We start from the raw sequence: 57671 nt of genomic DNA on the forward strand, positions 1-57671 counted from the left end.
GCTTTGCCGCCTGCAACGACGAGATGCACTGTGTTCGGGAACTCGCGAAGGCCATTACCAGCGCTCGCGGCCTCGACCTGTCCGCACTCCAGGGGGCGCTCAAGGGACTGCTGCCGGATCTGAAGTCACTGAAGCTGGGGCCGCTGGGGATCGAGCTGGCCACGGGTGAAAGCCCGGATTGGCGCGACCTCGGCGAGGCACTGACCCGCTCCCTCGGCAGCCTCGACGGACGCTGGCTGATCGCCGTCGACGAGGTGCCGGTCTTCCTGCTCCATCTGCTGAAGCAAGACGACGGACTCGCCCGTGTGCGCGGCTTTCTCTACTGGCTGCGCACGCTGCGCCAGGATCACCATGCGCAGGTTCGGTGGATCCTCGCGGGCTCCATCGGGCTCGACACGGTCGCCGCCCGTCACGGACTCGGCGACACGGTCAACGATCTCAAGCCGATACCGCTCGGCGCCTTCGAGCAGGAAACCGCCGAACGGTTTCTCCAGGCGCTCGCCGAGAGCTATGACCTGGACATGACCGCCGAGGTCTGCCGCCACATCATCGCGCAGCTCGGCTGGCCGGTGCCCTACTACCTCCAGATCCTGTTCGGCGAACTCTACGACCGGGTCGAGGACGGCGAACGGCTCGACACCGACCTGGTGGAGCAGATCTTCGACGACCTGCTGAAACCGGCCCACAAGGGCTACTTCGACTACTGGCGCCAACGCCTCACCGAAGAACTGGGCCAACCCGACGACGGCCATGCGATCCACCTGCTCAGCCATTGCGCCCGAGACCCGAGCGGCGCTAGCCGCACGATTCTGGAGCAGGCGCTCGCCGAACGGATCGCGGAGCCCGACAGCCGCGAGACCTGTCTGCGCTATCTGCTCGACATCCTGGAGAGCGACGGCTATCTGGTCCAGCTCGACGGCCGCTGGCGTTTCCGCCTGGAACTGTTGCGCCGCTACTGGCTGCAGCGGGTGGCGCCATGACTCGCGGCGAACTGGACGAGGCACTGCACGGTGTCGCCGTCTACAATCCGGACCTCTTGAGCCGCGACGAGCTCAAGCGCTACTTCGTCGGACGTCTGCCGCTCCTGGAGCGCATCCTCGCCGATCTGAAGCGGGAGCGGCCCGGCCGTATCGGCCAGCACCGGCTCTTACTCGGCCAGCGCGGCATGGGCAAGACCAGCCTGCTGCGGCGCATCGCCATCGCCGTCGAGGAGGCCCCCGAGCTGGACGCCATCTGGCTGCCGCTGACCTTTCCGGAGGAGCAATACAATGTCGCCGATCCGGCCGATCTCTGGCTCAACTGCCTGGACGCGATCGGCGACGTCCTGGAACGGCGCGGCCGGACCGCTGAGGCCGAGGCGCTGGATGCCCGTATCGAGTCGCTGAACGACGCCTCGCCGGAGACCGTCCTGAATGCACTGCTGGACCAGGCACGTCAACTGGATCGGCGTCTGCTGCTGTTGCTCGACAACGTCGATCTGATCCTGGATCGGCTGCGCGAGCATCACTGGGCACTGCGCGAGGCCCTGCAGTCCTGCCCGGAACTGCTGCTTTTCGGCGCCAGTGCCCGAGCGATCGAGGCCAGCTACCAATACGATGCCGCCTTCTACGACTTCTTCCGCATCGACGAGCTGAAGGGGCTCACCGAGGACGAGCTGCGCGCCACCCTGATCCGGCTGGCCGAGGTTGGTGGCACGCCGGCCGTCGCCGAGCTGGTCGAGCGCGATCCGGCGCGTATTCAGACCTTGCATCTGCTCACCGGCGGCAATCCGCGCACCACCGTGCTGCTCTACGGCGTGCTCGCGCAGGGACCGGGCGGCGATGTGCGCTCGGATCTGGAAGGGCTGCTGGACCGGGTTACGCCCTTGTACAAGGCCCGCTTCGAGGAGCTACCCGAACGCGGCCAGCAGCTCGTGGACGCGCTGGCCCTGCACTGGGACCCGGCCAGCGCCCGCCAGCTCGCCGACCGGCTCGGCTGGGGCGTCAACCTGGTCTCGGCCCAGCTCGACCGGCTCCAGGTCCAGGGTGTCGTCGAGAAGACCGCGCCCTACCAGGGCAAGCGCGCCCTGTTCCAGCTCGCCGAGCGCTTCTTCAATATCTGGTACCTGATGCGTGCCAGCCGCCGCGTCCGCCGCCGCCTGGCCTGGCTGGTGCGCTTCCTGCGCATGTGGTTCAGCACCCAGGAACTCGACACCCATGCCCGCAGCCAGCTCGCGCGCCGGCGCGCCAATGCCCGCGACGCCGAATACAGCCTGGCCCTGGCCCAATGCGTCGAGGACGCACCGCTACGTTCCGCGCTGGAGAACCAGGGACTGCGCGCCCTGCTCGACGACGGCGAGACCCGCCGACGTCTCGGCGAACTGCTCGACCTGCGCGGCGAAGATGCCGCGCTAGCCACCAAGGCCGAACGCATGCGGGCACTCGCCGAGATCCGGGAGCGGATGACTGCGGCGCTGGAGGCCACCGAGGTCGACATCGATCGAGAGGTCTTCTTATTCCAGCTACTCGGCAGTCCGTCGCTCTCGCTCAGCGAGAAACAGCAAATGGCCCGAAACGCTGGTGGCTGGACACCGAATCAATGGCGAAACTTCAGCCGAATTCTCGATGAAGAACGACAGAAAGGACAGGCTGTTTTCCGCATTGACATGACGGCGCTCTATCAGGCGATCGGAGAAGGGGATATGACCGCCTTTGATGACATAGAAGGCGCAGCCGCAGCGGCGGAACGTCTAGGCACGAGCGATCAACTGGCTGTTGCCTTGATGTTCCATGCCAATCAGCACCCGGAGGAGAGCGAGCAGGCCTACCGCCGCGCCATCGAGATCGATTCAAACTTCGCGTACCTCTGGAACGGACTCGGCAATTTGCTGATGCAACACTTGGCCCGCTACGACGAGGCCGAGCAGGCCTTCCGCCGCGCCATTGAGATCGATCCGGATTTCGCCGCCCCCTGGAACGGGCTCGGCAATCTGCTAAAGAACCACTTGGCCCACTACGACGAGGCCGAGCAGGCCTACCGTCACGCCATCGAGATCGATCCGGACTATGCGTACCCCTGGAACGGGCTCGGCAATCTGCTGACACAACACCTGGCCCGCTATGACGAGGCCGAGCAGGCCTACCGTCGCGCCATCGAGATTGCCCCGGACTTCGCGTACCCCTGGAACGGACTCGGCAATCTGCTGCAGGACCACTTGGCCCGCCACGACGAGGCCGAGCAGGCCTACCGCTGCGCCATCGAGATCAATCCGGACTTCGCGTACCCCTGGAACGGGCTCGGCAATTTGCTGCAGGACCACCTGGCCCGCTACGACGAGGCCAAGCAGGCCTACCGTCGCGCCATCGAGATCGATCCAGACGATGCGGCCCCCTGGTACGGGCTCGGCAAGCTGCTGACACAACACTTGGCCCGCTACAACGAGGCCGAGCAGGCCTTCCGTCGCGCCCTCGAGATCGATCCGGACGAGCCAGCCTTCAGCAATGCACTCGCTTGGTTTTTGTACCAACAGGATCGGGATCTTCCGGAGGCGCGCCGTATTGCCGTTCGAGCGGTGGAGCTTGCACAGGAACATCCGGCACATCTCCACTGCATCCATACACTCGCCACGATCCTCACTCGTCTCGGTGACTGGCCGGCTGCGGCACCGCTGATCCGGCGCCTCGTCGACGAGAGCAGCACAGCCTTCATCGAAGAGATCTGGGACGATGTCCTGACGCTGTTCCAAGAAACCGTGCAGGCCGACCAAGCCGCTGCCGCGCGCGACCTGCTCGACGCCACGGAGGCCGGCGAGCGGTGGCGGCCGCTGCGCGAGGCGCTGGCTGCGGCAGCCGAGGGTAGCGCGGACTATCTGCGCCTGGTGGCACCGGAGGTGCGCACGCCCGCGCGGGCGATCTTCGAGCGTCTGACTGCTGAACCGCGCCCAGTGCGAAATGCGTCATGAGGTTTCCTTCGAGCGAACCTTCCGGGCTGCGTCGCTACAGTCAGCCCCATTTGACTGATTCGGACCTCATTCACGACAACTCCCGCGCCCGATCGAGCACGGGCGCTTAAACGCCCGCCGGTCCCAAGCAATCAGCATCAACGCTGTGCACCCCACGGATTGGTGACGGCCACGCCCGCAGCCTCGGAGAAGGCCATCCCGGGCGTTGCCGCCATCATCCTACTGGCGACAATCCAGCCTCATCAGTGTCTACACTTGGCGAACAACCTGCTCGCCACCGGGCGTGCGCCGATATCGGATCCACCATCACGACGACGCCTACGGGAGGACAGCATGAACCGCAAGCCTACGCCCCACCAAAGCGTCCCTCGACGGCTTCTCGCCCTGGCCCCCACCCTGCTCGCACTGGCCATTCCAGGCGTCCGGGCCGACTGCCCTGCAGCCCAGCCGGAGCCGCTGCTGCCGAGCGATCCGGCGCTCTGTCGCGCGCTGGCCCCGGTGGTGCGCGACCCGAGCGCCCTGCCGCTCGACCAGTACGAGGCGCAGCTCGCCGACTTCCTGTCGCACTGGTGCCACCGCGACAGCGAGGCCGGCTGGGTGCGCGACAAGCGGGTGCGCGATACCGGCCCCTTCATCGCCACGCGCGGGACGGGTGAGAACGGACAATGGAGCGGGAGCGCCTACGGTACCCATGGTGCGGTGCTGATCTGGTACTCGCCCGAGATGGTCGAGTGGCTGGAGCGCCATCGACCTGCCGAGCCCGACGTGGCACGTCCGGCTGATGCCGAGCCAGTGCCCGACGGCGCCATCATGGTGAAGGAGATGTATCCCTCGCCCGCCGCACGCTGCGCCAAGGTGGCACCGGAAAGACTGGAACCTTCGAGCGGAGCGGCGGTGATGGTGCGTGACAGCCAAGCGGCCAAGGACGGCTGGTTCTGGGGCTGGTACGGCTGGACGGGCTGGGACCCGGACTGGCCCGCAGGTCCGAGCAACCGGCTTCCCTACATGGGTTTCGGCCAGTACTGCATGAACTGTCACGCCTCGGCCGCCGACAACCTGACCTTCGCCGATCTGAAGAACGTCGAGGGCTTCGGCGGACAACCCAACGTCTATCTGGTGCAGGACTGGTTCGAGCGCCAGAATCAGGCCCCCGCCCACCACGAACTACTGACCGAGGACTTCGACGACTCGCTGCCGGTCGATCAGCCGCGCGAAACCAGCGACTCGGCGATCCTCGCCACGCTTCCGGGCACCGCTGCGGGCGCGAACGGGATCGCGCTCGCCCGCATTGATCTCAGCGCCATCGCCCTCCCCTCCCAGACCTACGACAACGTCTGGATGCCCGCCGACGGACCCGCCGTCCACAGCCAGTATCTGACCAGCGACCAGTGTCTGGGCTGCCACGATGCCGGGGGCACCGGTCTGCAATTCGACATGACCGCGCCCGACCCGCACGGCGACGCCCTGCTCAACCTCTCGCCCTACGCCACCTGGCGCAGCTCGCCGATGGGGCTCGCGGGACGCGATCCCGTCTTCTTCGCCCAGCTCGCGAGCGAGACCCAGCGTTTCCATCCCGACCAGTCCGATCTGGTGCAGACCACCTGTCTCGGCTGTCACGGCATCCTCGGCCAGCGTCAGTGGCAGATCGACACGCGGCCGGAGGCGAGCGGACCAGACGCCCAGGACGGGTGCGCAACCTTCGAGCGCGCCCTGGTCGACGCCGTGCCCTATCCGCCAGACGCGCCGAACGCGACCCACGCCAGCTATGGCGCGCTGGCGCGCGACGGCATCTCCTGCATGGCCTGCCACCAGATGGTGCTGGGCGAGGCGGCCACCCGCGCTGTTGGCGACCAGCCGCAGAACCGCTGCGTCGAACGCCGCCAGCGGCAGCTCAACCCGGACGCCACCGGCTTCGCCCGCACCTTCACCGGCAGCTTTCTGGTCGGCCCGCCAGACCGGCTCTACGGCCCCTTCGAGAACCCCAAGCCGAAGCCCATGCAGCATGCGCTCGGCATCACCCCGGAGCACAACGCCACCATCCTGAGCTCCGAGGCCTGCGGCACCTGCCACACCGTGCACCTGCCGGTGCTGCGTCAGGGCGAGACGCTCGCCCATGTCTACGAGCAGACCACCTACCCCGAGTGGGCCTTCAGCGCCTATCGCACCGGCGACAGCCCCGACGGACCGCTACCTCGCGGCGCGGGCACGCGCGCCCAATCCTGCCAGGGCTGTCACATGCCCTCGCGCGCCCCGGACGGCACGCCCTACCGCAGCAAGATCGCCGCGATCCAGGAACTCGACGGCTTCCCCGCCACCGACAACACCCTGCCCGCCGAGGCGATCGACCTGCCCGAGCGCGACGGCTTCGCCCGCCACACGCTGGTCGGGCTCAACGTCTTCCTGGTCGAGATGTTCCAGCAATTTCCCGAACTGCTCGGGATGCGCACCCAGGATCCGATGATGGTCGCCAAGGGGCTGGAACCCCTGCTGCGCACCGAGCGGGCGATGCTCGATCAGGCCGCGCACGCGACTGCGGCGATCGGCATCGAGGGCGCACCGCAGCTCGACGGCGGCTACCTCTCGGCTCAGGTACGCATCGAAAACCTGGCCGGACACAAGCTCCCGTCCGGGGTCGGGTTCCGTCGCGCCTTCGTCGCTTTCGAGGTGCTCGACGCCGACGGACAGGTCCTCTGGGCCTCCGGGCGAACCAATGACGCGGGCCTCATCGTCGACGCCGAGGGCAAGCCGATCGCCGGCGAGCTCTGGTGGCGCGACGACTGCTCCGCGCGCATCGCCCCTGAGACCCGCGCCCACCAGCCGCACTATCAGCTGATCGAGGCGCAGGACCAGGCACAGATCTACCAGGAACTGGTCAGCACGCCACCGGAAGAAGGGCCGGCGAGCTGCGGTCACGACGCCGCGCCCGTGGGCGAGCTGACCACCAGCTTTCTCTCCATCTGCGCCGAGGTGAAGGACAACCGCATCCTGCCCCACGGCTATCTGGACCTGGCCGCGCGCACCGAGATCGCCCGTGCGCTGGGTGCCGGACCCGACCTCGCGGCCGACGCCGGCTCCACCGCCGTCGGCGACGACCCGGACTATGTCGAGGGCGGCGCCGACCGGCTCATCTATCGCATCGCACGCTCGGAGCTTCAGGGACGGCCCGCCTCGGTGCGCGCCACGCTCTACTATCAGGCGACTCCGCCCTTCTTCCTGCAGGACCGTTTCTGTACCGCCACCGGCAGCGACGCCGAACGCCTGCGCTACCTCGCCGCCCACCTCGACCTCGACGGCAGCGCCGCCGAGGACTGGAAGCTCGCGCTGGTCTCCACCGGGGCGGTGGCGATCGAAGTCCGTAGCGAGCGATAGCCTGGTGTATTGCGCCGAAGGGAAGGCCATGCGGCGCAATAGGCTAACGCTATTGCGCCCTACGTGGTTGGTCCCACCGGGGCGTCGGCATTCGAGATCTTTCCACGATCATCGCAACCGCGTTGGCGGCGATCGAGGCCAACGCGGGACGCACTGTGGATCCATTGCGCCCAACCTGCCCTCGACTGTTCTTACCTCCATCTGTCGTGCCCGGCGGACGATCCCGGTGCCAGCCGCTATCATCAGACCGAGCGAAACGATGGATCGAGATGAACCGAGGCAAAACGATGATTCAAGACCGGAAATTTCCCGAGGACTTTTTGTGGGGTGCCACCAACGCCGCCTACCAGATCGAGGGGAGCCCGCTGGCCGACAACGCCGAGCCCAGTATCTGGCACAGACTCACGCACACGCCCGGCTGGATCGCCACTGGAGATACGGGGGATGTAGCCAGCGACCACTACCGGCGATTCAGGGAAGACGTGGATCTAATGGCCCAGATGGGCTTGCAGAGCTACCGTCTGAGCATCTCCTGGAGCCGCGTCATCATGGGCGGACACGGCATTATCAACTCGCTGGGGCTGGACACCTATCAGCACCTGATCGACGCCCTGGTGGAAAAGGGCATCAAACCCGTGGTGACCATCTACCACTGGGACCTGCCGGCGGCGCTGCAGGATCGCGGCGGCTGGATGAATCCCGACAGCCCCTCCTGGTTCGCCGAATATGCCGAAGTCCTGTTCCGCGCGCTCGACGACCGAGTCGAACACTGGATCACCTTCAGCTCGCCCTGGGCGATCGCCGCTCTGGGCCACCTCGAAGGAACCCTGGCCCCAGGCCATCGCGACATCTTCGAGGCGCCCCGCGTCGGCCACAATCTGCTGCTCGCACACGCGGCTGCGGTCGCCGCCTACCGCTCGGTCGGCAAGCACGAGATCGGACTGGCCGTAGACATCGAGCCACAGCACCCGGCCAGCCGTAACGAGGAGGATCGGGCCGCCGCGAACCGGCGCGATGCCTACGTCAACCGCTGGTTCCTCGATCCGCTACTGCTCGGGCGCTACCCCGAGGAGCTGATCTCGGCCTTCGGCGAGGCCTGGCCCGAGATCGACCCGACCGACATGACCCGCATACAGGCGCGAACCGACTTCATCGGGGTCAACTATTACACCCGGGGCCTGGTCCGTGCCGACCCCAACGCCCAACCCTTCGGCGCCAACCGCATCCGCATGCAAGGATCCTTCGACAGCGAGATGGGCTGGGAAATCTATCCTCAGGGGCTCATCGAGGCGCTGCTCGGGTTCAAGGAACGCTACGGCAACCTACCGCTCTACATCACCGAGAACGGCGCCGCCTTCGCGGACGTGCCCGCGATCGAGGGCGAGGTCCCCGATCCCGAACGGATCGGTTTCCTGCGCGCGCACCTACGCGCCGCTCGCCGCGCTATCCTCGCTGGCGCAAACCTGCGCGGCTATTTTGTCCGATCGCTGCTCGACGGCTTCGAGTGGACTCAGGGTTACTCCAAACATTACGGTCTGATCCACGTCGACCCAGACGATCAGACGCGGATACTCAAATCCAGCGCGCGGTTCTACCGCGAGGTCATCAGCAGCAACGGAGAGAACCTGAACCAGGAGTCCGTTTGAATGAATATGCCCCCTTCGAGAAGGGGCAATTCGAAACATGCCGGAAAAACAAAAAATCGAGGAGACGAGGAATGGAGAGGCTCATACAGCGCCTGAACATCGCCAGACAGTTCTACGCGATGGCAGGACTCAGCAGCATCGCGATCATCGGCATCGTCGCTTTCGCCGAGAGCACGCATCGGATCGAAGACACGCACCTCACCCTTCTTGCAGGCGCCGCCATCTTGGCGCTCGCCCTTTTCAGCTGGTACCTCGGTCGCTTCAACGCGCATCGGGCCGAGACGATCGTGTACGCCATCGCGGCCATGGCGAAAGGCGATCTGACCAAGAAGATCGCCATTTCCGGCAAGGACGAGTTCGCCTGGCTGTGCTGGGAGTACAGCTGCGCACGCAAGGGCTTCGCCGAGATGATCAGCGGCATCATGGGGCACTCCATCCAGCTCGCCGACTCCGCCGCACAGTTGTCTGCAATCACCGAACGCGGTGCGCAGGGCGTGCTGCGCCAGCAAAACGAGATCCAGCAGGTGGCGACGGCCATGACCCAGATGTCGGCCACGGTGCAGGAAGTGGCCCGCAACGCCGCGAACGCCTCGCAAGCGGCACTGGAGGCGGACACCCAGGCACAGGCGGGACATCGGGTGGTGAACGAGACGGTGGACACCATCAACGCCCTGGCGGAGGAGGTCGGACGCACGGCCGATGTGATCCAGCGACTCAAGGGTGATAGCCTCTCGATCGGCAGCATCCTCAATGTCATCGGAGACATCGCCAAACAGACCAATCTGCTCGCGCTCAATGCCGCGATCGAAGCGGCCCGCGCCGGCGAGCAGGGGCGAGGATTCGCGGTCGTCGCCGACGAGGTGCGCACGCTGGCCAGCCGCACGCAGCAATCCACCCAGGAAATCAACCAGATGATCGAGCAGCTCCAGGCCGGCGCCAACCAGGCAGTCGCAGCCATGGAGCTGGGTCGCGTCAAGGCGGAAGCCACCGTCGCCCAGGCCAGCAACACCAGCGCGGCGCTTCAGGCGATCACCGACGTCATCGACACCATCAAATCCATGAATATCCAGATCGCCAGCGCAGCCGAGGAGCAGAGCGCCACGGCCGAGGAAATCAATCGCAACATCGTGAGCATCAGCGACGTGGCCAACGAGACGGCCGAGGGATCTCAGCAGACGGCATCCGCGAGCGACGATCTCGCGCGGGTGGCCGTCGATCTGCAGTCCCAGGTCGGCCGCTTTCAGGTGGCACGCTGATCGATCACGCTTTCTACAGGTAACCACCAAAGTCGATGTCAGACCTTCCCGCATCGGACGTGGCGCGCAGCGCCGCCTATTTTCCCTCCCGCCCCTATAACCTGGTCGTCTGCGATCTCGACGGGACCCTCTTGAACGACGACCATCGCCTCGGCGAGCTCAGCCGCAGGGTGCTGAAGACATTGCAGGATCGCGGCGTCCAGATCCTACTCGCCTCCGGGCGTCATCATCAGGATATCCAGCGCATCGCCGAGCAGCTCGGCGGCCAGGGCGCGCTCATCTCAAGCAATGGCGCCTCGGCACACGACAGTCGGGGGCGAATGACCCACTGCCATCCGATCGCCCCCGACTGTCTCGACTTTCTGCTGAGGGATCCGGCCTTCGGACGTGCCCACGTCAACCTCTATCGGGTCGATGGTTGGCTGGTCGAGACACCCAAGCCGCTCCTGCTGCGCTATCACCAGGATTCGGGATTCGCCTATCGAATGACCGATTTCGCGACGCTCGACGAGGAGCCGGTCCTCAAGGTGTTCTACTACGCGGAGGATCCCGACTACCTCCAGGATCTGGAGCGCCGGATCATGGAACGCCACGGCGACCGATTGGACACCACCTATGCGCTACCGGTCGTTCTGGAGGTGATGGCCAAGGGTGTCTCCAAGGGCGATACGCTGGCCGACATGGTGCAGCGACTTGGCCTCGACGCCTCCGACGTCATCGCCTTCGGCGACGGCCGCAACGACCTCGAAATGTTGCGCTACGCCGGCAAGGGCGTCCTCATGGCCAACGCCGACCCTCGACTCAAGGAAGCCCTGCCGAACCTGGAGGTCATCGGATCGAACGCCGAGGAGTCGGTCGCGACCTATCTGCGCACGCTCTTCGGACTCCAAGGCTGAGGAGCGTCTGGCGGCTCACTCCCGCATCACACCTTGAACTGACCGACGAGATCCTGCAGTTCGGCAGCGAGTCTGGCGAGCCCGTCGCTCGACGAGGCGATCTGACCAGATGCGTTAGAGACGCCGTCGACCGAGTGGACGATGTTGGCCAGATTGCGATCGATCTCGCCGGCGACCGCGCTCTGCTCCTCCGACGCACTAGCGATCTGGGTGTTCATATCGTTGATCCGGGTGATCGAATCACCGATGGCGGCCAGCGACCGCTCGGCCTGACCCGCCTTTTCGACCGTCTCTTTCGAACGCGCCTGCCCCCGCTCCATCGCCGTCACGGCGCTATTCGCTCCGCCCTGGAGACGCTCGATCATCGCTCGGATCTCCTTGGTCGAATCCTGGGTACGCGAGGCCAGACTGCGCACCTCGTCGGCGACAACGGCGAAGCCTCGGCCCTGCTCGCCGGCGCGGGCGGCCTCAATCGCGGCATTGAGCGCGAGCAGATTGGTCTGCTCGGCGATCCCTCGGATCACGTCGAGCACCTTGCCGATCTCGTCGCTATCCGCCTCCAAGCGATGGATCACACCGGCCGCCTGCTCCACCTCATGGGCCAATGCCTCGATCGCGTCGATGGACTCCCGCACGACGCCACTGCCCTGCCGGGCCTCCAGGTCCGCTTCGCGCGCAGCCTGGGCCGCACTGTTTGCGTGGGCGGCGACCTCCTGCACGGTCGCCGTCATCTCGTTCATGGCGGTCGCAACCTGATCCGTCTCGGCCTGCTGGCGTTGGATCTGATCCTTCGTCCCCTCGCTGGTCAAGTTGAGCTGCTCGGCCGCCGCCGCGAGCTGGCTGGTCGCACCAGTCACCTGGGCGATCAAGGTTTGAATCTTGCTTACGAAGGCGTTGAAATTGGCCGAAATCAAGGCGATCTCATCCTTGCCGTCGACCGGCAAACGCTGCGTGAGATCGCCCTCTCCGCTGGCGATATCGCCCAGCGCAGTACCGACGTGACGGAGAGGAACGGAAACGCTGCGACCGACCAACAGGATCACGCCGGTCAGCAGAATCAGACCAACGACACCGATCAGGGTCAGCTTGAAAATGAGCGCGTTGCTATCGGCCAGCACCGCATCGAGCGGCAGCGCCATGCCAATCGACCACTGTCCCTCGTTGCCGGCCAGGGTCAGGGGAGCCGTAATCACCAAGCCTTGGCCTTGAAAAAGATCGCTGTATCGGACGGTGGTAAAGGGCGTCCCCTGTGCCAGCGCCTCGGTGAGTCGAGGGAGATCCTCACCCAACGATTCCTTCTCGACCTCGGCCACATTTTTGCCCAACCGCCCATCGTCCACATGAGCGATCACCATGCCATCATGGGTGAACAGCGCCGCAGCGCCACCGAAGGGACGCATGGAGACAATGATTTTCTGGATCACCGAGATCGCCATATCGACGCCCAAGGCGCCAACGACCCGACCGCCCTCGATGATAGGCACGACGATCGAGGTCATCAGCACCGGCTTACCGCCCACCTCGTAGCTGAAGGGATCCATAATCACGGGTTTTCCGCTGTTGCGGGCCAGCAGATAATAGTCGCCGTCTCCGGGCGTTTCGTACCCCTTGAGCGCCTCCATCTCGGTCTTCTCGCCGTCGCGATACCAATAGGGAATGAACCGCCCGGTCGCATCGTGTCCGGGGGCTCCCGCATATTGGGCATCCAATCCATCGAAGGTGTTGGGCTCCCATAGCGTCCACGCGCCGAGCAGCTCGGTATGATCCTGGAGATAGGTCGAGAGAATGCGATTGAATCGATCCCGACGCTCCTCGACCGGGATCTCAGCGCGCGTCTCGACAACCGCCAACAATGCCTGTAGCGCACGCAATTCGCCGTTGAGTTGCCCCTGGATCACCCGCCCCTCGGAGTTTGCCATTTGACGAACCGATTCGATCGCGCCCTCGGTCACCGCATCCCTCAGCACCAACTGCATGAAAAGGATTATGCCGGCCAACATAACCAGCGTCATTGGCACTAAGGTGACCAACAGTTTTTGCATCATGGAAAAACGCGCGAGCATGTGGATATCCCCAGTGAGAAAAGAGAGCGGACAATCGACCTTAGGGCGTCGTCCCGATGCGCATTAAAAAATCGACGCAATTCTAATGTAACTTGCATGACGCCTGAACACACCTCGCGGTCACCTCATCAGATCCGCCGCGATGCTCGCGGTGAATTGAAGGCCATTTCATCGAGCCTCGCCGACCCTTATTTACGCGGCGATAAAGACAGTCACCCCGATTCAACCATCATCGAACGGAGCCGAACATGACCGAGCAAAACAGCAACGACCTCTTTCAACCCTACCAACTCGGCAGCCTGACACTCGCCAATCGAATGGTGATGGCGCCCCTGACGCGCAACCGCGCCGCCACCGGCGATGTTCCAACCCCTTTGATGGCGACCTACTACGCCCAGCGCTCCACCGCCGGACTCATCATCACAGAGGCCTCGCAGATCTCGCCGCAGGGCAAGGGCTACATTCAGACGCCCGGCATCTACAGCGAGGCGCAGATTCAGGGTTGGAAAGGGGTCACCGACGCCGTCCATGGACACGGCGGCAAGATCTTCATCCAGCTCTGGCACGTCGGTCGCGTCTCGCACCCCGATCTACAGGAGGGCGGCGCGCTGCCCGTCGGGCCCTCGGCGATACGCGCCGAGGGTCAGGTCTTCACCGACCAGGGGATGGTCGACATGGTGACGCCGCGTGCGCTCGATCTGGAGGAACTTCCCGGCGTCGTTGCGGACTATCGACGCGCCGCCGAGAATGCCCGAGCGGCCGGTTTCGATGGGGTCGAAATCCATGCGGCCAACGGCTATCTGCTCGATCAGTTCCTGCGCGACAAGAGCAACCGACGGACCGACAACTACGGCGGAACCATCGAGAACCGGACGCGCCTGCTTCTTGAGGTCGTCGACGCGGTGCTGGAGGTGTGGGGGAAGGACCGCGTCGGGGTCCGTCTCTCGCCGCTCTCGCCCTTCAACGATATCGACGACAGCGACCCAGAGTCGCTCTTCACCTATGCGGTCGACCAGCTTGCCGAGCGCGGGCTCGGGTTCCTGCATGTCATCGAGGGCGTCACCGGCGGTCCGCGCGAGACCGGACACAGCTTTAAACTCTCCAGGCTGCGCGAGCGCTTCCCAGGCACCTACATCGCCAACAACGGCTACACGCGCGATCTGGCCTTATCGGTCAGAGCCGAGAACGCGGCCGACCTCATCGCCTTCGGGAAGCTCTATATCGCCAATCCGGATCTAGCCGAACGCCTGCGCCGGAACGCCTCGCTGAACGCGTTAGACGAAAGCACCCTCTACGGTGGCGATGCCCACGGCTACACCGATTATCCCTTCCTCGGCGAGACAGGCTGAGCGACCTCATCGCGCCGGACACCAACCCCGGCGCACGTTGTCCAACCTGCCCTGATCACCCATCGGAGACCCAACCAGATGCAGAACTTCACCTTCCACAATCCGACCCGCATTCTCTTCGGTCAGGGACGCATTGCCGACATCGCGCAGGAAATCCCGCAGGGTGCCAAGGTACTCATCACCTACGGCGGCGGAAGCGTCAAAAAGACGGGAACATTGGAGGAGGTCAGAGGGGCGCTGACCGGACTGACGCTGTTCGAGTTCGGCGGCATCGAGCCGAATCCCACCTTTGAAACGCTGATGCAGGCGGTCGAGCTGGCGCGACGCGAATCGGTCGACTTCCTGCTCGCGGTCGGCGGCGGATCGGTGATCGACGGCACCAAGTTCATCGCCGCAGCCGTCCCCTTCGATGGCGAGCCCTGGGACATCCTGGCCCGCCATGCCCCGATCGAGAGCGCGCTGCCGCTCGGCACCGTCCTCACCCTGCCGGCCACCGGCTCCGAGATGAATTGCGGCTCGGTCGTCACCCGACGCGCGACCCAGGACAAGCTCTTCTTCACCCACCCGGCGGTCTTTCCGCGATTCTCGGTGCTCGACCCGACCAAGACCTTCACCCTACCGCCACGTCAGGTGGCCAATGGAATCGTGGATGCCTATGTCCACACCATCGAGCAATACCTGACCTACCCGGCGGACGCCAAGGTCCAGGACCGCTTCGCCGAGGGATTGCTGCTGACGCTGATCGAGGAAGGCCCCAAGGCGCTCGCCGACCCGGAGAACTACGCGGTTCGGGCCAATATCATGTGGACCGCGACCCTGGCCCTGAACGGGCTGATCGGAGCGGGCGTGCCGCAGGACTGGGCGACCCACATGCTCGGTCACGAGCTCACCGCCCTGCACGGACTCGATCACGCCCAGACGCTCGCCATCGTGCTGCCGGCGATGCTCCAGGTGAGACGCGAGCAGAAGCGCGACAAGCTGCTGCAATACGCCGAGCGGGTCTGGAACCTAGGCGACGGCGACCCGGACGCGCGGATCGATGCAGCCATCTCGCACACCCGCGACTTCTTTGAATCGCTGGGCGTCGGCACCCGTCTCGGCGGCTACGGCATCGGAGCCGACGCCATTCCCGCGCTGCTCGACAAACTGGAGCAGCACGGCATGACCGCGCTCGGCGAACACCAGGACGTCGGCATCGAACGTTCGCGCGCGGTCTACGCGCTGGCCTTGTAAATCGGCCCGCTCAAGGGTCCCAGCGCCAAGCTGGACCTCCATCCGGCCCGGTCCTCGGGCGTCAACGGCAGAAATCGCCCACCAAACGCATGGCCGACTCTCGCAGTCGGCCACTTCCCTACCGAAGACAGGCGAACCCGGCTCGGCTCAGAGATCCGGCAGGGGATCATGCTCCGGATCGGCGGGCAGGGCGGCGCGATCGCGCCGCTCCAACACACGCAACCCCAACGCAACGCCTATGGCGACGCACAGCATGACGACGGCGCCCAAAACAACGCCGTCCCAGCCGAGCCAGTGCCAGAAAGGACCGAGATAGAAGCTGCCGACGCTGGCACCGCCGTAATAGGACATCAGATAAAGCGACGAGGCGCTCGCGCGCGCGCCATCCGCCTTGCGGCTGACCCAGCCGGCAGCCTGAGTGTGGGTGAAGAAGAAGCCGATGGCGTTGATCACCATGCCGAGGATGATGACCTCCAGACGCGGCACCAGGGTCAGAAGCGTCCCGCTGATGAGGATGAGCAGCCCGGCGACCATCGCCAACGGTTGGGAGCGCGTGCCCACGATCCGACCGGAGACGCCGGCGGCCAAGGTTCCCGAGAGATAGGTGAGGAAGAGCAACCCCAACAGCGCGGGCGAGAGGTTGTAGGGCGGTGCGCTCAGCAGATAGGTGATGTAGTTGTAGATATTGATGAAGACGAGAAAGTTGAGACCGCCGACGAGACAGGCGAGCAGAATGATCGGATTGCGGACATGTCGCCCCAGATCGGCCAGCATGGCGACCGGATGCAGGGGCTTGGGTCGAAAACCGCGCGACGGCGGCAGCATCCAGATGAAGATGATCAGGATGACGAGGCTCAGACAGCCGGTCACCAGAAAGCTCGTCTGCCAGCCCCAGACCGAGGCCACGCCACCGCTGATGAGCCGCCCCGAGATCCCGCCCAGCGAATTGCCGCTGATATAGAGCCCGACCGCCAGAACCATGGCGTCGTGCTCGAACTCGTCGCCCATGTAGGCCATCGCGACGGCGAGCAGACCGCCGATCACGAGCCCCTGGACCGTGCGCAGCGCAAGCAGCGACCAGAAATCCGGCGCGAAGGCCATGGCCAGCGAGCACAGGGTCGTCAGCGTCATGGTCACGAACATGATCCCACGCCGCCCGATGGCGTCCGACAAGGGACCGTAGACGAGGAGCGAGAGGCTCAGGGCCAGGGTCGTCAGCGAAACGGTCAGACTGGCGTGAACCGGCGAGATACCCCAGGTCGCACTGAACAGCGGAAGCAGAGGTTGAGGGGTGTAGAGATTGGCAAAGGTCAACAGCGAACCCAGGCTCAGGGCCAGGGTCGCACGCCAAAAGGCGGGGGTGCGTGCGGCGATCATTCGAATGGGACAACGCGGAACAATTCTTCATTCTAAGGCAGGGACTTGAGCGCCACAAACCGCGTTCGAACGACCGATCGAAAACACGCGGCGACAGGTGTCCGGCCACTCGACCACGCGAAAAATCCTGCCAATCCTGAAAAATCCTGTTAATCCTATCCCTTCTCCGCCCGCTACCCGCACGCAGAGCGATCGAGCCGCCCTCATGTCCGAGCCCCAAGCACCCACCGAACACCTCAGCGGCTCCATCGAGCGCATCACCTTCCACAGCCCGGAGAGCGGCTTCTGCGTGCTGCGCGTCAAGGTACGCGGCGAGCGCGATCTCATCACCGTCATCGGCTCGGCCGCGAGCGTCACGCCGGGCGAATACCTGGAAGCGGAAGGCCGATGGGTCAACGACCGCCAGCACGGGCTCCAGTTCAAGGCGATCGGTCTGCGGATCATCCCGCCGCGCACGCTCGATGGCATCGAGCGCTATCTGGGCTCGGGCATGGTCAAGGGCATCGGACCGCACTTCGCCCGCAAGCTGGTGGGCGCCTTCGGCGAGCGGGTCTTCGAAGTCATCGAGGACAACCCGGAGCGGATGCTGGAGCTGGACGGCATCGGCCCCAAGCGCCAGAAGCGGGTCACCGAGGCCTGGGCCGAGCAGAAGGTCATCCGAGAGATCATGGTCTTCCTCCAGTCGCACGGGGTCGGTACGGCGCGCGCGGTGCGCATCTACAAGACCTACGGCGAGGAGGCGGTCGAGCGGGTGCGCGAGAATCCCTATCGGCTCGCGCTGGACATCCACGGCATCGGCTTCAAGACTGCCGACACCATCGCCGAGCGCCTCGGCATCCCCCACGACTCGCTGATCCGCGCCCAGGCCGGGGTACGGCACGTGCTCCAGGAGATCGCCGGGGACGGCCATTGCGCCGCCTGGCACGAGACGCTGGTCGAACAGTCCTGCACCCTATTGGAGATCCCGGAGCCCATCATTCAGGAGGCGATCCAGGTCGAACTGGCGGAGGAACGGCTGATCGCCGAGCCCATCGACGACCGACCCGCGCTCTTCCTCGCCCCATTGCAGCGCGCCGAACTCGGCGTCGCCCGCAGTCTGGAGCGGCTCCGGCTCGACCCGCCGCCCTGGGGAGGCATCGACGTCGACAAGGCCCTGCCCTGGGTCGAGGCCCAGACCGGGCTCGCCCTGTCCGACTCGCAACGCGCTGCGGTCAGCGCCGCCGTCTCGGGCAAAGTGACCATCATCACCGGCGGTCCGGGCGTGGGTAAGACCACGGTGGTCAACAGCATCCTGCGCATCTTGCGCGCCAAGGGGGTCGAGGTGCGGCTGTGCGCGCCGACTGGGCGCGCCGCCAAGCGGCTGTCCGAGTCGACCGGCGGGGAGGCCACGACCATCCACCGTCTGCTCGAATTCGATCCCCAGACCATGGGCTTCAAGCGCGACCAATACAGCCCGCTCGACACCGATCTGCTGGTGGTCGACGAGGTCTCCATGGTCGATGTGGTCCTCATGAATCAACTGCTGCGCGCGGTGCCGACACGAGCCGCCGTGCTGCTGGTCGGCGACGTCGACCAGCTCCCCTCGGTCGGACCGGGCGCGGCGCTCGCCGATCTCATCGGCTCGGGCGCCGTGCCGACCGCACGGCTCACCGAGATCTTCCGCCAGGCCGCCGCCTCGCGCATCGTGGTCAACGCCCACCGCATCAATGCCGGCCAGATGCCCGAGCCGCCGGATGCCGAAGGCCCGGACAGCGATTTTTATCTCATCCGCTGCGATACACCGGAGGCCATCCACGACAAGCTGATGCGGGTCGTCACCGAGCGCATCCCCGGACGCTTCGGTCTCGACCCGGTGCGCGACGTCCAGATCCTGACGCCGATGAACCGTGGCGGACTGGGTTCGCGCGCGCTCAACGTAGCCCTGCAGAACGCCCTCAACCCGGACGCCCAGCCGCGCATCGAGCGCTTCGGCTGGACCTATGCACCGGGCGACAAGGTCATCCAACTGGTCAACGACTACGACAAGGAGGTCTTCAACGGCGACATCGGCCGCATCCGCTCGATCGACAGCGAAGAGGGTCTGCTGACCATCGACTTCGACGGCCGTCCGGTCGTCTACGAGAGCGGAGAACTGGACGAGATCGCGCTCGCCTACGCCACCAGCGTACACAAGGCCCAAGGCTCCGAATATCCTGCCGTCGTCATTCCGCTCGCGACCCAGCACTACACGCTCTTGCAACGCAACCTGCTCTACACGGCCGTCACGCGCGGCAAGCGTCTGGTGGTGCTCATCGCCCAACCCAAGGCGCTCGGCATCGCGATCAAACAGACCGGATCGAGCCAACGATTGACCAAACTGCGGTGGCGGTTGATGGAGTGAAGCTGCAGAATGGCCCCTTGATGCCGATACCAGGATCGGCCACGTTGCGACTCCAACCCGCCAACCTGTTCGGCTTATCGGCCGGCCCACTGGCTCGACCAGCGACTGCAGCCTAGACCTGGATACGGGCGACCGATCGGATCCCCCTTAACAGTCATGCATGGAGTGCAGGCCATGGCTCAAACCAGTATCGCCGCCAACTTCGGGAAATACTTCGAGCTCAAGCTGGCGCAACACCCTGACCAACTCGAACAGACCCTTCATATCCGTTACCAGGTCTACTGCGAGGAGTTCGAATACGAACCGCAGGGTCGCTTCCCCGACAAAATGGAACGGGACGAGTTCGACGACCGCGCGTTGCACTGCCTCATGACCCACCGCGAGACTCAGGCGCCGGTTGGATGCATTCGTTTTATCAGCGCGGATTCGGATGAGGACGGCCGCCCCCTGCCATTCGAACGCTTCTGCCCACCGACACCGGACTTCGGCATCCACCCCCGGCTCATGCCGAAAGCCTGTTATGGAGAGCTGTCCCGGCTGGCGGTGCTGGAATCCTTCAGACGCAGACGCAAAGACACCAAGACCCCCGTCAGCCTGACGCCGAACGATACGAACGAGACGTCCGAACAACGCGACGCCTTCCCCATGATCCCCGTCGGACTCTTCATGGCGGGGATCGCCATGTTCCTGCGCAGCCAGACCGACTTCAGCTTCGCCCTGATGGAACCACGTTTGGCGAGACGCCTTCAGCGTTTCGGCATTCGTTTTATCCAAGCCGGTCAGTTGGTCGAGCATCACGGACCACGCGCCCCCTTCGTTCTGCCGCGTGAAACGGTCGTCGACTCGCTGAGTCCAGACGTCATTGACCTCTTCTGGCTCGTCGACCAGCAGTTGTTTGGCCCCCGTCCCTCGTACGAGGCACCGATCGCTCAGCATGCATAAAGAGGAAAACTCCATGCGGGACGCGCCCCGAACTCCAGGCTATGTCGATACCTCCTATCTCCAAGCGGCTGCGGACCTCGTCCAGCCAATCAAGAAACGCAGCTACGAACTGCTTCGCATTGCGCCGAACCAACGCATCCTGGATGTCGGCTGCGGACCAGGCATCGATACACTCGCGATGGCCGAGCTGGTCAGCCCGCAAGGACAGATTCTCGGCCTGGATGCCGATCCGGAGATGGTCGAGATCGCCCAGACGCGCGCCGAGCGTGCGGGCCTGGCCGAACGCGTGGAACATCGACAGGGAGATGCCGCGAACTTGCCACTGGAATCCAGGATCTTCGACGCCTGCCGCAGCGAACGACTCTTCATCCATCTAGACAACCCGTCGCAGGCGCTCGCGGAAATGCAACGCGTCGCCCGGCCGGGAGCCTGGATCGTCCTGGTCGATTCGGACTGGGGAAGCCTCTCGATCGATTCGCCGCATGTCGAAATCGAGCGCCGGCTCGCCCGTTTCCGAGCCGAGCGACTGTTGAGCAACGGATACTCGGGCCGCCAACTGTTCAGGCTGTTCAAGGAGTCTGGACTGACCCATATCGAGGTCGAGGTCTGGCCTGTCGTCATCGCAGGCGACGGCCAATTGCTCCGCTACCTCACCAAGCTCGACGAGGTGGAACGCAAGTCCCTGGAGGCGAGAGTCATGATCGACGCCGAGATCGCAATCTGGCGCCAAGGGCTGGAGTATGCCGAACGGCAGGGCAACGCCTTCTGTAGCATGAACCTGGTACTTGCGGCAGGACGCGTCCCCCAAGACCTCGAATCCGCCCAAGCGGGATAGATCAGAAGCGATAGGAGCCGAGAACCGAAAAGAGCGTCCAGTAGCGCTCGGTCTCGCTGGGAACCGGATTCTCCAGCTCGGACAGCCAGCCGGTGCCGTCGATGTAATGGAACTCCGTCCTCAGCATGAAGGCTGGAGTGACGTCCCAGCGCATCCCCAGAGTCAGATCCTTGGCGAAACGTCTGTATGCCGGCAGACCGGTCGCTGCGGCGAATGCCGTTCCATTGCGGTCCTCCTTGTCCCAGTAGAGCACGTCGTATCTCAGCAACGCCTCCCATCGCGGGGCGAAGCGGTAGGTTCCCTGTAGGTAATAGCTCTCGCCGGTGAATCCGACATCGGGGAATTCAGGACCGAAATCCCGCACGCTCGCCGAGCGCCGCGCATATTCGGCCGTCAGATCCCAATACCGGGCGTTGTACTGCGCCGAAAAAATCAGCGGCTCGAACCGAAACCGGCCGGAGCCCAAGACATCCCCAGGACCATGGGGATCGTAACCTACATTCACCTGACCACCCGAGACGGCGAACCGGAAACGCGCATCCACGGACTCGTAACCCAGCCGCGCCAGCCAGGTCGGATCGGGATCGAGCTCACCTGGCACGGGTCCGAAGAAGATGGAGCGCTCGAAATCCGGATCGTCGACCCTCGGATATCCCCACTGCAGCTGAAGCGAAAGATTGCCCGTCTCACCGTAACGCTCGCCATAGAGTTGAGCGCCGTCCAGCGAAAGCGCCAGGTTGCGATTGACGTCGAAATAGATGGATTGCGGCAGCAGGATGCTGGGGCGGGCGAAGGCGACGTCGCGCGTGTCCAGATAGAAGCCGAGTGGATTCAGGATGCGCCCGAGCCGAATTCCCATCTGCCCCTCGCGTCCAGCCAGGAAGCGGTCGTCCAGGAAGCCGAAATCCAGCCGGATGGCGCCATCGTCCGTCTCCCCCGCGAGGCGTGAAACCGCTTGAGCCGAGAACTGTAGACCAGGCCTCACGCGCCAAGAGGCATTGAGCCCCAATTCACGGAAATCGAAGGAGCCTCCGTCGATGGAGTCGCCGAAATAATTGTTCCCTGTCGTCAGGATGTAACCCTGGCTCGCAAAGCCGTGAAGTTGGAGTTGCTCGGGCCAGTCGCCGGCCTGAGCGGCCATGCTACAGATACCCGCCAGCCCGACTGCACAGTGGACCGCAATTCCCTTGATCGTCGAGCGAAGATCCAAATGCAAAGCAGGCACTCCCCAATTTTCCCTATTCCAACGCACGAAGATAGACCGATCGAAACGCACCGAGCGCACCGAACACACGACCTTAGGCGCCATTGTAGAGCAGCAACCGCCCGAACGCCGCGCTGGAAGTCGAAATCAGAGCATCCCCTGAACAGCAAGAAAGACCCGGCATTCGCCGGGTCGAGGGATCTCTCGGGGGAGAGATGAGGAGAACAGCTTGAGTTGTCGAAATCGATGCGTCGGGAGACATCGACTTCAGAAACGCTATCGGCACGAAACAGCCTTTCTTTACCCCGCCATTGTGAAAGGGAGAAACACCCGAGCGATATCTGGACTCAGGTCTCACAATTGGCCAAACGTAGGAGCCGATCGGCCAGGTCCAAGATGGAGTCGCCACGACTGATGCGACCGCGCCAATCCTCCGGAATGGCGTTCAGACCATAATAGGCGCCTGCAAGCTGACCATAGATGGCACCTGTGGTGTCGGCGTCCTCGCCCAGATTGACGGCTCGCAGCGCCCCCTCGCGGAAGGTCTCCGTGTTCCAAAAGGCCCAAAGGGCCGCCTCCAGCGACTGAACGACGTAACCTGTCCCACGAATCGCCGGAGGATGACGCACCTTGAAGCGACCGGCGGCAATCTGGTCGATCTGCGAACTCAGCGGATGTACCGCCCAATCGACGCCCTCGGGGGCGAAGCGCGGACCGAGCAGGATCGTCTTGTCCACGCCTTGCAACGCCCCGACGATCAGACCGGCCATGTAGCGGCAGGCATCGACCGCCTCCGAGGCACCGTGCGTCGTGCGGGACATGCATCCAGCACAGCGCACCGCCTCGACGGGCGAATGGGCGAAGGCGAGCGGAATGGGCGCCAGACGCATCAGCGAGCCGTTGCCAGCACTGTGCGGATCTCTGGACCCCGCCAAGGGATCGCCCGTCTCCTCGAAGCGCCGCAACGCCTGGGCGACCGTGTTGCCGATGTCGAAACAGCGTCCGGTGCTGCTCCAGTGGCCTTGATCGCGCCAGAGCAGATAGCGGCGCATCTGATCCTCAGGGTCGAAGCCGGCGCACACGATCAGACTCTCGGCCAGGCAAAGGGCCATCGAGGTATCGTCCGTCCACTGACCTGGGGCGAGCCGGAAGGGGCCGCCGCCCTGCATGCAGTCGATCGGCTGAAAGCATCCTGGGCGGGTGAATTCGAGCGTCGTTCCCAGCGCATCGGCGACCGCGAGCCCGATCAGTGCGCCACGGAACCGCTCCGCCAGTGAGTGCTCGGCGTAGGTCGTCATGGCGCGACCTCAGAAGCCGGATCCATCAGAAGACGTGTATAAACAGCCAAATCCTCCGCCGAGAAACAGCAGAAAACGACCTCTTCGAGCACTGTCGACCGCTCCAGAACCGCGCGGACGGCACCGACGGCCACCTCGGCGGCCAACTCGACCGGATAGCCATAGACACCCGTGCTGATGCTCGGGAAGGCCAGTGTGCGCACCGAGTGCGTCGCGGCCAGCTCAAGCGAGCGCCGGTAGCAGGAAGCCAGCAGCTCGGGCTCGTTCGCCCTGCCCTGCTGCCATACCGGACCGACCGTATGGATGACGAATCGGGCCGGTAGGCGATAGCCTCGGGTGATCTTTGCATCGCCGGTGGCACAACCGCCGAGCGCACGGCATTCCGCGAGCAGCTCCGGACCAGCCGCGCGATGGATGGCGCCGTCCACACCGCCGCCGCCAAGCAGCGATCCGTTGGCCGCGTTGACGATCGCGTCCACCGCCAGGCTGGTGATGTCCGCTCGAACCGCGCTCAACCTTGCCCTCATGACCGACTCACCTCCCACCCGATTGCCACAGACATCGACACCCCGACACAACGCAGGTTCGACACGTCCCCCTTAGGTCGAAACAGAACCCGCAACGTGTCCGAATGGACGCGACCCTTTTGCTAAAGTGCAACCTCTCCGTCTCCGTTGGTTTGCAGTTTCATGGCTCGTGCTCCGAAGAAATCCTCGAAGAAACCCCGCTCCACCGCTAAATCCCGCTCGAACACACCGATCTGGCTTCCCTCCAAGCTCAAAACCTGGCTGCTCAAACTGCGCGGCCTCGCGATCGCGCTGGGGGCGATCGGTCTGGTGTCGACGCTCCCGCAAACCATCGTCGAAAAGCTGCCGGAAAGCGCCCAACAGGCCGTATCCATCACCGTCGATATTCGCACCTTGCTGGGCGAGATCGCCTCGGATACCGGAGGTTGGCTTGGCGATCTGTTGGGCTCGCGCGCGCCCTCCTTGAGCGGGGATATGCTTTCGCTGATCCAATCGCTTCCGCTCGATCCGAAACGCTGGCTGCCCCAGAACGGCGACACCATCCAGCCCGACGCCAGCAGACTACCTCAGGTGGCCGGTTCCTTCGCCGGTGCGAAAAAACTGCTCTACGACCAAGTCTATTCCGATCACAGAAAGACCTTCTACTGCGGATGCCGCTATGACGACAAGCGCCAGATAGAGCTCGGCAGCTGCGGTCTGACCGGCCTGACCAGCTCGCGCGCCCAGCGCGTGGAGGCCGAACATGTCTTCCCCGCCGCCCAGTTCGGCAACATGCGCAAGTGCTGGCGACAGCCCGAGGCCTTTCCTGACTGCGTAACCAGCGGGGGGCGCACGCTCTCCGGCCGTCAATGCTGCGAACGAACCGACCCGGTCTTCGAGGCGGCGCACAACGACCTCTTCAACCTCTATCCGGCGGACGGCTACATCAACGGACAGCGATCGAACTTCAACTGGGGCATGGTCGGCGGCGGGGAGCGTTTCGGCGACTGCGACATCCGCATCGACGCCAGCCAGCGCCGCGTCCAGCCGCCTCAGAACGTCCGCGGCGACATCGCCCGGACCATGTTCTACATGCGCGATACCTACGGCTTCCGACTGAGCCGCCAGGACGAACAGCTCTATACCGCCTGGAACAACAGCGATCCACCGGATGCCTGGGAGATCGAGCGCGAGAAACGTATCCGGCGAATCCAAGGAGTCGGCAACACATACGTCGCCGATTACAAACCGCTGTAGCCTGGGTGCAGGGCAGCAAACCCAGGACGGCGCTCAAGTTGCCGCCGAGCGTATCCGCAAGGGCATCCCCGGAACCGCTATCGCTCCATCCGGGCTACGCGGACGGACATGGATGGATCCTCTGATCCGGACCATTGACCAGCATGGATGCCGAGATTCGGCACCCATGCTGCGTGCGGAGAGATCTATTTGATGAACTTGCCGCGCGCCTGGTAGTGCGTGTGCAAGTGATGGTGCGAGATGTGTCCGCAGGGACCGTCGGTGAGGAACTCCTGGTAGAGCTGGAGCACCATCGGGTTCTCGTGCGACTTACGCACCGCGTAGTCGGCGTCGATCTGGTAGATGGCCTGAGACCGCTTGGCGCGGATCTCCGGGCTGGTCGGGATCGGCTGACCGCCGCCGCCGAGACAGCCGCCCGGGCAGGCCATGAACTCGATGAAATGGCACTCGCTGAACGGACCGCCGGCCTCGATGTCCTCCATCACCCGTTGGGCGTTGGCGGTACCGTGCACCACGCCGACCTTGAGGGTCGCACCCTTCAGCCAATCCCAATTCGGAACCAGATGCTTGATGAGATCCGGCACCGGACCGACCTCGGTGATCGGGATCTCGGCCAGACGCGCCCCTTCGATTCCGCGCACCGGCAGGATGTTGGCGTGGTCGTAGAAGTCCTCGACCTGCTTTCCGGTGACCATCTCGATCACGCTACGCAGCGCGGCCTCCATGACACCGCCAGTCGCACCGAAGATTGCGCCGGCACCCGACGCCTCGCCGAAGGGGGCGTCGAACGGCGCCTCGGGCAGCTTGGGCAGATCGATGCCCGACTCCTTGATCATCCCCGCCAGCTCACGGGTGGTGAGGCCGTAGTCCACGTCCTTGAATCCGCTCGAATTCATCTCGGGGCGGTTGCACTCGAACTTCTTGGCGGTACAGGGCATGAGCGCGACCACGACCATATCCGCCGGATCGACGCCCTTCTTCTCGGCGTAATAGGTCTTGAGCAACGAGCCGAACATCTGCTGCGGGCTCTTGGCCGATGACAGGTGATCGAGCCGGTTCGTGTGGAAATGCTCCATGTATTTGACCCAGCCGGGCGAGCAGCTGGTGAACTGGGGCAGCTTGACGCTCTCGTCCTTCTCCACCAGCGCCTTGTAGAGCCGCAGGATCAGCTCGGTACCTTCTTCGATGATGGTGAGGTCGGCGGTGTGGTTGGTGTCGAAGACCGCGTCGAAGCCCACCCGCTTGAGCGCGGTGTTGAGCTGCTGGGTCACCGGGGTGCCGGGCTCCAGCCCGAAACACTCGCCCATGCCGGCGCGAGGCGAGGGCGCGGTCTGAATGACCACGTGCTTGGTCGGATCCTCGATCATGGTCCAGACCTCATCGGTCTGATCCAGCTCGGTCAGTGCGCCGGTGGGACAGTGGTTGATGCACTGACCGCAGTTGATGCAGACCACGTTCGCGAGCGGCTTGCTGGCAAAGGTCGCGACATGCGCGCGCGAGGAGCGGCTCGCGACCGTGAGACAGCCGACGCCCTGGAGTTCGTCGCAGGCGCGCACGCAGCGTCGGCAGAGCACGCACTTGTTCATGTCGCGCACGATCGAGGGGCTGCTGCGGTCGATGACGTACTTGGGCTCGGTCGGATGACCGAAGCGGTAGAAGTCGACGCCGTATTCGGCCGCCAGGGACTGGAGCTCGCAGTTGTTGTTGCGCTTGCAGGTGTTGCAGTCGCCGTAGTGCTCAGCCAGCAGCAGATCGATGATGTGGCGTCGGGCGGAGCGCACCTTGGGGGTGTTGGTCTTGACGGTGACGGACTGCATCACCGGCGTGGCGCAGGAGGCCTGGAGGGTGCGCGCGCCCTCGACCTCGACCACGCAGACCCGGCAAACGCCGGAGGTGCAGAGATCGTCGTGATGGCAGAGGGTCGGAATGCGCACACCGACCTGACGGGCGGCGTCCAGAATCGAGGTTCCCTGCTGCACCTTGAGTTCGATGCCATCAATGGAGACATCGATCATGGGTGCGTCCGGACCGGGAACGAAGGCGTTACGGTTGTGCTTGGAGGCTGTATGCATGTGCTTGCTGTTCATCTCGTTGTTGCTCCCATCCGTCCTCAGGCTGCCAGGACCGGGCGCGCCATGATCTCTTCCTTGAAGTGCTCGTTGATGGCGATGAAGACGTTCGGACTCGCCTGTCCCAGACCGCACTTGGAGGTGGTCTTGATGCTGTGGCTGAGACCGATGAGATCGTTGAGATAGCGGTTGGAGCAGGTGCCCTTCTGCAGCAGGCGCACGCCGTCGAGCAACTTCTGGTTGCCGATGCGGCAGCCCGTGCACTGACCGCAGGACTCCTCGACGAAGAACTCCAGATAGTTCTCGGCCACCTCCAGCATGTCGCGGCCCTTGCCGTAGACGATGATGGAACCACCGATGCCCAGGTCCTCGTAGCCCATGACGCGGTCGAACTGGCTCTCCGGAACCAGCTCGCCGGTATAGCCGCCGACCTGGACCGCCTTGGCCCCCACGCCGTCGACCAGCTCCAGCAGCTGCCGCACCGTCATGCCCCAGGGCAGCTCGTAGACGCCGGGGCGGGCACAGTCGCCCGAGACGCTGAACAGCTTGAAGCCCTTGGAGCGCTCGGTACCGATGGAGGTGAACCAGTTGACGCCGCGCGCGATGATGCAGCTCGCGGTGGCCAGGGTCTCGACGTTGTTGACGACGGTCGGACGGCCGTGCAAACCCTTCTCGACCGGATAAGGCGGACGATTGCGCGGCTCGCCACGGCGACCTTCCAGGCTCTCGATCAGTGCCGTCTCCTCGCCGCAGACATAGGCACCGGCGCCCATGTGGATGCGGATGTCGAAGGAGAAACCGTCCTTGCCGAGGATGTTCTCGCCAAGCAGATTGGCCTGACGCCGCGCCTCCAGAACCGCCTCCAGGTGCGGACGCAGATGGGTGTATTCGTAACGCAGATAGACGATGCCTTCGCGGGCCCCGACGGCATAGCCGGCCAGGGTCATGCCCTCGAACACCAGATCGGCGTACTTGCCGAGAAGAACGCGGTCCTTGAAGGTGCCCGGCTCGCCCTCGTCGGCGTTGCAGATGATGTACTTGACGTCGCCCTCGGCCTTGGCGGCCAGGCTCCATTTGACGCCGGTCGGAAAGCCGGCGCCGCCACGTCCCTTGAGTCCGGAGACGGTCAGCTCGCTGGCCACATCGACCGGAGTCATCTCCTCGACCGCCCGCGTCAGGGCCGAGTTGGGCGCGTGGGAGGAATAGCTGAGGATGCTGGAAAAGGTCTCGCCGACATTGCCGACGGTCGGGCGGCGGGTTCGAGCCTCCTGACGGCATTCCTCGATGATGCGATGCACCATCGGCGGGGTCAGGTTGGAGAAAACCTCGTTGTTCACCATCATGGCCGGGGCCTGATAGTTCATCCCGATGCAGCTCGTCCATTCGAGCGTGAACATGCCGTCCGGGGTGGTCTCGCCGAAGCGGATGCCGAGGTCGTTGCGCAGCTGACGCGCGACCGACTTGGCCCCCTTCATGATCGAGGACATGTCGCGGCTGAGCCGGATGATGAATTTGCCCTTCGGCTTCTTGTTGATGAAGTGGAAGAAGGTGGCGACGCCGTAGACCTCGTTGGCGGGGATCTTCAGCTGGTCGGCGATGTATTGCATCGCGAATTCGGAGACATAGCCGAATTCGTCCTGATACGCCAGAAGGAGTGGAATAAGCTCCGATCGCTCGGACCCTATTGTTTTCATCAGCTCCTTGATGACGGCTTTTTCATTGTCCTGCCCAGTCAGCAACATCAGAGACCTCACTCCGCACGCCCCGCGAAAGGGAGCACGCGGCCATGTTGAACACGAGCTGGGTGGCCGCGACAGCGGCCGATCCCCGCGTATCGACCCATCATCTGGACGTCGAAACGGCGCGGGAGCGCGGATGACCTGTGAGGAATCCGGTGTCCGACGGGGTTACGACCAGCGCGGCGCATGAAGGATCAGTATTGGGTAAACTAATACCCCTACAAAATACCGCAGAATTTAATGGTATTCTGAAATACGTTCGTCATACAAGCATCTAGGCCGGCCTTGTTAAGGGTAATTACTCAATCCAGGTCATTCGGCGAGGAAACAACGCCGCCTCAAGGATCACGCCGAACCGCATCGTTCCGCATTGATACGGACGCGTCAGAGACCGAGCCGAGCTGAATTGGAATGCCGGCCAAACCCGCACCCGGCGACTGCTCATGTCGAGCTGGCGCGGCATCGACGGAGATCGGTAGATTCATACGTCGCCGGAAATGACGCGAGCAGCCCCACTGGTTCCAGCCGACCCGCCGTCCCATGCGATGGATGCGGCCCTCGAGACAGGCACGGCAGTCGGTCGGCTCCTCGTCGATGCAGGGCTTGTTGTCGTAGAGCTGATAGCGCTTGCGCACCGGACGCGGGGTAATGTTGGGCATGATGATGTTGCAGCCGTAGGCGATCCCCTGCTCGCGCCCGTCCTCGGCCAGGGCCTGGAGTGCGGTCGCTGCGGCGATATTGACGTCGCGCAGCACCAGACGGCAGACCGCCAGCATATTGAGCGCGAGCTGCAACAGCGGTCCCTGCTCCAGCATCCCCTCGTCCAGCATGTCGCCACCGCGCGAGAGGATGTACGGCCCCATGCCGAGCATGTCGACGTCCATGCGCTGATAGAAGCGGATGTCGGCGCAGAGATCGGCGAGGGTCTGACCCGGCAGCCCGATCATGCCCCCGGTACCGACCTGGAACCCGGCCGTGCGCAGGTCCTCCAGCGCCTGGATGCGCGAGGCATAGGCCTTCTCGTGGGCGAATCCGTCCGGATGGAGCCGGGCGAAGATCTCGGGATTGGTGGTCTCCATGCGCAGCAGATAGCGCATGCAATCGGCCTCGCCCGCCGCCGCGCGCCAGCGTGCGTAGGTCTCCAGCGGCTGCTCGCCGAGCGAGAGGGTGATGCTGGCCCCGTCGGGCAGCCGCTCGGACCGGGTACGGGCGCGGATCTCGCGGATGCACTCCTCGACGAAGGCGACGAAGAGTTCGTCACGCCGCTCCCCCGCCTGGAGACAGACCGAGCCATAGTTGTTCTCCGCCGCCCAGACCGCCCCCTCGACCAGCTGCTCCAGGCTCAGGTCGTAGCGCTCCAGCTCGCGGTTGTCGCGACGGATGCCGCAATAGCGGCAGTTGAGGGTGCAACGATTGGAGAATTCGAGGATGCCGCGATAGTGGACCAGATCGCCGACCAGACGGGTCGTGAGATCATAGGCCGCCCGGCGCAGACGCTCGCAGTCCTCGGGATCGGTCAGCCCCAGTAGCCGGACGATGTCGGCGTCGCTGAAGCGCTCCTGCCGCAACAGCTCATCCAGGGTCTTCATGTCGAAGCCTCCCGACAGGCGTCTTCATAGGCCGCCATGGCCGCCGGAAAGGACTGCAGCGAGCGTGTCAGCACACCCTGGAGCAGCGAGATGGCCACGCCATAGTTGGTCATGGGAACGCCCTGGCGCTCGGCCCGGTAGAGCCAGGAGAGCATGTGTTTGCGCGTCACCATGCAGGCCCCGCACTGGATGATGAGATCGTAGTGGGCGATCTCCTCGGGGAAATACTTGCCGCTGCTGAAATCGATCTGCAGATCGCCGCCGACGAACTGACGCAGCCAGCGCGGGATCTTGACCCGGCCGATATCGTCGCAGATGAGATCGTGGGTACAGGCCTCGGCGATCAGCACCCGGTCGCCCGGCTTGAGTCTGTGGATCATGGCCGCACCGGCGGTCAGCTTGATCAGGTCCGCCTTGAAGCGGGCCATGAGGATGGAGAAGGTGGTCAGGGGCACCTCGGACGGGGTGTCCGCCGCCGCCTTCATGACCACCTGCGAATCGCAGATCACCAGCGAGGGCGGCGAGCGCAGATCCTCGAACACGGCCGAGAGCTCGCGCTCCTTGACCACGGTGCAGACGGCATCCGCGTCCAGGACCTCGCGGATGACCTGGACCTGGGGCAGGATCAGCCGTCCCTTGGGGGCACCCAGATCGATGGGCACGACCAGCACCACGCTGCCTCCCGGCTGGATGAGATCGGCGACCAGCGGCGGTTCCTGCAAATAGTCCTCGGGCACCAGACGGATGATGGACTCCTTCACCGCGTCGATGTTCTGGTGCTCCAGCGCCGAGATCCGCACCAGCTCGCCGCCCTCCCCGAGCAGCTCGGCGATTCCCGCATCCGGGGCCTCGCCCAGATCGCTCTTGTTGAGCACGCAGAGGATCGGCGTCTCACGCTCGCGAAGCTGGACGATCAGCGCACGCTCCTCCTCGCCGAGACCGCGCTGATCGCAGACCAGCAGGGCCACGTCCACCCGCTCCAGCACCCCGGCGGTCTTGGCCATGCGCATCCCGCCCAGCGCGCCCTCGTCGTCGATCCCGGCGGTGTCGACGAAGACGACCGGCCCGATCGGCGGCAGCTCGAAGGCCTTCTCGACCGGATCCGTGGTGGTCCCGGCCACGTCCGAGACGATGGAGAGCGGATAGCCCAGCAGGGCGTTGATCAGACTCGACTTGCCGGCATTGCGGCGTCCGAAGATGCCGATGTGCAGACGTAGACTCTTGGGGGTGTCCAGCATGGGAGAATGACTCGGATTCAGAAAGGCGGGAACGAAATATCAGCTCGGAGCATAGGCCACCTCGACGGCAACCCGAGCCAGTCGTCAGCCACCAAACGACGCGTAGGACTCCACCGCCACCCGTTTGGTCGCCTGCGGTGCCTTGCGATGTTCCATGATGGCCGTGTGCTCTGCCTCGATGGCCTTCAAGACCGCCGCATCGAAATACTGCTCACCGCAGAACTCGCACTCCAGACAGGGCACGTCATCGATGATGAGCAGTTCGTCATTCAGCTGGTGAATATAGCGAGCGGTCTTGGCCGTCAGATGCTTGTGGCCACAAAAGGCACAATGCCGGGTCATCGGGTCAGCCTCTTTCGTAAGGGTTCTTGAAACACTCTACTCTAACGATACCCCAGCGCCGTCATTGCAGCCGGCGAGAGCAGCCGATCCAGCGTCGCCGCATCGAGCAGCCCCTGCTCCAGCACCAGATCGCGGACCCGCCGGTCGCTCGCGGCCGCCTCCTTGGCGATGCGCGAGGCGGTCTCGTAGCCGAGCGCGGGGACCAGGGCGGTGACGACGGCCCAGGAGCGCTCGACCTGTTCGCGGCAGTGTTCGGCGTCCACCTCGATGCCCTCGACGCAGCGCTCGGCCAGGATCAGGGAGGCGCGTTCCAGCACCGCCAGGCTCTCCAGCAGGGCGTTGGCCACCAGCGGCAGGAAGGCGTTGAGCTCCAGCTGACCCGACTGGCAGGCCTGGGTGATCATGGTGTCGTTGCCGATGGCGGTCATGGCCGCCTGGGCCGCGGCCTCGCAGACGACCGGGTTGACCTTGCCCGGCATGATGCTGGATCCGGCCTGGACCGGCGGCAGGCGCAGCTCGGCGATGCCGGCGCGCGGACCCGAGGCGAGCAGGCGCAGGTCGGACGAGATCTTGTAGAGATTGACCGCGTGGGCCTTGAGGATGCCCGAGACCTCGACGAAGACGTCGGCGTTCTGGGTCGCGTCCAGCAGATTCTCGGCGCGGGCGAGGTTGAGCCGGGTCTCCTCGCGCAGCCGGTCGGTGACGCGGAAGATGTAGTCGCGCGGCGCGGTCAGTCCGGTGCCGATGGCGGTCCCGCCCAGGTTGACCACCCGCAGCCGCTCCTTGCACTTGAAGACCCGCCAGCGGTCGCGGGCGAAGGCCTCGGACCAGGCGCCGAAGGCGGCGCCGACGGTCATGGGACAGGCGTCCTGGAGCTGGGTCCGGCCCATCTTGGGAATGCCCTCGAAGGCGTGCTCCCGGGCCTGGAAGGCGGACTGCAGCCGGGCGATGCCCTTCTCCAGCCGGTCCAGCGCCACGAGAGAGGCGACCTTGAGCGCGGTCGGGAAGACGTCGTTGGTCGACTGGTGCAGGTTGACCTGATGCAGCGGATGGACTCGCGCATAGGACCCGAGCGACCCGCCCAACAGCTCCTCGGCGCGGTTGGCGATCACCTCGTTGAGGTTCATGTTGAGCGAGGTGCCGGCCCCGCCCTGGAGCGCGTCGACCTGGATCCATGGGCGCAGACCGCCCGCGAGGATCTCGCGACAGGCGGCCTCGATGGCCTTCGCCTCGGCCTCCGGCAGGAATCCGAGCTCGGCGTTGGTGCGGGCGCAGGCCAGCTTCACCTGCGCCATGGCGCGGATCAGCTCGGGGCGGCAGGGCCGGCCGAGCAGATCGAAGTTGGCCAGGGCGCGAGCGGTATGGATGCCGTAATAGGCGTCGGCCGGAACCGGAAACGCGCCGAGTGCGTCCGACTCGATCCGCATGCCGGCATCCGGGTCCCCGGTCCCTCCCGCCATCTCAGCAGAAGACGTCGCGCTTGCCCGAGCGGATGCGGTCGAGGATCACGTCCGAGACGCGCCGCTCCTCGGTGCCCATCTCGGCCAGATCGCGCGCGATCGCCTGCTCGCCGGCACTGGCCGTCTCGGGCTTGGCATAATCGATCAGATACTCCATGAAGGTCCCGACCGAGTTGGGTCCGCACTTCTGCTTGATGTCCGCGCTCTTGGCCCAGTGCATGAAGTCCTCGCCGGTGCGACCGTTGCGGTAGCAGGCGGTGCAGAAGGAGGGCGTGTAGTCCAGCTCGGCCAGCTCGCGCACCACGGTGTCGAGCGGACGGTGATCGCCGAGCGAGAACTGGCTCTCGTCGAAATCATCTTCGACCTGATCGAGCTGCGCGGCATAGCCGCCCGGATTGGTGCGGCTTCCGGCCGAGATCTGGGAGACGCCCAGAGCCAGGGTCTCGCGACGCATCTCGGCGGTCTCGCGCGTCGACATGATGATGCCGGTATAGGGCACGGCCAGACGCAGGATGGCGACCAGACGTTTGAAGTCCTCGTCGGACACCGGGTTCAGGGGCGAGTTGGAGAAGTCGGACCCGTGCGCCGGCTCGATGCGCGGCACGCTGATGGTGTGACAGCCGGCGCCATAGGTGGACTCCAGATGCTCGGCATGCTTCATGAGCGCCAGCACGTCGAAGCGCCAGTCGCCCAGACCCAGCAGCGCGCCCAGACCGATATCGTCGATGCCGGCCTGCATGGCGCGGTCCGGCCCCGAGAGACGCCAGTCCATGTCGCGCTTCCGGCCGCTCAGATGCACGGCTTCATAGACGTCGCGCTGATAGGTCTCCTGGAACAGCTGATAGGTCCCGATACCGATCTCATGCAGACGGCGGAACTCATCGACCTCGAGCGGGGCCAGATTCACGTTGATGCGGCGGATCTCGCCGTTGCCGCGCCGGACCGAATAGATGGCCTCGAGCGCCTCGATCACATAGTCGAAGCCGCGCGGATAGGATTCGCCGGCCACCATGAGGATACGCTTGTGCCCCTGATCGATGAGCACCTCGGTCTCGCGCCGGATCTCCTCGATGGTGAGTGCGCGTCGCTTGAGGGTCCTGTTGTCCTTGCTGAAGGCGCAGTAGGAACAGGCGTTGCCGCAGAAGTTGGAGATATAGAGCGGGGCGAAGAGGACGATGCGCTTGCCGTAGATGGCCTCCTTGACCGCGCGTGCCGCGGCGTAGAGCTCCTCGGTCAGCTCGGGGTCCCGGACCTGGAGCAGGGCGGCGACCTCGCCGGCCGTCAACCCCTTGAGCTCGCGCGATTTGGCGAGCACCTCCCGTATCAGCGTGGCATCCTCGCGGATATGGGCATCGAGGGCGGAGCGGATCTCCCCGGCATCGAGCCAGGAGGTGTCGGTGTCCGCCCGGTGGGAGCCAGCGGGGCCTGAGCCGCCGTCAGCGCTCGCCAGAATCGTCATTGCAGGATCTCCGGGGGTCGCTAGAACAGATTAGCGGTCAGCATGTTAGATCCGTGCCACGCGCGACGACAAGAAATTTACACTATTGCCACGACGAAACACTGACTATTGAGATATCTCAATCCGCTGCTACTCACGCTTCGCAAGCCCCGAGGAACGCATGCGGATGCAGCCTGAATCGACGTCAGAACTCATCCCAATCCTCATCCGGTGCCGCCTTCGACGGCGAGGATTTCGGCACACCGCCACGCGTGGCCGAGCCACCTCGCCGCACCGGCTTCACCGCTCCGGAAGCGGGGCCGGAACGCGACGGCTGGCCGAGGCTCGCGGAGGCGGCGCCCGCTCCAACCGGCGCCGGGCGCGTTCCTTGATCCAGGGTGAAGACGTCAACGGATTTGGATAGCGAGCGTGCCTGATCCTCAAGGCTCTCGGCAGCGGCCGCAGCCTCCTCGACCAATGCCGCATTCTGCTGGGTCACCTCGTCCATCTGGGTGACGGCCTGCGAGATCTGCTCGATGCCAGTGCTCTGCTCGCGGCTGGCCGCCGAGATCTCCGACATGAGGGTCGCAACCTGGCTGAACGAATCCAGGATGGCGGTCATGGTATGCCCCGCCTCGTCAACCAGTTTTGCACCGGCATCGACCTTGGTCGCCGAACCGGCGATCAGGCCCTTGATCTCCTTCGCGGCTTGGGCGCTACGCTGAGCGAGCATGCGTACCTCGGCGGCCACCACAGCGAATCCTTTGCCCTGCTCGCCCGCCCGCGCCGCCTCTACCGCCGCGTTGAGCGCCAGCAGATTGGTCTGAAAGGCGATACTGTCGATCACGGTGATGATCTCGGAAATCTGCTGACTGGATTCCTGGATCTCGCCCATGGTCTGCACCACGCGCTCGAAGATCTCGCCACCGCGCACGGCCATCTCGTTCGAGGTCTGAGCCAAACGATTCGCCTCCAGCGCGTTCTGAGTATTCTGCTGGACCGTGGAGTTGAGCTGTTCCATGGCGCTCGCGGTTTCTTCAAGACTGCTTGCCTGGGTCTCGGTGCGGCTCGACAGGTCGACGTTCCCCGCAGCGATCTCGCCGGCCGCCATATTGATGGTATCGGCCGACTCCTTGATATTGCCGACCACCTCTTGAAGCCTCGCAACGGTGCGATTGGTGTCGTTCTTCAGCTGACCGAAGGTTCCCTCGTAGTGCGACTCGATAACCTTCGTCAGATCACCATTGGCGATCGCTTCAAGCACACGGGCGATGTCGGCGAGTCCGCTAGCCACGATCTCGACCAGTCGATTCATGCCCTCGGCGAGTTCCTCGAAGAAGCCATCCTTGCCTTCGCGCTGCAGCCGGCGCGTGAAATCGCCTTTCACGGCCGCGTCCAGGAGCGAGGCCAGTTCATGCTCCGTCGCGACCTCGTTCGTGCGATCGTTCCATTCCAGCACCGTTCCGAGACGCTCGCCCTCATCGCCGATGACCGGATTGGCGACCAGTTTGAAGACGCGGCCACCCACCGTGATTTGAGTGACATGCGTATTGCGGAGGGCCGCCAGCATGGATTTCTGATGGGCCGGGTTGCGGTGAAAGGCGTCGAAACTGCTTCCCAGCAGACCGTCGACGCTGAAATTCGGCAGATCCTTGCGTATATCCGACTCGGCCGTCCTCATCATGGCCATGACGGCTTCGTTCACGTAGACGATGGTGCCCTCGGTGTCGGAAACCATTATGTTGGTCGACGCCTTGTCGAGGGCGCGCTTGATACGTAACGTCTCGGCGGCGAGCTTGGCGTCCGATCGGGTCCGTTCGTCCAGGCTGCCCTGCATCGTCCGCAGCGACTGGAACAGCGACCCGATCTCGTCAGCACGACCGGTCGGAATCGCGTTGTCATAGTGCCCGGAACCGATACGAGAGAAGATGCTGGCCGCCTCACCGAGCGGCCGGCTGACCAGACGCCGTGTCAGCAGAAAGATCACGACCCCCAGCACGAGGACCGCGAGCAGGGCGACGGAGAAGGTGAGATTGCGCAGCATGACGCTGTCGCCGCTCAGCTCATCGTCGTACGCACCACCGGCGATGACCCACTGCCACTCGGGGAAGAAATCGTAGGCCACCACCTTGAGCCTGGGCCGCGTCTCGCCCGCATCAGTGTTGATCCAGGGATAACGGATGACGCCTCGACGTTTTTCCAGCATATCCTTGACGAAGGAATGACCATCCGCATCCTTGGATTCGAGGATATTCGTCCCTTCCTGCAACGGATGGACCACCAGGTTGCCGAGACTCGGACCGGGTCTTGCGTCGATGACGAAGAAATATCCGGTGTCGCCAACCTTGAGCGAGGTGATTTCGGATTTGACGCGCCCGAGCTGCTCCTCGATGTTCAGCGCGACGGACAGCGCCCCCACCACCTCGCCCTGCCCGTTCTCCAGCGGATGGTAGACTCTGATGTATTGCTTGCCGAACAGGGTTGCCGGACCGACGTAGTCACGACCCGCCAGCAGGCGCTCCCGCCCCGGATCGCCGGAATCGAGCCGGGTGCCGACGACGATGCGCCCCTTCCCATCCGTCAGCGTCGTCGCGATGCGCACAAAATCGTTGCCATCGCGCACGAACAGCGTGGCCACGGCATCGGTACTGGCGGTGAAATCTTCCAGATAGGCCAGATCGCGATCGAGCCGCCCCTCACTGCCATAGAGCGCTGGCACCGAAGAGCCGCCCACCAGGAGCCGCTCGTCCGGGCTCAAGACGAAAGTCGTGCCAAAGCGCGAGGAGAGGACGGACATGAGAAGCCGTGCCTCGCTACCCACGTTCGCACTCAAATTGCTCAGCATCGATTTGACCAGAGCAGCCTGCCCGGAGATCTGGTCGATCACCTTCTGCTCCATCAGACGATGATTCAGCTGCGCGATCCCGATGGCGAAGGCACCGAGAATGACGGCGATGACCACGCTGGCCGCCAGCGACAAGGTGAGCGTGACCGAACGGCCGCGAGCGAGTCTCTTGATTGGTTCCATGCTTCCCCCTGCCTCCACGAAATCGACGATAGCCCATATCCCCAAGGATTAGCGTTCGCACAACGAGCGCGACAAGTGCCTACTCGCCCCCATATTGAGGCGGAATTCGAGATCGGAATATCGAGGACCTCAAGCCCACAGACGAATGGCGAACGAGGTCGAATCGCGAGGCGCAGGCCGGATCAAGGGTCCATGTGGCCGGCGATGGCGCGGGCGATACCGCCCAAGCGCTCCTCCACCGCCACCGGGCGACGACAGAGATAAGGGATCGAGCGCTCACGCTCGTCGAACAGGCGTTCCTCGATGGCGAGCCGCGCCCGGAGATCCCTCGCCTGCTGGGCCGCCTCAGGCGCGGATTCCCGCTCAAGCTCGACCAGCGCATCGAGCGAACGGCCGATCGACTCGGCGCGTCTGGATTGGTCGCGCGAATAGCGCTCGATCCCGTCGATGAGGTGGGCACGGTCCCGATTCAGTGTCTCCAGGACTCCGGCAAACACCAGGGTTAGACGTGCATGACGTTCGGATGGATCCAATTGAGCGACGAACTCGGCAATCGCGTTCGACGCTTCGTCCGCGCTGGTCCGGCGAGCGGAGAGATGCTCGACCAGGGCGGCGACCTCCCTGTCCTCGCGCCAAGCGGCGCCCTCGATGGAGGGTCCATCCCAAAGCACGGCGGCGGAGATCTCCGGCATGAGCGCCTGGGGACAGGGCCAGTCCGCATTCTCGGCGAGGACCGGCCGGAAGGCGCAGGCCGCAATCAGAGCAGTGAAGAGCAACGAACGGATGTTCGGTCCGGGCGCGTTCATCGAATGACCTCCTGAGTACAAGAAACCAGGGTGTGAAAACCCAGAAAAACCCGGCGGTTCGTCATCCTCCTGGACGCCGCCGCAGCATGCCGCGCCCAGGGTCGTAGCCGAGCAGGGCGGCGCCGAGGAAGACCCCCAGCGCGAGCGCGACCCCGGCCAGCGACGGCCAGTCGATCCGGGCATAGAGCGCGAAGCGGATGAGTTCCACCGCCCAGGTGAAGGGGTTGAAGCGACAGATCTCGTAGAGCAGCAGGCTGGAATCGCGGATGCGCCACAGCGGATAGAGCGCCGAGGAGGCGAAGAACATGGGGAAGATGACGAAATTCATGATCCCGGCGAAGTTCTCCAGCTGGCGTATGACCGAGGAGAGGAAGAGCCCGAGCGCACCCAGCATGAGCGAGGCGAACAACAGGGCCGGAAACGCCAGCAGATAGCCGATCGGCGGCGGACGCACCTCCCAGAACCAGGCGATCGCGAGAAAAAGATAGACCTGGAGGATGGCGACCAGCGCACCCGCGATCAGCTTGCAGAACAGCAGATACCAGCGCGGAAAGGGGCTGATCATGAGCAGTCGCATACTGCCCATCTCGCGGTCGTAGACCATGGAGAGCGAGCTCTGCATCCCGCTGAACAGCAAGATCATGGCCATCAGGCCGGGGACGATGTATTCCTCGTAGAGGATGTAGGTCTCGTAGGGCGGGATGATGGACACCCCGAGGATGGAGCGGAACCCGGCGGCGAAGATGAAGAGCCAGACCAGGGGGCGCACCAGGGCGCCGAAGAAACGCTCGCGCTGGTGCAGGAAACGCAGCGCCTCGCGCACCAGGATACCGAGCAGACAGCGCAGATAGGCGCGCGCGCTCATGCCGCCTCCCGTTCGCCGGTGAGCCGGGCGAACGCCTCCCGGACATCCTCGGCGCCGGCGGCCTCCAGCATCCCCCGAGCCGTCCCGCGATAGAGGAGCCGTCCCCGGTGCAGCAGCAGCACGCTGTCCTCGGGCTGCACCTCGTCGACTAGATGGGTCGCCCAGAGCACGCCGACGCCCTGGAGACGACAGGTCTCGCGGACCTGTTCGATGATCGCCTGACGGCTTCGGACGTCGAGCCCCACGGTCGGCTCGTCGGCCAGCAGCAGCCGGGGGCCATGCAGCAGGGCGCGCGCCAGTTCGAGCCGACGGCGCTGACCGCCGCTGAGCTGACGCACCTTGTCGCCAGCGCGCTCGGCCAGTCCGGCCCCGGCGAGCGCCTCGCGGATACGCGGTCCCATCAGCCCGGGATCCAGCCCGTACAACGCGCAGTGATAGAGCAGGTTCTGCCGCAGACTCAGATCCAAATCCAGCGTCGGCTGCTGGAAGACCACGCCGAGATCGGCCAGCGCCCGATGTCCATCGCGGGCCAGATCCTGACCCAGGATGCGGATGCACCCGGCACAGCACAGAAAGAGCCGGGTGATGAGCGAGAAGAGGGTCGTCTTCCCTGCCCCATTGATTCCGAGCAGAACGCAGAAGACGCCGGCCGGCACCTGGAAACTGATGTCATCCAGGACCGGACGGCGCGGATAGGCGAAGCTAACCCCGCTCACCTCCAGTGCAGGAACATCCGGGTCGCTCATGGCCCGACCACAACACCCCAGGGCAGGCGCCCGACCGGAACGCTCTTGAGCACCTTGAGCCGTTCCAGATCGACCACCGACATGTCATTGCTCACCCCGTTGGTCGTGAACATGCGCGACTGATCGGGCGCGAAGGCGAGGTTCCAGACTCGCTGGCCGACCAGCAGATATTTCTCCACCTCGAAGGTCTTGGTATCGACGACCGCGACCCGCGCGGCCGGTCCGAGCGCGATGAAGGCGCGGCTCCCGTCGTCGGTGATGCGGATACCGACCGGCTGGATCAGCTCCTTGCGCATGCCGGGGATGGCGAACGTGATGACATGGATCTTCTCGCGCTTGGCCACGTCGATCACGCTCACCGTCCCGCCGATCTCGGAGGAGACCCACACCTGGCGACTGTCGGGGGTGAACTGGGCGACACGCGGGCGCTGATCGACCAGGACGTTGCCGACCACCTCATGCGTGGAGAGGTCGATGAAATGGGCCATGTTGGTCGTCTCGGAGGTGTTCACCAGCCACTTGCCGTCCGGACTCACCCCCATCCCCTCGGGCTCGACGCCGACCTGGATCTCGATCACCTTGGTCCGCTTCTCGACGTCGACCACCGTAACCATGTTGTCGTCCTCGTTGGCGACATAGAGGAATCGGCCCTGAGGTCCCAACGCCAGCAGCTCGGGATCCGGTCCCGACGGCAACGTGTGGTCGACCTTCAGGCTCTTGAGATCCAGCACCTCGATGTGATCCTCGTCACTGGTGCAGACATAGAGCGATTCGCCGTCCTTGCTCAGGGCGATCCCGCGCGGACGCTGCCCCACCGGCACGGTCTGGCGCACATCGAGCGTCTCGCCATCGACCACCGTGATGCTGTTGTCCTTCTCGCTCGACACATAAACGCTGTAGGCCTGTGCCCCCAATGGCGACAGCAGACAAACGCCGAGCATGACCGTTCGCAGATGATGCATGGTGCTCTCCTGATAGGGATGGTGGAAATTCGAGGGACGGTTCGGACTCAACGGATCGAGCACTCGGTCTCGGGCCGGTCGTAGCCCAATGTGTCGAGGGTCGAGAACTGGTGAAGAAAGCCTTCCTGGGGCGAGACCGAGACCAGGGTTCGCGGCGAGACGACGAGGATCGGCTGGCGCATCTGACCGTTCCAATCGCGGAAGGACAGAGGAACGCCCTTGAAGGCCGCGAGCTTGAAATCCGGCCCCAGCACATACTGACGCAGCCGCGACGCCTCACCCGACTGGGTGCGGGTGGCGGCCTCGCCGATACTGCGTACGGCCAGCCAGGCGGCATAGTCTCTCGGCGTCATGAAGCGTCCGGTCCGTTCGAGGAACCGACGCTGAAACTGAGTCGCACCCCATTGCTCCATGACGCCGCTCCAGGCCGTCGCCACCAACCCCTGTGTGCCGCCGATGGGCCTGGGTCGATAGGTGCGGTAGTCGAGATAGGCCCCGAAGGCATCCGCCTCATCGGCGACCAGCAGGATGTCGTAGTCCTCGACCTGGGTGAAGGAGTTGGCGAGCTGCTGCTCGTTGAAATGTCCCGAATCGGTCCGCGAGGCCCCCGCCTTGAAGGTCCAGGGCTTCTGGACGACGATCTTGGCGCCGAAACGCTTGGCGGCACGCTCGATCGCAGCGCCGAACGCCCGGTCCTCGGGGAGGGGACCGACCACCAGGAACCAGCGCATCCAGCGTTTCCAGGCCAGATACTGGGTCAGTGCGTCGGCGAGCATCGCACGGCTCGGCACCGTATGCAGCAGGTTGGAGCGACACCCCTGGATGCGCAGGTCGTCGTCCATGGCCCCAATGTTGAACAGGAGCGCATCGCCGGCCTCCGGCAGGTCGGCCAGCGCCAGGAGATCGGCCTCCGGCAGGTCGACCAGAAAGAGCCGCACGCCCCGCTGGATCAGGTCGCGCAGCACATCGCTCGGCGACTGATCGGGGGCCAACGTCACCGGCAACAGATCGAAGGACTGACCGGTGAATCGCCCGGTGGTGTTGTTATCGAGGATCCCCTGACGCGCACCCTCCACCCCCTCGTCCTCGATACGCGGTTCGAGCGACGAGAGCGGAATGTACTCGGCGCGTTCCGCGCTGATGAGCCCGATGGGGATGCGGAGAGGCTCGGCTTGTACGAAGCCGATCGACAGAAGCAGAGAGAGCAGGACAAGGATCCGAATCCAATCGGACGAACGTGACATGGCGGGATTCATGGCCAGGGTCAGACTCCTAGGTGTTGGATGCACCGAGAACCATGCCGACCTCGATCGCGGGGCATGGCTTCCATTCCAAAACGACGAGCGCCTGATCCTAGGCAATATCCGCGCCTAAAAAGCCAGCGTAGCCGCCGTTTCTCCACGTGGCTCACACACCAAGCTCGATATGGCAATTGCGAAGCTTTATCGACAACAGCGCGTGATGAACATCTGTCGCACCCAGCCGCGTTCCTCCCGGCCAGGAACGAAGACCCAAGTGACGCACAACGTGTCAGTTCTGACACGCCGATCGAGACGTCCCCTTCAAGACGTACCGCCCGATCGCGCGACATGTACCGAGCGAAACGCGCGATCCGGCCTTCAGCCAGACCTGACGATGAAAGGCACGTGATTTGCTGTCGAGCCAGAGGCTTCGATGTCCCCAGCCCGAAGAGGTCTGGCGAAGGGGCCATTCCCAAATGACGCCGGCGCGACCGACCGCTGGATCGCGATCCGGAAGATGCCATCGAGCGAGGTTCCATGCATCCGAGACTGACCGCACTCATCCTCACCGCCGTCGTCACCGGCTGGGCCGGCACCTCGGCCGCCACCGAGACCGGCGCCGCCGCGCCCCAGACCGAAAACGGTCGAGCGGCCTACCCCACCCAGGCGATCGCCGACTATGTGATCGGCTGCATGCTGTCCAATGGCGCATCGGCGGACACACTGCAGAAATGCTCCTGCAGCTTCGATCTGATCGTCTCCGAGATCCCCTTCGCCGAATACGAGAAGGCCGAAACGCTGATGCGCATGCAGCAGGTTCCGGGGGGAGGACGAGCGGGTGCCTTCAGGGACTCGGCCTGGGCCAAATCGACGATCGAACGATTCAAAGAGGTCCAGGCCGAATCCACGCTACGCTGTTTTTAGGCCAGCCGGACCCACAACAACAGATAAAGAGATACCGAGGAGTCGACGATGGATGAGACACGCACCAAGATTCTGGGCCGCGCCCTACTGACCGCCGGTCTGGTGATCGGACCAATCACCGCATCCCTGGCCGCAGACGGCGCGGAACTCTACCGGGCCAAGATCTGCCACACCTGTCACGGCGAGCGTCCGAACGAACCTGTTCTGCCCGCCTACCCCAAACTCTCCGGCCAGAACGCCGGTTATCTGTTGCAGCAGATGAAGGACATCCGCGACGGAAACCGAACCAACGGCCTCTCGGTCGCCATGAGAGCCGTCGTCGGCAGCGTCACCGACGAGGAATTCCAGGTTATTGCGAACTGGCTGGCGACCCAATAATCGGCCGTACCGCCAGCCAGACGACGACCGGGTGTCAGCGCCCGATCCGCCGCTCAGGTGCTGAAGCCCGAGACCCGGGTGTTGAGCGCACCGACGTGCTGGCGCAGTCCGTTGGCAGTCTCGTTGATCCGGGCACTGCCCTCGCTGCTCTCCGCAGTGACCCGGTGGATGGCCCGGATGTGGTCGTTGACCTGCTCGGAGAGCGCATACTGCTGCTCGACCGCCTCGACGATCTGACCGTTCACCTCCGCGATCGAGGCGACCGCCTCGACGACAGCGCCCAGTGAGCGCATGGTGTCCTGGGCCTGCTCCGCGCTCTGGCCGGCCTCCACCACGCCGCGACGCAACAGATCGGTCGTGCGCTGACTCTCGGTCTGCAGCCGATCGATCCGCGCCTGGATGTCCTCGGTGGCAAGCCGCGTCTTGTTCGCAAGTTGACGGATCTCGGTCGAGACTACGGCGAAGCCGCGCCCGTGCTCCCCTGCACGCGCCGCCTCGATCGCCGCATTGAGCGCGAGCAGATTGGTCTGCTCGGCGATCTCTCGGATCAGGTGCACGATCTCGCCGATCGAGCGGCTCTGCTCGGAGAGTTCGCTAGCAAGGCCCGAGGCACCATCGAGCTCGCAGGCGAGACCGGCCACCAGTGCGTTGAGCCGCTCGATCTGACCGTTGCCGGTGATCACCTGGCGCTGCGCCTGCTGTCCCGACTCCACCCCCTGCTTGGCGCTCGCCAGCGTGAGCCCCGCGTGCCCCAGCATCTGCTCGACGAAGCGTGCGGCCTTGTCCGCATCCTGGCGCTGACTGCTAGCCCCGGCCTCGGCCTGCTGGGCCAGGGCGGCGAGCCGATCGCTGTCGGCCTGCACCCGCGTCGCGACCTCGGTCATCAAGCGAATGCTGTCCTGGAACTTGTCGAGCATCTGGTTGAAGGCGCGGGCGGTCTCGCCGGCCTCGGTCGCATGCTCGACCGGGGCGCGCAACGACAGATCCCCACTCTCGACGATCCGATTCATGGTGCGCATGGTGTCGAGCCAGACGGTGCGTGCACCATGTTCGACCACGTTGAGCCCCTCCTCCTCTTCCTCGGGCGACACACGCAGGTCATGGAATAGACGTAGCCCCAGGAACACCAACAAGCCGGAGCCGAAGGCCCACACGAAGATGCTGACCACGCCCACCAGCTGCACCCAAAGCTGGGACAGGTGTCCTCCGGTCGAGAGAGACTCCGGGGCCGCGAACAGGGCCAGCGAGAGCGTGCCCCACACACCACCGAAGCCATGGACCGCAATCGCCCCCACCGGATCGTCGATCTTGAAGCCGTGGAGCAGAACGGCCTCCGCGCCGAACACCAGCAGCCCGCCGACCATCCCGATCCAGAGCGCGTTCCCAGGCTCGACGACGGCACAGCCTGCGGTGATCGCGACCAGACCACCGAGTGTCCCGTTGAGCACCTTGCCGACCGGCACCTGACCATGGTCGAGCACCAGCGCGAGCAGGAGACTCGCCAAGCCGCCAGCGGAGGCCGACAGCACGGTATTGAGGATGATCTTGGGGACTGAGCTATCGGCTGCCAGCGCACTACCGCCATTGAAACCGAACCAGCCCAGCCAGAGGAGAAAGACGCCCAGGGTCGCCAGCAGCAGATTGTGGCCGGGGATCTCCTGCGCCCTGCCGTGCTCGTCGAAGCGTCCCCGTCGCGGCCCCAGGACCAGCACCCCGGCAAGCGCGATCCAGCCGCCCACCGAATGCACCACGGTGGAGCCGGCGAAGTCCATGAACCCCATCGTACCCAGCCAGCCCGATGCTGTATCCGAGAAGGCATTGCCCCAGGCCCAATGGCCCGAGACCGGATAGATGAAGGCGCTGATCATCGCCGAGATGATGAGATAGGCGTTGAACTTCATGCGTTCGGCGACCGCCCCGGCGACGATGGTCGCCGCCGTACCCACGAAGGTGGCCTGGAACAGGAAGAAGGCGTAGTCGCTCGGCCCCGAGAGCAGCGACCCATTGAAGCCCCCCAGACCGATCCAGCCGTTCTGGCTGGAGCCAAACATCAGCGCGAAGCCGATCAGCCAATAGAGGATGACCGCCACCAGGAAGTCGCTGATGTTCTTGATCGCGACGTTGTAACTGTTCTTCGCCCGGACCAGGCCGGACTCCAGTGCAGTGAAGCCCGCTTGCATCAGAAACACCAAACCGGCGGAGACCAGGACCCAGATCAGGTCGAGTCTTGCGCTAACGCTATCCAGCGTGAGGGGTGATGCATGCACGGGGAGAGAGAAGAGGACCAACAGCAGAGCGATACCAACGAACATGAAAGACTCGGGCCACGACGCAATGTCTAGAAACGGGCCGGCAAGTTTATCAGTCTCGTGCAGCCGAAATTGCATAGCCGATTGCACATTGGGATCGAATGCGAGCCTCGCCGTTCAACACCAGCCCATGCCGCCACACAATCGGCCGACCCGAGCGGGCATCGACACGCATGCCCACAGCCACGGAGCTGCTCAGTGGGACGGTTCGACCGAGTGCGGCACCTTCAGCTGGGCGATCGCCTCGACGACGATCCCTTCGAGCCCTTCCCCGCCAGTGCTCTCGACGTGAGCAATGATCTGCGCGCGCATTCGCGGGTCCCAGAATCGCTCGAAATGACTGGCGATCTCGTCGCGACCCAGCTGGCGATCGGGCCAGGCCGCAAAGAAATTGCCGATCTGATTCGCCATCTTGACTAGATTTTGGATGTCCACGGTTACCTCCGAATGGGGAGCGGTTTCAGCTCAGGATGGGTTCCGGGTGGGTGTAGACCAGCATCCGTTCGCCGCGAGCGAAGCCCACCAGCGTCATGCCCACCTCACCCGCCAAGCGCACCGCCGCACCGGTCGGGGCGGAGACGGCGACCAACAGACCGATCCCCGCGCTCATGGTCTTCTGGACCATCTCGAAACTCGCCCGGCTGGTGCAGATGACGAACCCCTCGTGGGGTCTGAAGCCGCGCCGATGGAGCGCGCCGATGAGCTTGTCGAGCGCGTTGTGCCGGCCCACGTCCTCGCGCACCAGATCGACCCGCCCGCCGACATCGACCCAAGCCGCAGCATGGCCGCCGCCGGTGGCTCGAAAAAGGGACTGATGGGACGGCAGATCGGCAAGCGCGCGCACGATGGCGCCAGGCTCCAGCGGGCAAACGGACGACACCCGTCGCACCGGCTGAGCGACCGCCTTGAGGCTCTCGACACCACAGAGTCCGCAGCCGGTCTTGCCGGACAGGGTCCGGCGACGCTCCTTGAGTTCGGCGAAGCGCCAGCCGGAGATGGAGAGCCGGATCTCGATCCCCTCATCTCCAACCTGGACCGGGTCGCAGTCCAGCATCTCATCGGCCGAACGCAGGATGCCCTCGGTCAGACTGAAACCGAGCGCGAAGTCGATGAGGTCGGTCGGTGTCGCCAGCATCACGGCATGCGAGACGCAGTTGTAGACCAGGGCGATCGGGGTCTCCTCGATCACCCGATCGGCGCGTACCGAGACCTGGCCACCATCGAACTGCCGAACCTCGACCTCGCACCGATCGGGCCAGTGCTCGATCGGCTCGCGATCCTCGGGAGGCTGTGGCACGTGACATTCCATGAAAAAGGTTCTCGTTTGTTTGAAGCAATTCCGGTCTAGACCGCCTCGCGCTTGCGCTTGCGCGGCAGCAGATCCAGCTGCGCCTTGGTGAACCGACGATAGCGCTCCTGCCACTCGGATGGCTGATCGACCTTCACCGCCTGTACCGCCGTCACCTTGTACTCGGGGCAGTTGGTCGCCCAGTCCGAATTGTCGGTGGTGATGACGTTGGCGCCGGACTCCGGGAAGTGGAAGGTGGTATAGACCACCCCCGGTTGCACCCGCTCGGTGATGGTCGCGCGCAGCACCGTCTCGCCGGCGCGGCTGCTGACGCCGACCCAATCGCCCTCGCCGATACCGCGCTCCTCGGCGTCGTGCGGATGGAGTTCGATGCGATCCTCGCCGTGCCACTCGACGTTGGGCGTGCGTCGGGTCTGGGCGCCGACGTTGTACTGACTGAGGATGCGCCCGGTGGTCAGCAACAGCGGGAAACGCTGGTTGACCCGCTCGTCGGTCGGAATGTAGCGCGTCACCATGAACCGGCCCTTGCCGCGCACGAAGGCGTCGACGTGCATGATGGGCGTGCCGCCCGGCTGCGTCTCGTTACAGGGCCACTGGATGCTGCCGAGGGCATCGATGCGCGCGTAGCTCACGCCGTGGAAGGTCGGCGTCAGACGCGCGATCTCGTCCATGATCTCGGAGGGATGGCCGTACTCCATCGGATAACCAAGTGCGTTCGCCAGCGCCACCGTCACCTCCCAGTCCGCCTTGCCGCCGAGCGGGGGCATCACCTTGCGCACCATGGAGATGCGTCGCTCGGCATTGGTGAAGGTGCCGTCCTTCTCCAGGAAGCTGGAGCCGGGCAGGAAGACGTGCGCGAACTTGGCGGTCTCGTTGAGGAAGATGTCCTGCACCACCAGACATTCCATGGCCGAAAGCGCGGCCTGTACGTGCTGGGTGTTGGGGTCGGACTGGACGATGTCCTCGCCCTCGCAATAGAGCCCCTTGAAGCTGCCGTCGAGCGCGGCCTCGAACATGTTGGGGATGCGAAGACCCGGCTCGGGGTCGAGTTGAACGCCCCATTCGCCCTCGAACAGCGCCCGTGTCGCGGCGTCCGAGACATGGCGGTAACCGGGCAGCTCGTGCGGAAAGGAACCCATGTCGCAGGAGCCCTGGACGTTGTTCTGACCGCGCAGCGGATTCACCCCGACACCCAGCCGACCGATGTTTCCGGTCGCCATCGCCAGGTTGGCGATACCCATGACGGCGGTCGAACCTTGGCTGTGCTCGGTGACGCCGAGCCCGTAATAGATGGCCGCGTTTCCCGCCTCGGCGAACAGTCGCGCCGCACCGCGCACCTGCTCGGCCGGCACGCCGATGGTCGCCTCCAGTGCCTCGGGCGCGTTCTCCGGCAAGGCCACGAAATCGCGCCAGGCGGCGAAGGAGTCGACCTCGCAGCGCGAAGCGACGAAGTCCTCGTCGACCAATCCCTCGGTCACCACCACGTGCGCCAGGGCGTCCAGAATGGCGACATTGGTTCCCGGCAGCAGCTTGAGGTGGTAGTCGGCCTGGATGTGCGGGCTCTTCACCAGATCGATGCCGCGCGGATCGACCACGATCAGCCGCGCGCCCTCGCGCAGACGCCGCTTGAGCTGGGACGCAAAGACCGGGTGTCCGTCGGTCGGGTTGGCACCGATGACCATGACGACATCGGCGGCGAGCACCGAATCGAAGGTCTGGGTCCCGGCCGACTCGCCCAGGGTCTGCTTGAGTCCGTACCCGGTCGGCGAGTGACAGACCCGCGCGCAGGTATCGACGTTGTTGTTGCCGAAAGCGGCGCGCACCAGCTTCTGGACCAGATAGGTCTCCTCGTTGGTACAGCGCGAGGAGGTGATGCCGCCGACCGCGCCGCGCCCGTATTTGGCCTGGATGCGCTTGAATTCGGAGGCGGCGTAACTCAGCGCCTCCTCCCAGCTCACCGGCTGCCAGGGATCCTGGATGCTCTTGCGGATCATGGGCGTGGTGATGCGGTCCGGGTGGGTCGCATAGCCCCAGGCGAAGCGGCCCTTGACGCAGGAATGACCGTGATTGGCCTGACCGTTCTTCCAGGGCACCATGCGCACCACCTGGTTGCCCTTGACCTCGGCCTTGAAGCCGCAGCCGACGCCGCAATAGGCGCAGGTGGTGACGACCGACTGTTCCGCCTGGCCCATCTCGATGACAGATTTCTCCATCAGGGTCGCGGTCGGGCATGCCTGGACGCAAGCCCCGCAGGAGACGCACTCGGAGGTCATGAAGGGCTCGTCCTGACCGGCCGCGACACGGGACTCGAAACCGCGACCCGAGATGGTCAAGGCGAAGGTCCCCTGCACCTCCTCGCAGGCGCGCACGCAGCGGCTGCAGACGATGCACTTGGCGGCATCGAAGGTGAAATAGGGATTGGAGGTGTCCTTGGGACGCGCCGACTCGGCATCGAAGTGATTCTCGCCCTGCATGCCATAGCGCACCTCGCGCAGACCCACGACGCCGGCCATATCCTGCAACTCGCAGTTGCCGTTAGCCGCGCAAGTCAGACAGTCGAGCGGATGGTCCGAGATATAGAGCTCCATGATGTTGCGGCGCAGCTCCATCAGCTCGGGAGACTGGGTGCGCACCTCCATGCCGGCCTCGGCCAGCGTGGTGCAGGAGGCCGGATAGCCGCGCCGTCCCTCGATCTCGACCAGGCACAAGCGGCAGGAGCCGAAGGGCTCGATGCTGTCGGTCGCACAGAGCTTGGGAATACGGATTCCGTGCTCCTCCGCCGCGCGCATGACCGAGGTGCCCTCGGGCACCGAAACCGGCAGGCCGTCGATGTTGAGGTCGATCCAATGCTCGCTGATGCGGGCCGGGGTTCCGTAGTCGTGGTCACGATGCAGGGACATGGGTCTTACTCCAGCGAGCCGAGCCCGCGTTGTTCTTCTCCGCTGGTTCCCACGCCGAGCGTGGGAACGCAATCATGCGGCCTGAGCCGATTCGCCGATCCCGAAATCCTCCGGGAAGTGCTTCACCGCCGAGAGCACCGGATAGGGCGCCATGCCGCCCATGGCGCAGAGCGAGCCCTTGATCATGGTGTCGCACAGCGCATCGAGCAGGGCGAGATTCTTGGCGCGCTCCTGGTTGGCGATGATGCGGTCGATCACCTCGACCCCGCGCTGGGAGCCGATGCGGCAGGGCGTGCATTTTCCGCAGGACTCGATGACGCAGAACTCCATGGCGTAGCGCGCCATCCGGGCCATGTCGACACGGTCGTCGAAGGCGGCGATTCCGCCGTGACCGATCATGGCGCCCATCTGGCTGAACGCCTCATAGTCGAGCGGCACATCGAACTGTGACGCGGGGACATAGGCGCCGAGCGGCCCGCCGACCTGCACCGCGCGGATCGGCCGCCCGCTGGCCGAGCCGCCGCCGTAGTCGTAGAGCAACTCGCCCAGGGTCAGGCCGAACGCCTTCTCGACCAGGCCACCGTGACGGATGTTGCCGGCGAGCTGGAACGGCAGGGTCCCGTGCGAACGCCCGACACCGTAGTCGCGATAGAAGGCCGCGCCCTTGGACAGGATGATGGGCACGGACGCCAGGCTCATGACGTTGTTGATGACAGTCGGCATGCCGAACAGACCGGAGATGGCCGGCAGAGGCGGCTTGAAGCGCACCAGCCCGCGCTTGCCCTCCAGGCTCTCCAGCATGGAGGTCTCCTCGCCGCAGATGTAGGCCCCGGCGCCCATCCGCACCTCCAGCTCGAAGGCATGGCCCGAGCCCAGCACGTCCGGCCCCAGCAGACCGGCATCACGCGCCTTGGCGATGGCGCATTGGAGCGTGCGGAAGGCATGCGGATATTCGGAGCGGCTGTAGATGTAGCCCTGGGTGGCGCCGACCGCCAGCGCGGCGATGGTCATGCCCTCGATCAGACAGAAGGGATCGCCCTCCATCAGCATACGGTCGGAGAAGGTGCCGGAATCGCCCTCGTCGGCGTTACAGACGACATACTTGCGCGGCGCCTCGGCCTCCAGCACCGTGCGCCATTTGACGCCGGTCGGGAAGGCCGCGCCGCCGCGACCGCGCAGCCCCGATTCCGTGACCTCCTGGACCAGCTCGACCGACGACATGGCGAGCGCACGTTCCAGTCCGCCAAAACCTCCGTTCGCCCGGTAGGCTTCGAGACAGAGCGGATCGCAGACCCCGACTCGGGCGAAGGTCAGACGCTCCTGTCCGGCGAAATAGGGGATGTGCTCGGTCAGGCCGTGCCCGAGCCGATGCGGACGTCCGTTCAGGAACCCGGAGGCGAAGAGATCGGGCACGTCGGACGGCGTGACCGGGCCATAGGCGATACGCCCGGCCGGGGTCTCGACCTCGACCAGCGGCTCCAGCCAGAAGAGACCGCGCGAGCCGTTGCGCACCAACTCAATGGCGACACCCAGACGCTCGGCCTCGGCCCGGATCGCTTGAGCGACCGACTCGGCGCCGACCGAGAGCGCGCTCGAATCGATGGGAACGAAGATACGCAGACTCATGCAGACACCTCCTCGGCTCGCAGCCCATCCACCAGCCTATCGAACCGACTCGAATCGACCCGACCGAACACCTCGTCGTCGATCCGAATGGCCGGCGAACAGGCGCAATTGCCCAGACAATAGACCGGCTCCAGACTGATGGCCCCATCGCTGGTCGTCTGATGAAAGTCGACTGCCAGGCTCGCCTTGGCATGGGCCTCCAGCGTCTGAGAACCCATCGCCTGGCAGGACTCGGCGCGGCAAATCTGGACGATGTGGCGGCCCGGCGGCTCGCGTCGGAAGTCGTGGTAGAAATCCAGCACGCCCTGCACCTCGGCGCGCGAGAGGTTGAGCGCGTCGGCGATCAGAGGAACGGCCTCCTCCGGCACCCAGCCCGTCCGTCCCTGGATCGCGTGCAGAATCGGAAGCAGGGCGCCCGGAAGGGACGCCTTCTCGCGCACGATGCCCTGAATGGCATCCAGATCGATGGACGAAGCAGTCGACATGGGGCGTTCTCCTTCAAAGGTCGGTACGCGGTTCGAATTGGGCGCCCCGGTTTCACCAGGCCGACCCGCGAGCGCGAGACGAATCAGCCGCCATTGGCGACCGGGGCGGAAAAACGTTCTGAAAAGGTCCGACCGGTCGAATCCCTGGCCCGCACCGCCAGATCGCCCAGCTGGTCCGGAACGAAGGTCAGACGGATGCTCGGATCCTCGCTGATGGAGATATTGCCGTCCAGGCGCAGCAAGGGCCGGCCGGCATAGTCCATCTCGATCTCCAGCAGATAGTCGGGCGGGATGTAGCGCCGCGCGATCTGGTCGAACTGCAGGCCCGAGCTGTTGGGATGGCGGATCAGCAGTTGCAGCGCGAGCGGTTCGCCCGCCTCGACGCGCTCCGACCACCGCACCTTCATCCGCCCGAGGTCGGCCTCGGCGGCGGCCGGATCCTTCGATGAGGGCGCCGAGCAGCCGCCTGACGCCTTGACGAAATTGGCCGCCATATAGAGCTCGCCGTCGTTGGTCTCGGCAATCGCCCGGACATGGCTGTAGCTGTCGATCCGCACCCGGGTCGCCAGGCTGCTCCAGGGACGATCACCGGTGAAGTGGAAGACGCCCGCGACCGGGGCCGGATTCATGTCGATGACCAGATGCACGTCCTTGATGTAGCGCTCAGGCGTCTGCGCGAAGGTCGCCTTGATCTCGATCGGCACCACCGCCGCATCGAGCGCGCGATAGGGCGTCTCCAGCGCGATCACACCGTCGGCATCCCGGATCTGGCGGTCGCCGAACAGGGCCGACCGGATCTCTTGCCAATGCGCCTGCTGGTCGGACTCGGACGCAGGCTCGGCCAGCGCGACGGAGCCGAGACCGAGGAGCACGACGAGCAGCAGCAGCCTGAGCCGGCTCACCTCCCAGGCCCAAGGATCCTGTGCCGATTCTGGAACAGTCTGGATTCGCATCCGTCACCTCTGAAACAGGGCGCACCCCGGTTGAACGGCCGAGGGAACCGGCATCTCGTCCGAGCGGCCCGTCCAATCGAACCTCGCCAGGACCGACCCGGCGGTATCCCCGGATTGCGCTCTCGCTCCATCCGGGCGACGGACCGCCTTTCTGTCGCCCGGGTGGAGCGCCGCGAAAGGCAGGCGACTTCGGCCGCGCTCTATCGGTCGCCTCCAAGATCGATGCCAGCTATCCGGCCATCAGACCCCGAACAGCACCAGCGTCTTCTTCACCGTCATCCAGATCCCCCAGACGAGCGGGATCCAGATCACCGTCCAGGCCAGCAGCACCTTGCCCGAATGGGTCGCCTCCTGCGCCAGGGCCGAAACGTCCTGGGCGAAATGCTGGTGCGTGTCATCGGCGAGACGCTTCTCCTCGGCCAGCTCCTCGTCGCTCATGCAGTGCTGCTCGGCGACCGGGCGGATCAGCGCGTTGCAGATGAAGCCCAGCACCAAAATCCCGGCCAGGATGTACATGGTCATGGTGTAGGCATCGGCGCGGGCGACGCCCTGGTCGAGCTGGTACTCGCGGATGTAGTTGACGATCACCGGCCCGAGGATGCCGGCCGTGGCCCAGGCGGTCAGCAGCCGACCGTGAATGGCGCCGACCATCTGGGTGCCGAACATATCGGCCAGATAGGCCGGCACCGTGGCGAAGCCGCCGCCGTACATCGAGAGAATCACGCAGAAACAGAGCACGAAGAGCGCCAGCGTCCCGGCTGCGGCGGTCGAGGGGATGGCCGCGTAGAGCGCGCAGCCGAGCAGGAAGAAGATGGAATAGGTCAGCTTGCGCCCGAGCTTGTCGGAGAGCGAGGCCCAGAAGAAGCGCCCGGCGATGTTGAGCAGCGACAGCAGCCCGGTGAAGCCGGCCGCGACCGCCGCGATCTCGGTCTTCTGGACGGCGGTCAGCTCGTTGAAGGTCGCCTCGACCCCGATCAGACGTCCGGCGAACACCTCCTGCAGCAGTGGCGAGGCCATACCGATGATGCCGATACCGGCGGTCACGTTCAGACAGAGCACCGACCAGACGAGCCAGAACTGGGGCGTGCGCCAGGCCTTGTCGAGATGGACGTGACGGCTGGTCATCATCGCCTTCTCGGCGGCGCCGGCAGGCGGAGTCCAGCCGGCCGGCTTCCAGTTCGGCGGCGGCACCCGGTAGCCGAGCGCGCCCGCCATCATGAAGACGAAATAGATGGCCGCCAGACAGAGGAAGGTCTCCCAGACGCCGACCGAGGTCTCGGTCGCGAAGTGGCGCATCAACCGATCGGCCAGCGGCGCGCCGATCATGGCGCCGCCGCCGAAACCCATGATCGCCATGCCGGTCGCCATGCCGCGACGGTCCGGGAACCACTTGATGAGCGTGGACACCGGAGAGATGTAGCCGAGCCCGAGTCCGATGCCGCCGATCACGCCGGATCCGAGCCACAGCAGCCAGATCTGATGGGTCATGATGCCGACCGCCGAGATCGCCAGACCGCCGCTCCAGCAGAAGGCGGCCACCACCCCGGCCTTGCGCGGACCGGCACGCTCCAGCCAGCCGCCCCAGATGGCCGCCGAGCAGCCGAGGAAGACGAAAAAGAGCGTGTAGACCCAGCCGAGCATGGAGATCTTCCAGTCGCAGCCCGTCGCGAAGACCTGGGCGAAGAAGCCCATGTCGGCCGGACAGGCGATCGGTGCCGTGATGCCGACCGCCTTGGACAAGGGCAGCCAGAACACCGAGAAGCCGTAGGCCATGCCGATGCAGAGATGGATGGCGAGCGCAGCCGGGGGGACCAGCCAGCGATTGAAGCCCGGTCGGGCGATGGTCCGTTCGAGCGCGAGCAGGCCGGGGCCGGCCGGCACAGCGATAGGCGTTGCGGTCATGGGAATCCTCCTGTTGGATGCATCTGTCACCAGATCGACGACGACCGACCGGTCAAACCGGTCGGCGGGATACCGGGCTTTTTCGTGTGCCTCTGTGAATCCCGCGTCGCGACCGAGACTAGCGGAGGTGACGATCCGGTGAACAACGAAAAAAACCGAACGGCCGTTCGTCCGAACCGAACGCCAGCGATCAGCCCGAGGCGCGGCCCGCCTCGGCGGCATGGCGACAGAAGGGGCCGACGGCCTCGGCGAACAGCGCCTCCACCATCGGCGAACGCGGCTCGCGCGCCATCGCGACCAGTGAGATCTGCCAGGTCAGACGCGGCGCGATCAGCTCCAGCGCCTTGACCCCGTCCGGCACGCCGATCAGCTCCAGCACCGAGCGCGGCACGATGCTGCACCAGGCGCCCGAGCAGACGTGGGCCAGCAGCGAGACGATGGAGTTGGTCTCCAGGGTCACGTTCGGACGGCAATCCTGACAGTGGAACACCTCGTCGATGGTGCGCCGGTTCTGCATGTCCGGCGTCAGCAGACAGAGGTTCAGCGCCGCAGCCTCGCGCCAGCTGATGGCCTCGCGCTCGCCGATGGCGCCTCCGAGCGGGGCGAGCAGCACATGGTCCTCCTCGCACAGCGGCGTGCGCACCAGATCCGTTTCCTCGGCCGAGGCGGAGTAAAGAATCCCGGCATCGAGCTCGAAGGAACGCAGACGGGCCAGGATCTCGTCCGTGCTGAGCGAGAGCACCTCGGTACAGACGAGCGGATGGCGCAGCGCGAACCGCGAGGTCAGCGAGGCGACCACGGTCAGCGCGGTCGGGATCACGCCGAGCCGCATCCGCCCGGACAGACCATCGCGCAACCGAGCCAGCTCCTGGCGCAGATCGGCCGCGCTGGCCGCCGCGCGTTGGGCGTAATCGAGCACACACCGCCCCTCGGGCGTCAGTCCGGAGAACTGCTGACCGCGCTCGACGACGGCCACCCCGAGTTCGGTCTCCAGATCGCGAATCGCCGCCGACAGTGTCGACGGTGAGACATGGCAGGCCGCTGCGGCCCGTCCGAAGTGCCGCTCGCGGGCCAGCGCGATGAGATAGAGATATTTGCGCGCGATCATGCGCGAGCGACTCCCCGACGAATCCTCTGTGCCGATCCCGAGACAGCGCCCGAACGCATCCACCAAATCTGCAACAGCGGCATGGGATTCCCGATCCAGATCGAAGGCATCGACCCCTACTCCCACTCCAGCTCGACGAAGGCGGCTGTGACGTTGCGCCCCTGATAGGCGTCGAACAGCAGCCAGTGTCCGGGGTTCTCGCGCCCGAGTTCGACGACCGCCTGCTCGATCGTCCCGCGCGCACGGATCAGCCGACGGACGCCTTGCGCCAGTGCGTCGAGATAGCGCCGCTGCTCGGCCAGGGCAGCACGCCAGTCGGCCGGCACCGGACCATGCCCCGGAACGACCCGCTGGGCCGGGAACGCCATCAGCGCATCGCAGACGCTCAACCAGCCGAGCAGGCTGCCGTCCAGGGCCGGAATGCGCTCGACGAAGAGCAGATCGGACAACCAGAGGGTATCCGTGCGCCGATCGTAGACCGTCAGATCGGCATTGGTGTGGGCGGTCGGATAGGCGCGCAGTTCCAGCACCCGACCACCGAGATCCAGTTCGGTCCGGTCCGCAACCGTCCGGCTCGGCGCCACCAGACGGCTGCCCTCGGCGATCGGTCCCAAGGTATCCCTCGCACGGACGAGATAGCCCTCGCCCCGACGGGCCATGGCGTCGGGCAGATTGGCATGGCCGACGAACGCGGGCCGATCCT

Annotated in this window: 42 protein-coding genes (2 of these 42 cut by a window edge); 14 read left to right on the forward strand and 28 right to left on the reverse strand. The window is 64.9% G+C overall.

Going from position 1 to position 57671, the window contains the following annotated elements; genetic code table 11:
- From ACFSJC_RS18555 to ACFSJC_RS18580, 6 genes are all read left to right on the forward strand, one after another.
- Nucleotides 1-980 carry the 3' portion of an ATP-binding protein gene (locus tag ACFSJC_RS18555; protein ID WP_386028687.1) on the forward strand. The gene continues 193 nt to the left of window position 1, outside the view, so the window shows 980 of its 1173 coding nt (coding positions 194-1173); its start codon lies beyond the left edge, outside the window; the stop codon is at nt 978-980.
- Nucleotides 977-3940 carry a tetratricopeptide repeat protein gene (locus ACFSJC_RS18560; RefSeq protein ID WP_386028688.1) on the forward strand — a complete coding sequence of 988 codons (2964 nt, stop codon included), beginning with the start codon at nt 977-979 and terminating at the stop codon, nt 3938-3940. The genes ACFSJC_RS18555 and ACFSJC_RS18560 overlap by 4 nt, the downstream gene beginning before the upstream one ends.
- 333 nt (nt 3941-4273) lie before the next feature.
- Nucleotides 4274-7309, forward strand: coding sequence for a cytochrome P460 family protein (locus ACFSJC_RS18565; RefSeq protein WP_386028689.1), 3036 nt, complete (start codon nt 4274-4276; stop codon nt 7307-7309).
- A 287-nt stretch (nt 7310-7596) separates the two neighbouring features.
- Nucleotides 7597-8955, forward strand: coding sequence for a GH1 family beta-glucosidase (locus ACFSJC_RS18570; RefSeq protein WP_386028690.1), 1359 nt, complete (start codon nt 7597-7599; stop codon nt 8953-8955).
- A gap of 545 nt (nt 8956-9500) precedes the next feature.
- Nucleotides 9501-10211 (forward strand): methyl-accepting chemotaxis protein, encoded by a 711-nt coding sequence (locus ACFSJC_RS20050; RefSeq protein WP_465325911.1) that lies wholly within the window; start codon nt 9501-9503, stop codon nt 10209-10211.
- 35 nt (nt 10212-10246) lie between these two features.
- The gene (locus ACFSJC_RS18580; protein WP_386028692.1) at nt 10247-11107 is read left to right on the forward strand and encodes a Cof-type HAD-IIB family hydrolase; all 861 of its coding nucleotides are present in this window, start codon (nt 10247-10249) and stop codon (nt 11105-11107) included.
- A 26-nt stretch (nt 11108-11133) separates the two neighbouring features.
- Here the strand turns inward: ACFSJC_RS18580 and ACFSJC_RS18585 are convergent, their stop codons facing one another.
- Nucleotides 11134-13107, reverse strand: a complete 1974-nt coding sequence (locus ACFSJC_RS18585) for a methyl-accepting chemotaxis protein (protein WP_386028693.1) — start codon at nt 13105-13107, stop codon at nt 11134-11136.
- Between the two features lie 311 nt (nt 13108-13418).
- Between ACFSJC_RS18585 and ACFSJC_RS18590 the strand changes: the two genes are divergently transcribed.
- Nucleotides 13419-14519 (forward strand): alkene reductase, encoded by a 1101-nt coding sequence (locus tag ACFSJC_RS18590; protein WP_386028694.1) that lies wholly within the window; start codon nt 13419-13421, stop codon nt 14517-14519.
- A 78-nt stretch (nt 14520-14597) separates the two neighbouring features.
- Nucleotides 14598-15752, forward strand: a complete 1155-nt coding sequence (yqhD, locus tag ACFSJC_RS18595; RefSeq protein WP_386028695.1) for an alcohol dehydrogenase — start codon at nt 14598-14600, stop codon at nt 15750-15752.
- A 147-nt stretch (nt 15753-15899) separates the two neighbouring features.
- Here the strand turns inward: yqhD and ACFSJC_RS18600 are convergent, their stop codons facing one another.
- Nucleotides 15900-17129 (reverse strand): MFS transporter, encoded by a 1230-nt coding sequence (locus tag ACFSJC_RS18600; RefSeq protein ID WP_386028696.1) that lies wholly within the window; start codon nt 17127-17129, stop codon nt 15900-15902.
- Between the two features lie 205 nt (nt 17130-17334).
- On the opposite strand from ACFSJC_RS18600, the gene recD2 reads away from it, so the two are divergent.
- From recD2 to ACFSJC_RS18615, 3 genes are all read left to right on the forward strand, one after another.
- Complete coding sequence (gene recD2, locus ACFSJC_RS18605) at nt 17335-19509, forward strand: SF1B family DNA helicase RecD2 (protein ID WP_386028697.1); 2175 nt, start codon at nt 17335-17337, stop codon at nt 19507-19509.
- A 174-nt stretch (nt 19510-19683) separates the two neighbouring features.
- Nucleotides 19684-20451, forward strand: coding sequence for a PEP-CTERM/exosortase system-associated acyltransferase (locus tag ACFSJC_RS18610; RefSeq protein ID WP_386028698.1), 768 nt, complete (start codon nt 19684-19686; stop codon nt 20449-20451).
- Complete coding sequence (locus ACFSJC_RS18615) at nt 20444-21286, forward strand: methyltransferase domain-containing protein (protein WP_386028699.1); 843 nt, start codon at nt 20444-20446, stop codon at nt 21284-21286. Before ACFSJC_RS18610 ends, ACFSJC_RS18615 begins: the two co-directional genes overlap by 8 nt.
- Nucleotide 21287: 1 nt before the next feature.
- Here ACFSJC_RS18615 and ACFSJC_RS18620 read toward each other — a convergent pair whose 3' ends face one another.
- The 3 genes from ACFSJC_RS18620 to ACFSJC_RS18630 form a co-directional block, all read right to left on the reverse strand.
- Nucleotides 21288-22427, reverse strand: a complete 1140-nt coding sequence (locus ACFSJC_RS18620; protein ID WP_386028700.1) for a hypothetical protein — start codon at nt 22425-22427, stop codon at nt 21288-21290.
- A gap of 410 nt (nt 22428-22837) precedes the next feature.
- The gene (locus ACFSJC_RS18625) at nt 22838-23788 is read right to left on the reverse strand and encodes an ADP-ribosylglycohydrolase family protein (protein ID WP_386028701.1); all 951 of its coding nucleotides are present in this window, start codon (nt 23786-23788) and stop codon (nt 22838-22840) included.
- Nucleotides 23785-24315, reverse strand: coding sequence for an O-acetyl-ADP-ribose deacetylase (locus tag ACFSJC_RS18630; RefSeq protein ID WP_386028702.1), 531 nt, complete (start codon nt 24313-24315; stop codon nt 23785-23787). Before ACFSJC_RS18630 ends, ACFSJC_RS18625 begins: the two co-directional genes overlap by 4 nt.
- A 162-nt stretch (nt 24316-24477) precedes the next feature.
- Here ACFSJC_RS18630 and ACFSJC_RS18635 point away from each other — a divergent pair, with 162 nt between their 5' ends.
- The gene (locus tag ACFSJC_RS18635) at nt 24478-25551 is read left to right on the forward strand and encodes an endonuclease (protein WP_386028703.1); all 1074 of its coding nucleotides are present in this window, start codon (nt 24478-24480) and stop codon (nt 25549-25551) included.
- Between the two features lie 185 nt (nt 25552-25736).
- Here the strand turns inward: ACFSJC_RS18635 and ACFSJC_RS18640 are convergent, their stop codons facing one another.
- From ACFSJC_RS18640 to ACFSJC_RS18700, 13 genes are all read right to left on the reverse strand, one after another.
- Entirely contained in the window at nt 25737-27638 is a 1902-nt protein-coding gene (locus tag ACFSJC_RS18640) for an NADH-dependent [FeFe] hydrogenase, group A6 (RefSeq protein ID WP_386028704.1), read from the reverse strand.
- Between the two features lie 23 nt (nt 27639-27661).
- On the reverse strand, nt 27662-29362 hold the full coding sequence (locus ACFSJC_RS18645; RefSeq protein WP_386028705.1) for an NAD(P)H-dependent oxidoreductase subunit E: 1701 nt from the start codon (nt 29360-29362) through the stop codon (nt 27662-27664).
- 335 nt (nt 29363-29697) lie between these two features.
- Nucleotides 29698-30948 (reverse strand): [FeFe] hydrogenase H-cluster radical SAM maturase HydE, encoded by a 1251-nt coding sequence (hydE, locus tag ACFSJC_RS18650; protein ID WP_386028706.1) that lies wholly within the window; start codon nt 30946-30948, stop codon nt 29698-29700.
- A complete protein-coding gene (gene hydF, locus ACFSJC_RS18655; RefSeq protein ID WP_386028707.1) occupies nt 30945-32186 on the reverse strand; it encodes a [FeFe] hydrogenase H-cluster maturation GTPase HydF in 1242 nt (413 codons plus the stop codon). Before hydF ends, hydE begins: the two co-directional genes overlap by 4 nt.
- 84 nt (nt 32187-32270) lie before the next feature.
- Complete coding sequence (locus tag ACFSJC_RS18660; protein WP_386028708.1) at nt 32271-32528, reverse strand: YgiT-type zinc finger protein; 258 nt, start codon at nt 32526-32528, stop codon at nt 32271-32273.
- Nucleotides 32529-32569: 41 nt separating this feature from the next.
- Nucleotides 32570-33955: an aspartate ammonia-lyase gene (locus tag ACFSJC_RS18665; protein ID WP_386028709.1), complete on the reverse strand. Its 1386-nt coding sequence runs from the start codon at nt 33953-33955 to the stop codon at nt 32570-32572.
- 34 nt (nt 33956-33989) lie between these two features.
- Nucleotides 33990-35447 carry a [FeFe] hydrogenase H-cluster radical SAM maturase HydG gene (gene hydG, locus ACFSJC_RS18670; protein ID WP_386028710.1) on the reverse strand — a complete coding sequence of 486 codons (1458 nt, stop codon included), beginning with the start codon at nt 35445-35447 and terminating at the stop codon, nt 33990-33992.
- Nucleotides 35448-35631: 184 nt separating this feature from the next.
- Nucleotides 35632-38454, reverse strand: a complete 2823-nt coding sequence (locus ACFSJC_RS18675; protein WP_386028711.1) for a Cache 3/Cache 2 fusion domain-containing protein — start codon at nt 38452-38454, stop codon at nt 35632-35634.
- A 182-nt stretch (nt 38455-38636) separates the two neighbouring features.
- Entirely contained in the window at nt 38637-39260 is a 624-nt protein-coding gene (locus ACFSJC_RS18680; protein ID WP_386028712.1) for a BRCT domain-containing protein, read from the reverse strand.
- Nucleotides 39261-39321: 61 nt separating this feature from the next.
- Nucleotides 39322-40125, reverse strand: coding sequence for an ABC transporter permease (locus tag ACFSJC_RS18685; RefSeq protein ID WP_386028713.1), 804 nt, complete (start codon nt 40123-40125; stop codon nt 39322-39324).
- A complete protein-coding gene (locus tag ACFSJC_RS18690) occupies nt 40122-40871 on the reverse strand; it encodes an ABC transporter ATP-binding protein (protein ID WP_386028714.1) in 750 nt (249 codons plus the stop codon). The genes ACFSJC_RS18685 and ACFSJC_RS18690 overlap by 4 nt, the downstream gene beginning before the upstream one ends.
- Complete coding sequence (locus ACFSJC_RS18695) at nt 40868-41833, reverse strand: YVTN family beta-propeller repeat protein (RefSeq protein ID WP_386028715.1); 966 nt, start codon at nt 41831-41833, stop codon at nt 40868-40870. The genes ACFSJC_RS18690 and ACFSJC_RS18695 overlap by 4 nt, the downstream gene beginning before the upstream one ends.
- 47 nt (nt 41834-41880) lie before the next feature.
- Nucleotides 41881-43077, reverse strand: a complete 1197-nt coding sequence (locus ACFSJC_RS18700; RefSeq protein WP_386028716.1) for an ABC transporter substrate-binding protein — start codon at nt 43075-43077, stop codon at nt 41881-41883.
- Between the two features lie 534 nt (nt 43078-43611).
- On the opposite strand from ACFSJC_RS18700, the gene ACFSJC_RS18705 reads away from it, so the two are divergent.
- A complete protein-coding gene (locus tag ACFSJC_RS18705) occupies nt 43612-43998 on the forward strand; it encodes a hypothetical protein (protein ID WP_386028717.1) in 387 nt (128 codons plus the stop codon).
- 48 nt (nt 43999-44046) lie between these two features.
- Nucleotides 44047-44376, forward strand: coding sequence for a c-type cytochrome (locus ACFSJC_RS18710; protein ID WP_386028718.1), 330 nt, complete (start codon nt 44047-44049; stop codon nt 44374-44376).
- Nucleotides 44377-44429: 53 nt separating this feature from the next.
- On the opposite strand, the gene amt is transcribed toward ACFSJC_RS18710, so the two are convergent.
- From amt to ACFSJC_RS18760, 10 genes are all read right to left on the reverse strand, one after another.
- On the reverse strand, nt 44430-46688 hold the full coding sequence (amt, locus tag ACFSJC_RS18715) for an ammonium transporter (RefSeq protein ID WP_386028719.1): 2259 nt from the start codon (nt 46686-46688) through the stop codon (nt 44430-44432).
- Nucleotides 46689-46880: 192 nt separating this feature from the next.
- Nucleotides 46881-47120 (reverse strand): formate dehydrogenase subunit delta, encoded by a 240-nt coding sequence (locus ACFSJC_RS18720; protein ID WP_386028720.1) that lies wholly within the window; start codon nt 47118-47120, stop codon nt 46881-46883.
- A 25-nt stretch (nt 47121-47145) separates the two neighbouring features.
- Complete coding sequence (gene fdhD, locus ACFSJC_RS18725) at nt 47146-47994, reverse strand: formate dehydrogenase accessory sulfurtransferase FdhD (RefSeq protein ID WP_386028721.1); 849 nt, start codon at nt 47992-47994, stop codon at nt 47146-47148.
- Between the two features lie 35 nt (nt 47995-48029).
- Complete coding sequence (gene fdhF / locus ACFSJC_RS18730) at nt 48030-50894, reverse strand: formate dehydrogenase subunit alpha (RefSeq protein ID WP_386028722.1); 2865 nt, start codon at nt 50892-50894, stop codon at nt 48030-48032.
- A gap of 72 nt (nt 50895-50966) precedes the next feature.
- On the reverse strand, nt 50967-52520 hold the full coding sequence (locus ACFSJC_RS18735; protein ID WP_386028723.1) for a formate dehydrogenase beta subunit: 1554 nt from the start codon (nt 52518-52520) through the stop codon (nt 50967-50969).
- Nucleotides 52517-53005 carry a formate dehydrogenase subunit gamma gene (locus ACFSJC_RS18740; protein ID WP_386028724.1) on the reverse strand — a complete coding sequence of 163 codons (489 nt, stop codon included), beginning with the start codon at nt 53003-53005 and terminating at the stop codon, nt 52517-52519. The genes ACFSJC_RS18735 and ACFSJC_RS18740 overlap by 4 nt, the downstream gene beginning before the upstream one ends.
- An 83-nt stretch (nt 53006-53088) precedes the next feature.
- Nucleotides 53089-53958: a quinoprotein dehydrogenase-associated SoxYZ-like carrier gene (locus ACFSJC_RS18745; RefSeq protein WP_386028725.1), complete on the reverse strand. Its 870-nt coding sequence runs from the start codon at nt 53956-53958 to the stop codon at nt 53089-53091.
- Nucleotides 53959-54198: 240 nt separating this feature from the next.
- Nucleotides 54199-55860 (reverse strand): OFA family MFS transporter, encoded by a 1662-nt coding sequence (locus ACFSJC_RS18750; RefSeq protein WP_386028726.1) that lies wholly within the window; start codon nt 55858-55860, stop codon nt 54199-54201.
- A gap of 190 nt (nt 55861-56050) precedes the next feature.
- Complete coding sequence (locus ACFSJC_RS18755; RefSeq protein ID WP_386028727.1) at nt 56051-56968, reverse strand: LysR family transcriptional regulator; 918 nt, start codon at nt 56966-56968, stop codon at nt 56051-56053.
- Between the two features lie 116 nt (nt 56969-57084).
- Nucleotides 57085-57671, reverse strand: the 3' portion of a protein-coding gene (locus ACFSJC_RS18760; RefSeq protein ID WP_386028728.1) for a quinoprotein relay system zinc metallohydrolase 2. Its footprint extends 355 nt past the window's final position; 587 of the gene's 942 nt are visible here — the last part of the coding sequence; its start codon lies beyond the right edge, outside the window — the gene reads right to left on this strand; its stop codon occupies nt 57085-57087.

Origin of the sequence: Thiorhodococcus fuscus, from assembly GCF_042682685.1 — a bacterium.
GTDB classification, from domain to species: Bacteria; Pseudomonadota; Gammaproteobacteria; order Chromatiales; family Chromatiaceae; genus Imhoffiella; species Imhoffiella fuscus.

Bases quoted from the DNA above. Each gene is read 5' to 3' on its own strand.
- ACFSJC_RS18560 (WP_386028688.1), top strand. From the start codon at position 977: ATGACTCGCGGCGAACTGGACGAGGCACTGCACGGTGTCGCCGTCTAC.
- ACFSJC_RS18565 (WP_386028689.1), top strand. From the start codon at position 4,274: ATGAACCGCAAGCCTACGCCCCACCAAAGCGTCCCTCGACGGCTTCTC.
- ACFSJC_RS18570 (WP_386028690.1), top strand. From the start codon at position 7,597: ATGATTCAAGACCGGAAATTTCCCGAGGACTTTTTGTGGGGTGCCACC.
- ACFSJC_RS20050 (WP_465325911.1), top strand. From the start codon at position 9,501: ATGTCGGCCACGGTGCAGGAAGTGGCCCGCAACGCCGCGAACGCCTCG.
- ACFSJC_RS18580 (WP_386028692.1), top strand. From the start codon at position 10,247: ATGTCAGACCTTCCCGCATCGGACGTGGCGCGCAGCGCCGCCTATTTT.
- ACFSJC_RS18585 (WP_386028693.1), bottom strand. From the start codon at position 13,107: ATGTTGGCCGGCATAATCCTTTTCATGCAGTTGGTGCTGAGGGATGCG.
- ACFSJC_RS18590 (WP_386028694.1), top strand. From the start codon at position 13,419: ATGACCGAGCAAAACAGCAACGACCTCTTTCAACCCTACCAACTCGGC.
- yqhD (WP_386028695.1), top strand. From the start codon at position 14,598: ATGCAGAACTTCACCTTCCACAATCCGACCCGCATTCTCTTCGGTCAG.
- ACFSJC_RS18600 (WP_386028696.1), bottom strand. From the start codon at position 17,129: ATGATCGCCGCACGCACCCCCGCCTTTTGGCGTGCGACCCTGGCCCTG.
- recD2 (WP_386028697.1), top strand. From the start codon at position 17,335: ATGTCCGAGCCCCAAGCACCCACCGAACACCTCAGCGGCTCCATCGAG.
- ACFSJC_RS18610 (WP_386028698.1), top strand. From the start codon at position 19,684: ATGGCTCAAACCAGTATCGCCGCCAACTTCGGGAAATACTTCGAGCTC.
- ACFSJC_RS18615 (WP_386028699.1), top strand. From the start codon at position 20,444: ATGCATAAAGAGGAAAACTCCATGCGGGACGCGCCCCGAACTCCAGGC.
- ACFSJC_RS18620 (WP_386028700.1), bottom strand. From the start codon at position 22,427: ATGGCCGCTCAGGCCGGCGACTGGCCCGAGCAACTCCAACTTCACGGC.
- ACFSJC_RS18625 (WP_386028701.1), bottom strand. From the start codon at position 23,788: ATGACGACCTACGCCGAGCACTCACTGGCGGAGCGGTTCCGTGGCGCA.
- ACFSJC_RS18630 (WP_386028702.1), bottom strand. From the start codon at position 24,315: ATGAGGGCAAGGTTGAGCGCGGTTCGAGCGGACATCACCAGCCTGGCG.
- ACFSJC_RS18635 (WP_386028703.1), top strand. From the start codon at position 24,478: ATGGCTCGTGCTCCGAAGAAATCCTCGAAGAAACCCCGCTCCACCGCT.
- ACFSJC_RS18640 (WP_386028704.1), bottom strand. From the start codon at position 27,638: ATGAACAGCAAGCACATGCATACAGCCTCCAAGCACAACCGTAACGCC.
- ACFSJC_RS18645 (WP_386028705.1), bottom strand. From the start codon at position 29,362: ATGTTGCTGACTGGGCAGGACAATGAAAAAGCCGTCATCAAGGAGCTG.
- hydE (WP_386028706.1), bottom strand. From the start codon at position 30,948: ATGAAGACCCTGGATGAGCTGTTGCGGCAGGAGCGCTTCAGCGACGCC.
- hydF (WP_386028707.1), bottom strand. From the start codon at position 32,186: ATGCTGGACACCCCCAAGAGTCTACGTCTGCACATCGGCATCTTCGGA.
- ACFSJC_RS18660 (WP_386028708.1), bottom strand. From the start codon at position 32,528: ATGACCCGGCATTGTGCCTTTTGTGGCCACAAGCATCTGACGGCCAAG.
- ACFSJC_RS18665 (WP_386028709.1), bottom strand. From the start codon at position 33,955: ATGCGGATCGAGTCGGACGCACTCGGCGCGTTTCCGGTTCCGGCCGAC.
- hydG (WP_386028710.1), bottom strand. From the start codon at position 35,447: ATGACGATTCTGGCGAGCGCTGACGGCGGCTCAGGCCCCGCTGGCTCC.
- ACFSJC_RS18675 (WP_386028711.1), bottom strand. From the start codon at position 38,454: ATGGAACCAATCAAGAGACTCGCTCGCGGCCGTTCGGTCACGCTCACC.
- ACFSJC_RS18680 (WP_386028712.1), bottom strand. From the start codon at position 39,260: ATGAACGCGCCCGGACCGAACATCCGTTCGTTGCTCTTCACTGCTCTG.
- ACFSJC_RS18685 (WP_386028713.1), bottom strand. From the start codon at position 40,125: ATGAGCGCGCGCGCCTATCTGCGCTGTCTGCTCGGTATCCTGGTGCGC.
- ACFSJC_RS18690 (WP_386028714.1), bottom strand. From the start codon at position 40,871: ATGAGCGACCCGGATGTTCCTGCACTGGAGGTGAGCGGGGTTAGCTTC.
- ACFSJC_RS18695 (WP_386028715.1), bottom strand. From the start codon at position 41,833: ATGCATCATCTGCGAACGGTCATGCTCGGCGTTTGTCTGCTGTCGCCA.
- ACFSJC_RS18700 (WP_386028716.1), bottom strand. From the start codon at position 43,077: ATGTCACGTTCGTCCGATTGGATTCGGATCCTTGTCCTGCTCTCTCTG.
- ACFSJC_RS18705 (WP_386028717.1), top strand. From the start codon at position 43,612: ATGCATCCGAGACTGACCGCACTCATCCTCACCGCCGTCGTCACCGGC.
- ACFSJC_RS18710 (WP_386028718.1), top strand. From the start codon at position 44,047: ATGGATGAGACACGCACCAAGATTCTGGGCCGCGCCCTACTGACCGCC.
- amt (WP_386028719.1), bottom strand. From the start codon at position 46,688: ATGTTCGTTGGTATCGCTCTGCTGTTGGTCCTCTTCTCTCTCCCCGTG.
- fdhD (WP_386028721.1), bottom strand. From the start codon at position 47,994: ATGGAATGTCACGTGCCACAGCCTCCCGAGGATCGCGAGCCGATCGAG.
- fdhF (WP_386028722.1), bottom strand. From the start codon at position 50,894: ATGTCCCTGCATCGTGACCACGACTACGGAACCCCGGCCCGCATCAGC.
- ACFSJC_RS18735 (WP_386028723.1), bottom strand. From the start codon at position 52,520: ATGAGTCTGCGTATCTTCGTTCCCATCGATTCGAGCGCGCTCTCGGTC.
- ACFSJC_RS18740 (WP_386028724.1), bottom strand. From the start codon at position 53,005: ATGTCGACTGCTTCGTCCATCGATCTGGATGCCATTCAGGGCATCGTG.
- ACFSJC_RS18745 (WP_386028725.1), bottom strand. From the start codon at position 53,958: ATGCGAATCCAGACTGTTCCAGAATCGGCACAGGATCCTTGGGCCTGG.
- ACFSJC_RS18750 (WP_386028726.1), bottom strand. From the start codon at position 55,860: ATGACCGCAACGCCTATCGCTGTGCCGGCCGGCCCCGGCCTGCTCGCG.
- ACFSJC_RS18755 (WP_386028727.1), bottom strand. From the start codon at position 56,968: ATGATCGCGCGCAAATATCTCTATCTCATCGCGCTGGCCCGCGAGCGG.